This is a genomic window from Nonomuraea sp. B19D2 (assembly GCF_040137845.1).
Taxonomy (GTDB): domain Bacteria; phylum Actinomycetota; class Actinomycetes; order Streptosporangiales; family Streptosporangiaceae; genus Nonomuraea.
Genome location: NZ_JBEFAK010000020.1, coordinates 106,032 through 161,507, shown reverse-complemented (window position 1 = coordinate 161,507; position 55,476 = coordinate 106,032). Strand labels below are relative to the sequence as shown.

The 55,476-nt window shown below is 69.6% G+C and carries 57 protein-coding genes (1 of these 57 cut by a window edge); 36 read left to right on the top strand and 21 right to left on the bottom strand.

Annotated features, from left to right (window positions below):
- Window positions 1-22 carry the 5' portion of a hypothetical protein gene (locus tag ABN273_RS32630; protein WP_349452914.1) on the bottom strand. The gene continues 716 nt to the left of window position 1, outside the view, so only the first 22 of its 738 coding nucleotides appear in the window; its start codon is at window positions 20-22; its stop codon lies off the left edge, out of view.
- A gap of 107 nt (window positions 23-129) precedes the next feature.
- Here ABN273_RS32630 and ABN273_RS32625 point away from each other — a divergent pair, with 107 nt between their 5' ends.
- The 10 genes from ABN273_RS32625 to rfbD all read left to right on the top strand — a co-directional run bounded on the left by ABN273_RS32625 (window position 130) and on the right by rfbD (window position 8,100).
- On the top strand, window positions 130-495 hold the full coding sequence (locus ABN273_RS32625; protein WP_349452913.1) for an MmcQ/YjbR family DNA-binding protein: 366 nt from the start codon (window positions 130-132) through the stop codon (window positions 493-495).
- A gap of 27 nt (window positions 496-522) precedes the next feature.
- The gene (locus tag ABN273_RS32620; protein WP_349452912.1) at window positions 523-1,029 is read left to right on the top strand and encodes a GNAT family N-acetyltransferase; all 507 of its coding nucleotides are present in this window, start codon (window positions 523-525) and stop codon (window positions 1,027-1,029) included.
- Window positions 1,030-1,082: 53 nt separating this feature from the next.
- Entirely contained in the window at window positions 1,083-1,460 is a 378-nt protein-coding gene (locus ABN273_RS32615; RefSeq protein ID WP_349452911.1) for a hypothetical protein, read from the top strand.
- A 19-nt stretch (window positions 1,461-1,479) separates the two neighbouring features.
- Window positions 1,480-2,367: a DMT family transporter gene (locus ABN273_RS32610; protein ID WP_349452910.1), complete on the top strand. Its 888-nt coding sequence runs from the start codon at window positions 1,480-1,482 to the stop codon at window positions 2,365-2,367.
- Window positions 2,364-2,987: a GntR family transcriptional regulator gene (locus ABN273_RS32605; RefSeq protein ID WP_349452909.1), complete on the top strand. Its 624-nt coding sequence runs from the start codon at window positions 2,364-2,366 to the stop codon at window positions 2,985-2,987. The genes ABN273_RS32610 and ABN273_RS32605 overlap by 4 nt, the downstream gene beginning before the upstream one ends.
- Window positions 2,988-3,098: 111 nt before the next feature.
- On the top strand, window positions 3,099-3,449 hold the full coding sequence (locus ABN273_RS32600; RefSeq protein WP_349452908.1) for a hypothetical protein: 351 nt from the start codon (window positions 3,099-3,101) through the stop codon (window positions 3,447-3,449).
- Window positions 3,450-3,718: 269 nt separating this feature from the next.
- A complete protein-coding gene (locus ABN273_RS32595; protein WP_349452907.1) occupies window positions 3,719-5,173 on the top strand; it encodes a sugar transferase in 1,455 nt (484 codons plus the stop codon).
- 2 nt (window positions 5,174-5,175) lie between these two features.
- The gene (locus ABN273_RS32590; protein WP_349452906.1) at window positions 5,176-6,243 is read left to right on the top strand and encodes a glucose-1-phosphate thymidylyltransferase; all 1,068 of its coding nucleotides are present in this window, start codon (window positions 5,176-5,178) and stop codon (window positions 6,241-6,243) included.
- A complete protein-coding gene (gene rfbB, locus ABN273_RS32585; RefSeq protein ID WP_349452940.1) occupies window positions 6,243-7,193 on the top strand; it encodes a dTDP-glucose 4,6-dehydratase in 951 nt (316 codons plus the stop codon). The genes ABN273_RS32590 and rfbB overlap by 1 nt, the downstream gene beginning before the upstream one ends.
- A gap of 25 nt (window positions 7,194-7,218) precedes the next feature.
- Window positions 7,219-8,100 (top strand): dTDP-4-dehydrorhamnose reductase, encoded by an 882-nt coding sequence (gene rfbD, locus ABN273_RS32580; protein WP_349452905.1) that lies wholly within the window; start codon window positions 7,219-7,221, stop codon window positions 8,098-8,100.
- Here rfbD and ABN273_RS32575 read toward each other — a convergent pair.
- Window positions 8,082-8,660, bottom strand: a complete 579-nt coding sequence (locus tag ABN273_RS32575; RefSeq protein WP_349452904.1) for a dTDP-4-dehydrorhamnose 3,5-epimerase family protein — start codon at window positions 8,658-8,660, stop codon at window positions 8,082-8,084. The two genes, rfbD and ABN273_RS32575, sit on opposite strands and share 19 nt — an antisense overlap.
- Before the next feature lie 56 nt (window positions 8,661-8,716).
- Here ABN273_RS32575 and ABN273_RS32570 point away from each other — a divergent pair, with 56 nt between their 5' ends.
- Genes ABN273_RS32570 through ABN273_RS32530 form a run of 9 tightly spaced genes read left to right on the top strand, consistent with a single transcriptional unit; the run spans window position 8,717 to window position 17,827 of the window.
- On the top strand, window positions 8,717-9,616 hold the full coding sequence (locus ABN273_RS32570) for a phytanoyl-CoA dioxygenase family protein (RefSeq protein WP_349452903.1): 900 nt from the start codon (window positions 8,717-8,719) through the stop codon (window positions 9,614-9,616).
- Window positions 9,617-10,825, top strand: coding sequence for a methyltransferase domain-containing protein (locus ABN273_RS32565; RefSeq protein ID WP_349452902.1), 1,209 nt, complete (start codon window positions 9,617-9,619; stop codon window positions 10,823-10,825). It begins immediately after the preceding gene.
- Window positions 10,822-11,598: a glycosyltransferase family protein gene (locus tag ABN273_RS32560; protein WP_349452901.1), complete on the top strand. Its 777-nt coding sequence runs from the start codon at window positions 10,822-10,824 to the stop codon at window positions 11,596-11,598. Before ABN273_RS32565 ends, ABN273_RS32560 begins: the two co-directional genes overlap by 4 nt.
- A complete protein-coding gene (locus ABN273_RS32555) occupies window positions 11,595-12,245 on the top strand; it encodes a PIG-L deacetylase family protein (protein WP_349452900.1) in 651 nt (216 codons plus the stop codon). The genes ABN273_RS32560 and ABN273_RS32555 overlap by 4 nt, the downstream gene beginning before the upstream one ends.
- Window positions 12,246-12,247: 2 nt before the next feature.
- Window positions 12,248-13,267 carry an NAD-dependent epimerase/dehydratase family protein gene (locus tag ABN273_RS32550; RefSeq protein WP_349452899.1) on the top strand — a complete coding sequence of 340 codons (1,020 nt, stop codon included), beginning with the start codon at window positions 12,248-12,250 and terminating at the stop codon, window positions 13,265-13,267.
- On the top strand, window positions 13,264-14,526 hold the full coding sequence (locus tag ABN273_RS32545; protein WP_349452898.1) for a DUF4910 domain-containing protein: 1,263 nt from the start codon (window positions 13,264-13,266) through the stop codon (window positions 14,524-14,526). The genes ABN273_RS32550 and ABN273_RS32545 overlap by 4 nt, the downstream gene beginning before the upstream one ends.
- A complete protein-coding gene (locus ABN273_RS32540; protein ID WP_349452939.1) occupies window positions 14,526-15,494 on the top strand; it encodes a hypothetical protein in 969 nt (322 codons plus the stop codon). Before ABN273_RS32545 ends, ABN273_RS32540 begins: the two co-directional genes overlap by 1 nt.
- Window positions 15,495-15,506: 12 nt before the next feature.
- Window positions 15,507-16,955, top strand: a complete 1,449-nt coding sequence (locus ABN273_RS32535; RefSeq protein ID WP_349452897.1) for an oligosaccharide flippase family protein — start codon at window positions 15,507-15,509, stop codon at window positions 16,953-16,955.
- Entirely contained in the window at window positions 16,952-17,827 is an 876-nt protein-coding gene (locus ABN273_RS32530; protein ID WP_349452896.1) for a glycosyltransferase family 2 protein, read from the top strand. The genes ABN273_RS32535 and ABN273_RS32530 overlap by 4 nt, the downstream gene beginning before the upstream one ends.
- Before the next feature lie 32 nt (window positions 17,828-17,859).
- Here the strand turns inward: ABN273_RS32530 and ABN273_RS32525 are convergent, their stop codons facing one another.
- On the bottom strand, window positions 17,860-18,672 hold the full coding sequence (locus tag ABN273_RS32525; RefSeq protein WP_349452895.1) for a 2OG-Fe(II) oxygenase: 813 nt from the start codon (window positions 18,670-18,672) through the stop codon (window positions 17,860-17,862).
- A 137-nt stretch (window positions 18,673-18,809) separates the two neighbouring features.
- Between ABN273_RS32525 and ABN273_RS32520 the strand changes: the two genes are divergently transcribed.
- On the top strand, window positions 18,810-19,706 hold the full coding sequence (locus ABN273_RS32520) for a hypothetical protein (protein ID WP_349452894.1): 897 nt from the start codon (window positions 18,810-18,812) through the stop codon (window positions 19,704-19,706).
- On the opposite strand, the gene ABN273_RS32515 is transcribed toward ABN273_RS32520, so the two are convergent.
- Window positions 19,707-20,849: an acyltransferase family protein gene (locus ABN273_RS32515; RefSeq protein WP_349452893.1), complete on the bottom strand. Its 1,143-nt coding sequence runs from the start codon at window positions 20,847-20,849 to the stop codon at window positions 19,707-19,709.
- A 189-nt stretch (window positions 20,850-21,038) separates the two neighbouring features.
- Between ABN273_RS32515 and ABN273_RS32510 the strand changes: the two genes are divergently transcribed.
- A complete protein-coding gene (locus tag ABN273_RS32510) occupies window positions 21,039-21,908 on the top strand; it encodes a hypothetical protein (RefSeq protein WP_349452892.1) in 870 nt (289 codons plus the stop codon).
- A 3-nt stretch (window positions 21,909-21,911) separates the two neighbouring features.
- On the opposite strand, the gene ABN273_RS32505 is transcribed toward ABN273_RS32510, so the two are convergent.
- Window positions 21,912-22,790 carry a DUF6492 family protein gene (locus ABN273_RS32505; RefSeq protein ID WP_349452891.1) on the bottom strand — a complete coding sequence of 293 codons (879 nt, stop codon included), beginning with the start codon at window positions 22,788-22,790 and terminating at the stop codon, window positions 21,912-21,914.
- A 113-nt stretch (window positions 22,791-22,903) separates the two neighbouring features.
- Between ABN273_RS32505 and ABN273_RS32500 the strand changes: the two genes are divergently transcribed.
- Together ABN273_RS32500 and ABN273_RS32495 are read left to right on the top strand one after the other, a co-directional pair.
- Complete coding sequence (locus ABN273_RS32500) at window positions 22,904-23,647, top strand: hypothetical protein (RefSeq protein ID WP_349452890.1); 744 nt, start codon at window positions 22,904-22,906, stop codon at window positions 23,645-23,647.
- Window positions 23,644-25,002: an O-antigen ligase family protein gene (locus tag ABN273_RS32495; RefSeq protein ID WP_349452889.1), complete on the top strand. Its 1,359-nt coding sequence runs from the start codon at window positions 23,644-23,646 to the stop codon at window positions 25,000-25,002. Before ABN273_RS32500 ends, ABN273_RS32495 begins: the two co-directional genes overlap by 4 nt.
- On the opposite strand, the gene ABN273_RS32490 is transcribed toward ABN273_RS32495, so the two are convergent.
- Both ABN273_RS32490 and ABN273_RS32485 read right to left on the bottom strand, forming a co-directional pair.
- Window positions 24,954-25,913 carry a hypothetical protein gene (locus ABN273_RS32490; protein ID WP_349452888.1) on the bottom strand — a complete coding sequence of 320 codons (960 nt, stop codon included), beginning with the start codon at window positions 25,911-25,913 and terminating at the stop codon, window positions 24,954-24,956. The two genes, ABN273_RS32495 and ABN273_RS32490, sit on opposite strands and share 49 nt — an antisense overlap.
- Window positions 25,914-25,926: 13 nt before the next feature.
- Complete coding sequence (locus ABN273_RS32485) at window positions 25,927-26,472, bottom strand: dTDP-4-dehydrorhamnose 3,5-epimerase family protein (RefSeq protein ID WP_349452887.1); 546 nt, start codon at window positions 26,470-26,472, stop codon at window positions 25,927-25,929.
- Between the two features lie 29 nt (window positions 26,473-26,501).
- Between ABN273_RS32485 and ABN273_RS32480 the strand changes: the two genes are divergently transcribed.
- Entirely contained in the window at window positions 26,502-27,329 is an 828-nt protein-coding gene (locus tag ABN273_RS32480) for a glycosyltransferase family 2 protein (RefSeq protein ID WP_349452886.1), read from the top strand.
- Here the strand turns inward: ABN273_RS32480 and ABN273_RS32475 are convergent, their stop codons facing one another.
- From ABN273_RS32475 to ABN273_RS32425, 12 genes are all read right to left on the bottom strand, one after another.
- Window positions 27,330-27,968 carry a methyltransferase domain-containing protein gene (locus ABN273_RS32475; RefSeq protein WP_349452885.1) on the bottom strand — a complete coding sequence of 213 codons (639 nt, stop codon included), beginning with the start codon at window positions 27,966-27,968 and terminating at the stop codon, window positions 27,330-27,332.
- Window positions 27,965-29,134, bottom strand: a complete 1,170-nt coding sequence (locus ABN273_RS32470; RefSeq protein WP_349452884.1) for a glycosyltransferase family 4 protein — start codon at window positions 29,132-29,134, stop codon at window positions 27,965-27,967. Before ABN273_RS32470 ends, ABN273_RS32475 begins: the two co-directional genes overlap by 4 nt.
- On the bottom strand, window positions 29,124-30,431 hold the full coding sequence (locus tag ABN273_RS32465) for a nucleotide sugar dehydrogenase (protein ID WP_349452883.1): 1,308 nt from the start codon (window positions 30,429-30,431) through the stop codon (window positions 29,124-29,126). Before ABN273_RS32465 ends, ABN273_RS32470 begins: the two co-directional genes overlap by 11 nt.
- A gap of 100 nt (window positions 30,432-30,531) precedes the next feature.
- A complete protein-coding gene (locus ABN273_RS32460; protein WP_349452882.1) occupies window positions 30,532-31,542 on the bottom strand; it encodes a GNAT family N-acetyltransferase in 1,011 nt (336 codons plus the stop codon).
- On the bottom strand, window positions 31,539-32,441 hold the full coding sequence (locus ABN273_RS32455) for a glycosyltransferase family 2 protein (protein ID WP_349452881.1): 903 nt from the start codon (window positions 32,439-32,441) through the stop codon (window positions 31,539-31,541). The genes ABN273_RS32460 and ABN273_RS32455 overlap by 4 nt, the downstream gene beginning before the upstream one ends.
- A 5-nt stretch (window positions 32,442-32,446) precedes the next feature.
- Window positions 32,447-33,121: a polysaccharide deacetylase family protein gene (locus ABN273_RS32450; protein ID WP_349452880.1), complete on the bottom strand. Its 675-nt coding sequence runs from the start codon at window positions 33,119-33,121 to the stop codon at window positions 32,447-32,449.
- Window positions 33,122-33,180: 59 nt separating this feature from the next.
- The gene (locus tag ABN273_RS32445; RefSeq protein ID WP_349452879.1) at window positions 33,181-34,053 is read right to left on the bottom strand and encodes a Gfo/Idh/MocA family protein; all 873 of its coding nucleotides are present in this window, start codon (window positions 34,051-34,053) and stop codon (window positions 33,181-33,183) included.
- Window positions 34,050-34,916 (bottom strand): NAD-dependent epimerase/dehydratase family protein, encoded by an 867-nt coding sequence (locus tag ABN273_RS32440; protein WP_349452878.1) that lies wholly within the window; start codon window positions 34,914-34,916, stop codon window positions 34,050-34,052. Before ABN273_RS32440 ends, ABN273_RS32445 begins: the two co-directional genes overlap by 4 nt.
- Before the next feature lie 105 nt (window positions 34,917-35,021).
- Complete coding sequence (locus ABN273_RS32435) at window positions 35,022-36,068, bottom strand: 2-oxoacid:ferredoxin oxidoreductase subunit beta (protein ID WP_349452877.1); 1,047 nt, start codon at window positions 36,066-36,068, stop codon at window positions 35,022-35,024.
- On the bottom strand, window positions 36,061-37,905 hold the full coding sequence (locus ABN273_RS32430; protein ID WP_349452876.1) for a 2-oxoacid:acceptor oxidoreductase subunit alpha: 1,845 nt from the start codon (window positions 37,903-37,905) through the stop codon (window positions 36,061-36,063). The genes ABN273_RS32435 and ABN273_RS32430 overlap by 8 nt, the downstream gene beginning before the upstream one ends.
- Window positions 37,906-38,027: 122 nt before the next feature.
- A complete protein-coding gene (locus ABN273_RS59710; RefSeq protein ID WP_502911165.1) occupies window positions 38,028-38,117 on the bottom strand; it encodes a putative leader peptide in 90 nt (29 codons plus the stop codon).
- 33 nt (window positions 38,118-38,150) lie between these two features.
- Window positions 38,151-39,638, bottom strand: a complete 1,488-nt coding sequence (locus tag ABN273_RS32425) for a polysaccharide deacetylase family protein (RefSeq protein ID WP_349452875.1) — start codon at window positions 39,636-39,638, stop codon at window positions 38,151-38,153.
- A gap of 204 nt (window positions 39,639-39,842) precedes the next feature.
- On the opposite strand from ABN273_RS32425, the gene ABN273_RS32420 reads away from it, so the two are divergent.
- The 4 genes from ABN273_RS32420 to nuoH are packed head-to-tail and all read left to right on the top strand — an operon-like array spanning window position 39,843 to window position 42,285.
- Window positions 39,843-40,214, top strand: a complete 372-nt coding sequence (locus ABN273_RS32420) for an NADH-quinone oxidoreductase subunit A (RefSeq protein WP_344998413.1) — start codon at window positions 39,843-39,845, stop codon at window positions 40,212-40,214.
- Between the two features lie 46 nt (window positions 40,215-40,260).
- Window positions 40,261-40,800, top strand: coding sequence for an NADH-quinone oxidoreductase subunit B (locus tag ABN273_RS32415; RefSeq protein WP_502911164.1), 540 nt, complete (start codon window positions 40,261-40,263; stop codon window positions 40,798-40,800).
- Entirely contained in the window at window positions 40,797-41,351 is a 555-nt protein-coding gene (locus ABN273_RS32410; protein ID WP_349452874.1) for an NADH-quinone oxidoreductase subunit C, read from the top strand. The genes ABN273_RS32415 and ABN273_RS32410 overlap by 4 nt, the downstream gene beginning before the upstream one ends.
- Entirely contained in the window at window positions 41,344-42,285 is a 942-nt protein-coding gene (nuoH, locus tag ABN273_RS32405; protein ID WP_349452873.1) for an NADH-quinone oxidoreductase subunit NuoH, read from the top strand. Before ABN273_RS32410 ends, nuoH begins: the two co-directional genes overlap by 8 nt.
- A 21-nt stretch (window positions 42,286-42,306) precedes the next feature.
- On the opposite strand, the gene ABN273_RS32400 is transcribed toward nuoH, so the two are convergent.
- Complete coding sequence (locus tag ABN273_RS32400) at window positions 42,307-43,722, bottom strand: serine/threonine-protein kinase (protein ID WP_349452872.1); 1,416 nt, start codon at window positions 43,720-43,722, stop codon at window positions 42,307-42,309.
- Window positions 43,723-43,930: 208 nt separating this feature from the next.
- Here ABN273_RS32400 and ABN273_RS32395 point away from each other — a divergent pair, with 208 nt between their 5' ends.
- From ABN273_RS32395 to ABN273_RS32360, 8 genes are all read left to right on the top strand, one after another.
- A complete protein-coding gene (locus ABN273_RS32395; RefSeq protein WP_349452871.1) occupies window positions 43,931-45,454 on the top strand; it encodes a NuoI/complex I 23 kDa subunit family protein in 1,524 nt (507 codons plus the stop codon).
- Window positions 45,451-46,338 (top strand): NADH-quinone oxidoreductase subunit J family protein, encoded by an 888-nt coding sequence (locus ABN273_RS32390; protein ID WP_349452870.1) that lies wholly within the window; start codon window positions 45,451-45,453, stop codon window positions 46,336-46,338. Before ABN273_RS32395 ends, ABN273_RS32390 begins: the two co-directional genes overlap by 4 nt.
- Window positions 46,338-46,934, top strand: a complete 597-nt coding sequence (gene nuoK, locus ABN273_RS59705; RefSeq protein ID WP_502911163.1) for an NADH-quinone oxidoreductase subunit NuoK — start codon at window positions 46,338-46,340, stop codon at window positions 46,932-46,934. The genes ABN273_RS32390 and nuoK overlap by 1 nt, the downstream gene beginning before the upstream one ends.
- Window positions 46,931-48,910 carry an NADH-quinone oxidoreductase subunit 5 family protein gene (locus ABN273_RS32380; RefSeq protein WP_349452869.1) on the top strand — a complete coding sequence of 660 codons (1,980 nt, stop codon included), beginning with the start codon at window positions 46,931-46,933 and terminating at the stop codon, window positions 48,908-48,910. Before nuoK ends, ABN273_RS32380 begins: the two co-directional genes overlap by 4 nt.
- The gene (locus tag ABN273_RS32375; RefSeq protein ID WP_502911162.1) at window positions 48,907-50,772 is read left to right on the top strand and encodes a complex I subunit 4 family protein; all 1,866 of its coding nucleotides are present in this window, start codon (window positions 48,907-48,909) and stop codon (window positions 50,770-50,772) included. The genes ABN273_RS32380 and ABN273_RS32375 overlap by 4 nt, the downstream gene beginning before the upstream one ends.
- Entirely contained in the window at window positions 50,769-52,445 is a 1,677-nt protein-coding gene (locus ABN273_RS32370; RefSeq protein WP_349452868.1) for an NADH-quinone oxidoreductase subunit N, read from the top strand. The genes ABN273_RS32375 and ABN273_RS32370 overlap by 4 nt, the downstream gene beginning before the upstream one ends.
- Before the next feature lie 197 nt (window positions 52,446-52,642).
- Window positions 52,643-53,494 carry a zinc metalloprotease HtpX gene (htpX, locus tag ABN273_RS32365; RefSeq protein WP_349452867.1) on the top strand — a complete coding sequence of 284 codons (852 nt, stop codon included), beginning with the start codon at window positions 52,643-52,645 and terminating at the stop codon, window positions 53,492-53,494.
- Window positions 53,495-53,498: 4 nt separating this feature from the next.
- Window positions 53,499-54,983 carry a hypothetical protein gene (locus ABN273_RS32360; RefSeq protein WP_349452866.1) on the top strand — a complete coding sequence of 495 codons (1,485 nt, stop codon included), beginning with the start codon at window positions 53,499-53,501 and terminating at the stop codon, window positions 54,981-54,983.
- Here ABN273_RS32360 and ABN273_RS32355 read toward each other — a convergent pair.
- Window positions 54,958-55,449, bottom strand: a complete 492-nt coding sequence (locus tag ABN273_RS32355) for an NUDIX hydrolase (protein ID WP_349452865.1) — start codon at window positions 55,447-55,449, stop codon at window positions 54,958-54,960. The genes ABN273_RS32360 and ABN273_RS32355 overlap by 26 nt on opposite strands.
- Window positions 55,450-55,476: the final 27 nt, after the last annotated feature.

The following is a 55,476-nucleotide window of genomic DNA, read 5'->3' as shown; positions in this document are numbered from 1 at the left end:
CGATGTAGAGCCGTCGCCGCATGCGCGTCACATCCCCAGTCTTTAAGCGACTGCTCAAATATATGCCCGATTTGAGCGAGTGCTCAAGCGCGCCTCGGAAGTGTCGGTCGGGTCTGGTACACAGGCGGCATGGGTGTGAGCGTCGATGAGTTCATGGAGCTGCTGGACCGGCTGCCTGAGGTCAAGATGAGCCATGGCGGCGAGTGGATCGGCCTCAAGGTGCGCGACAAGGGCTTCGCATACCTGTGGGAGGCCACCGAGACCGTCGGGCTCAAGGCCACGCTCGAAGAGCAGATCGCGCTGGTGGCCGAGCGGCCCGAGGTGTTCGAGGTGCAGTTCACGGCCGGGCGGTTCGGCTGGGTGGTGGTGCACCTCGACAAGATCGACTCTGACGAGCTGTTCGAGCTGGTGGCCGAGGCGTGGTGCCTGACCGCGCCCAAGCGGATGGTCGCCGAGTTCGAGGCGGCTCATCAAATCGGGCAGCAGGCCCTATAGCCGCACTTCACGGTAATCTCCGAAAACGTGGATGTTCGGTTGCGGGAGTGGCGTGAGGACGATGCCCCGGTCGTGCTGCGGGCCTTTCAGGCGCCGGATCTCCGCACGCAGGCGCCCTTTCCCGTCGTCACGCTCAAGGACGCCATGGGATGGATCGCGGGCTGGACAGGCGTCGGCCACGCGTTCGCCGTGACGTTCGAGGGGCGGGTCGTCGGGAACGTCGCGGTGTCCCGGATCGACGATCATGACAATGGGTGGGTGTCCTACTGGGTCGTGCCCGAGGCCAGGGGGCGGGGCGTCGCCGTGGCGGCCACCGAGGAGCTGGCGCGGTGGGCGTTCGGCGAGCGCGGGCTCTACCGGCTGGAGCTGGGGCACCGTACGAACAACCCGGCATCGTGCCGGGTCGCCACGAAGGCGGGGTTCCGCCCGGAGGGCATCGAACGCGGGAAGCTTTCTTATGACGGGATCCGGTACGACGTCGAACGGCACGCCCGCCTGGCCACCGATCCTCCTGCGGCCATCACGCAGAGCTGACCTCGATGAGCGGTAGGTGGCCACCTGCCCATCCGGTGATCTACCCTTTTTTGGTGGACAGCGAGAGCCTGGCCGCGGCCGGCCTCCTCGAGACCCTGAGCCGGGCATCAGAGATGCTCGCCGAATTACACCACCCCTTCGTCAGAAGCGAGTCTTTCTCCTATCTCCTCCCGCCCGCGGGCGCCCGCGTCGGCGCTGACCTCACGCTGCCCGACGGCCGCGTGGTCCGCTTCGAGGTCTCCATCAGCGCCTCCGGTGGCGCCTTCCACGTCGAGGGGTCGATCACCGCGGAGGACGAGAGGCTGCTCGAGCTGCCGCGCAAGAGCGTCCCCGGCATCCATGACGGCCTGGCCGTGCTCGACGACTACTTGGGGGAGGTGACTGCCCCCGCCGGACGGCTGATCGACCAGCTGCTGGACGAAATTGTCTAATTGTCAGACAATGAGGGCCATGAGAAATGGACCCCTCTCCGTTGTTGCTGCCTCCGTGCTCTGGGGCACGGCCGGGACGGCAGGACTGCTCGTCTCCGCCGACTCCGTCGCCCTGGCCGCCGCGCGGCTGGTCGTCGGGGGTGCCGCGCTCGCGCTGCTGGCCGGCGCGGGCGTCAGGAAGGCGATCAGGCCCGGCCTGCTGGTGGCCGCCGTCGCGGTGGCCGCCTACCAGCTCTGCTTCTTCGCGGCCGTCAGCCGCACGGGCGTCGCCATCGGGACCGTGGTGGCGATCGGGAGCGGTCCCGTCTTCACGGGGTTGCTCTCCTGGGTGCTGCACGGCCACCGGCCGAGCGGGCGGTGGAGCCTCGCGACCGTGGCGGCCATCTGCGGATGCGCGGCGCTGATCGTCGGAGGCGGCGCCGAGGCGGGCGGGCAGATGGTCTCCGGGGTGCTGTTCGCGCTGCTCGGCGGCGTGCTCTACGCCTTCTACGCGGTGATGGCGGCGCAGGCGATCGGCCAGGGGGCCAGGTCCGACGCGGTGATGGGGGTCCTGTTCGGCGGGGCAGTCGTGATCATGCTACCGGTGCTGCTGGTGAGCGGGGTCGGCTGGCTGGGGCAGCCGCGCGGGCTGCTCGCCGTGCTCTATCTGGGCCTCGGGGCCACCGCCCTGTCCTACTTCCTGTACGGCCGGGGCCTGCGGACCACTCCGGTGGCCACGGCCGCCACGCTGGCGCTCGCCGAACCGGCGGTGGCGGCGCTGCTCGGCCTGGTGGTGCTGGGCGAACGGCTGGCCCCGGTCTCGATCGCGGGGCTGGTCCTGCTGGCGCTCAGCCTCGTGGCGGTGGCCGTACCCGAGAAGCCGCAAGCGCAGGCCGTACCGGAAAGGGAGCTAGAGTCGCAGCCGTGACGTTGCCGCTCAGACCCGTCTCCACCGTCGGCGCGCTCGCCGACGCCCTGCGCAGCAGGGTGCTCTCCGGCGAGATCCCGCCCGGCACCCCGCTGCCCGAGCAGGAGATCGCCGCGTCGTACGGCGTCGCCAGGCCGACCGTGCGGGAGGCGCTGGCCAGCCTCGTCCATGAAGGACTGCTCAGGCGCGAGCGCAACCGCAGCGCCTATGTCCCCGAGGTGACGCTTTCGGACCTCGACGACCTCATGTACGTACGCCGCCCGCTCGAGGACCTGATGGCACGGGCCCTGGCCGGGCGGCAGGTGCCGGAGGCCGAGGCCACCCTGCACCGGATGGCCGCGCTGCCTGCCGACGCGCCCTGGTCGGAGATCGTGGCCGAGCACATGGCGATGCACCAGGCGCTGATCGAGGCCGTGGGGAGCCCGCGGCTGGAGCGCCTCTACGGTGTGCTGGCGGCCGAGACGCGGCTCGGTCTGGTGCGGTTGCGCGAGGTCTACACCGACAGGGACGTGCTGGTACGCGAGCACCGCGAGTTGCTCGACGCGATCGCCGAGGGGCCGGAGGATGCGGCCAGAGCGGTGGTGGCGGCGCACCTCAGCCACTCCTGGGGCGGCGACTGAGGGCCGGAGGGCGGCGTCTGAGGGGCCGAAGGGTCACGCCTGGGAGGCCGAAGCGCACCATTGCGCGCGAACCCTTGCGGGACAGCCCCGGAACTCGCAAGAATCGCGCCCATGCACGGCAATCCGATGCCGGACTCCTACGTGTATGTCACGGAAGAGGGCGTCACTCGTCACTACGCGGACGGTAGCGTCGAGGCTCTCGCATGGGAGGACGTGGTGGAGGTCCGTGTCGTCACAGAATCCGGGGACGACGTCCTCTACATCCTGCTCGACCGCGACGGCGAGGGCTGCGTCGTCCCGCGCTCGGCCACGGACGCCACGTTCCTGGCACGCCTGCGCTACCTGCCGGACTTCGATCTCGACCGGCTGACCCTGGCCGCCGACTCCGCGCAGAACGGGGTTGTGGTCGTCTGGCGCAGTCCGGACCCGCCGTCCGCATTGCCGGACCTGGAGTATGACTAGCGGCTTCATGGAGCCGCAACCTGGCGAAACGCCGCCGTAAACCGCATATTTCCGCAGCTGCCCCGCTGCACTTATGGACCGTTCCGTCAAGCCCCAAGACCTCCCCGATATTCGTCCGGTTGTGGACATTTGACGTTATTCCCCCTACCGGAATCGATCTTTACTCTTTAGTGGGGGCCGCCGCCCTTGATTGTGCGTGGGACCTGTCAACCCATGTGGTTCAAGGAACGTCAAGTTATCGCGGTGCACAGAGTTGTCAGGGTGGTGCTATGAGGGTGGGGACTGGGGAGTCCGATGTCGTGCTCCTCGGGGCCGTGCCGCGTCGCGCGTCGAGCATTTGGACGCGCGCGTACCTACGGCTCCTGTTATGTGGGGACACGATGTGTGCTCTGCTGGCATGCGTATGCGTGCTCGGCATCCGGCTGATGGCCGGCGTGTTCATTCCACTGGTCGAGTTCATGCTCGGATTCGGCCTGGTCATCGCCTGGCCCGTCGCGCTCATGATGGGCGGGGCGTATCGCCAGCGGGCCAACGGCGAGGGAACGGAGGAGTTCAAGGCCGTCTTCAACGGCGGCGTCGGCCTGATGGCCACGGTCGCCATCATGGCTTATGCCACGCAGACCGTCATCGCGCGTAGTTTCGTGATGGCGATGCTGCCGCTGGCGCTGCTCGCCACGCTCTATTACCGCTACAAGATGCGTAAACGTCTGCACCGGCGGAGAGCGGTGGGTGACTATACGCGTCAGGTGATCGCGGTAGGGCATCGGGAATCGATTCTCAACCTGGTGGTGCAGTTCAGGCGCCAGCCGTATCACGGAATGCAGGTGGTCGGAGCCTGCCTTCCCGAGAACGCGATGGACGTCGATCTCGACGGCGTTCCGGTGCTCGGCTCCTTCGGCGATGTGGCGGCGGTGGTCGAGCGCGAGCAGGCCGACGCCGTGGCCGTGCTGGCCTGCCCGGAGTTGGACGGGGCCGCGCTGCGGCGCCTGGCCTGGAGCCTGGAGACCGCGCGTACCGATCTCTTCGTGGCTCCCGCGCTCATGGACGTGGCCGGGCCGCGCATCAGCATCAGGCCGGTCGCGGGGATGCCGCTCCTGCACGTGGAGCATCCCGAGTTCGACGGCACCAAGCAGGTCGCGAAGACCGTTTTCGACCGCCTGGTCGCGATGGTGGCGCTGCTGCTCCTGGCGCTGCCGCTGCTGGCCATCGCCCTGGTGATCCGCCTCACCAGCCCGGGACCCGCGCTCTTCCACCAGACCAGGGTCGGCAAAGGCGGCAAAGAGTTCCGTGTCGTGAAATTTCGTACGATGGTGGCCGATGCGGAGCAGCTCAAGGACGCACTTCTCCATGCGAACGAGTTCGACGGGGTGCTCTTCAAGATTAGGAACGATCCAAGAATCACTCGGGTAGGCGCTTTCCTGCGGAAATACTCCCTCGACGAGCTGCCCCAGCTGCTCAATGTTCTACGCGGCGAGATGTCCCTGGTCGGTCCGCGCCCACCGCTTCCGGAGGAGGTGGGCAAGTACGGCGCCGACGTCCGCCGCCGCCTGGTGGTCAAGCCGGGCATGACCGGGCTCTGGCAGGTCAGCGGCCGCTCCGACCTGACGTGGGAGGAGTCCGTACGCCTCGACCTGCGGTACGTGGAGAACTGGTCGCTCATCCTCGACCTGCAGATCCTCTGGAAGACCTGGTCCGTCGTCACCCGTGGAGAAGGGGCTTACTAGCGGTGAAAGCACTCGTGCTCGCCGGGGGATCGGGCACACGGCTCCGACCCATCACGCACACCTCGGCCAAGCAGCTCGTGCCGGTCGCGAACAAGCCGGTCCTGTTCTACGGCCTGGAGGCGATCGCGGCAGCGGGGATCAGGGAGCTCGGCCTGGTGGTCGGGGACACGCAGGCGGAGATCGAGTCGGCCGTGGGAGACGGCTCGGCGTTCGGGCTGCAGGTCACGTACCTGCGGCAGGAGGCGCCGCTCGGGCTCGCGCACGGCGTGCTGATCGCCCGCGAGTTCCTCGGCGACGAGGACTTCGTTATGTACCTGGGCGACAACTTCATCGTGGGCGGGATCAACGGCCTGGTGGACCGGTTCCACAGGGAACGCCCCACCGCCCAGATCATGCTCACCAAGGTCGGCGACCCGCGCCAGTTCGGAGTGGCCGAGCTCGACGCCCGGGGCCGCGTGATCGGGCTGGAGGAGAAGCCCGCGCGGCCCAAGAGCGACCTGGCGCTGGTGGGCGTCTACCTGTTCAGCCCGGCCATCCACGCCGCGGTGGCGGAGCTCAAGCCGTCCTGGCGGGGCGAGCTGGAGATCACCGACGCCATCCAGTGGTTGATCGAGGCGGGCCTGCGCGTCGAGTCCTCGGTCATCTCGGGCTACTGGAAGGACACCGGTAACGTCACCGACATGCTGGAGGTCAACCGGTTGGTCCTGGAATCGGTCGAGCCCCGGGTACGCGGGCGGGTCGACGCGGTCAGTGAGCTGGTGGGCCGCGTCGTCGTCGAGCAGGGCGCGGTGGTCGAGCGCTCCAGGATCGTCGGTCCGGCGATCATCGGCGAGGACGCGCGGATCCGCGACAGCTATGTCGGCCCCTTCACCTCCATCGGCGCCCGCTGCGCGGTCACCGACAGCGAGATCGAGTACTCGATCGTGCTGCCCAGGGCCTCGATCAGCGGCGTCGGCCGCATCCAGTCGTCGCTGATCGGCCACGACGTCGAGGTCACTCCGGCGCCCAACACCCCCAAAGCCCACCGTCTCGTGCTGGGCGATCACAGCAAGGTGCAGATTTCTTCATGATGAGAATTTTGGTGACCGGCGGTGCGGGCTTCATTGGCTCCCACTTCGCCCGGAGCCTGAACGACGCGTCGTCCGATGCGCCCGAGTCCGGCGCGGATGTGACCGTGCTCGACAAACTGACGTACGCCGGAAACCGCGCCAACCTCGACGGCGTGCGGCACGAGTTCGTGCACGGGGACATCTGCGACGCCGAGCTGCTCAAGGCCGTCGTTCCCGGCCACGACCTCGTGGTCAACTTCGCGGCCGAGTCGCACGTGGACCGGTCGATCGAGGGCGCGGCGGAGTTCATGCGCACAAACGTGCTCGGCGTCCAGACCCTGCTCCAGGCGTGCCTGGAGGCAGGGGTGCCGAAGGTGGTCCAGGTGTCGACCGACGAGGTGTACGGGTCGGTCGACATCGGCTCGTGGGACGAGGCCGCGCCGCTGCAGCCGCGCTCGCCGTACGCGGCGTCGAAGGCGGGCGGCGACCTGATCGCCCGCGCGTACGCGATCACGCACGGGCTGAACGTCTCGATCACGAGGTGCGGCAACAACTACGGCCCGCGGCAGTACCCCGAGAAGGTCATCCCGCTCTTCATCACGAACCTCCTGCGCGGCAGGAAGGTCCCGCTGTACGGCGACGGCGGCAACGTACGGGACTGGATCCACGTCGAGGACCACTGCGCGGGCATCCGCCTGGTCGCGGAGCAGGGCGAGCCGGGCGAGGTCTACCACATCGCGGGCACGGCCGAGCTGACCAACAAGGAGCTCACCACGCGCCTGCTCGACGCCTGCGGCCGGGACTGGGACATGGTCGAGCACGTCCAGGACCGCAAGGGCCACGACCGCAGGTACTCGCTGGACGACGCCAAGCTGCGGGCCTTGGGCTACCGGCCCGAGATCGCCTTCGAGCAGGGGCTGAAGGACACCGTCCGCTGGTACGCCGAGCACCGGGACTGGTGGGCCTCATGATCGGCCGGTTACCTGGGGAGGCGGCATGAGGTGGCTCATCACGGGGGCCGGCGGCATGCTCGCCGCCGACGTCCACGACAGGACGGTGCTGACCGGCGAGCCGGTGCTCGCGCTCGGTCGCGGCGAGCTGGATCTGCGCGACAGGCGGGCGGTACGCGAGTTCGTGTCCGCCTACCGGCCCAGAGTCGTGATCAACTGTGCCGCCTGGACCGCGGTGGACGAGGCCGAGACGCACGAGGCCGAGGCGCTGGCGATCAACGGGCACGCCGTGCGCTGGCTGGCCGAGGCCTGCGACCTGGCGGGGGCCCGGTTGCTGCACGTTTCCACCGACTACGTCTTCGACGGGGCCGCCCGGGTGCCGTACCGGGAGGACTCGCCGACCGGGCCGGTCAGCGCGTACGGGCGGACCAAGCTCGCCGGCGAGCGCGCGGCGCTGGAGCACGGCCACTACGTGGTGCGTAGCGCCTGGATGTACGGGGCGAGCGGGGCGAACTTCGTGCGGACCATGATCCGGCTGGCGGGGGAGCGGCCGGCGGTCGACGTGGTGGACGACCAGCGCGGCCAGCCGACCTGGACCGCCGACCTGGCGGACTACCTCGTCCGGCTGGCGCAGTCGGACCTGCCGCCTGGCGTCTACCACGGCACCAGCACGGGCGAGGCCACGTGGTGCGAGTTCGCCAAAGAGATCTTCACACTGCTGGGCGCGGACCCCGGACGTGTCCGCCCCGTGCCCAGCACCGCCTACCCCCGCCCGGCCCGGCGGCCGGCCAACAGCGTGCTCGCCCACACCCGCTGGGAGCCGATCCGGCACTGGAAAGCGGCGCTGCACGCGGCGTGGCCGGTCATGAGGGGGCCGGTCATGAGCGGGGGAAGGGCGGGGGCGGATCCTCAATGCAGCGTGGCGTAGAACTCCTTGCACGCCCGATAGTCCGGCAGCAGGCCGGCCGCGCGCGCCTCCTCGAGAGAGGGGGCCTTGGCGTCCTTCTCCGACAGGACGGGCTCCAGGCCGGCCGGCCAGCCGATGCCGACGGCCGAGTCGAGCGGGTGAACCCCGTGCTCACGACCCGGGCTGTACGGCTGCGAGCACAGGTACACGACCGTGGCCTGCTCGCTCAGCGCCATGAACGCGTGGCCGAGACCCTCGGCGATCAGCACGGCGCCTCTGGTCTCGTCGTCCAGCGTCACGGCCTCCCACTGGCCGAACGTGGGCGAGCCCACCCGGACGTCGACCACGACGTCCATGACGCTTCCGGACACGCACATGATGTATTTCGCCTGGCCGGGCGGGATCTCTGCGAAATGCACGCCGCGGAGCACGCCCGCCTGGGAAACGGAGCAGTTGACCTGGGCCACATCGAGCGGGTGCGGCAGACCGGCCGCCCTGAACGCCTCGAGGAAACTGCCACGAGGGTCGGCATGAACACGTGGCGTGAAAAGCCACGAGCCGTCAATCGAGAGGCGATCCATGATCGCAGCATGCCAGACCCTGACCGCCATTCAAGCCAACCGAGAGGGAAAGTTTGATGATGACCGCCGTCTTCCTCAACAGCGGCGTGAACGACGAAAAGCGCCGCGAAATGCTGTTCAAGGGCGAGGTCTTCGTCTATTCGGCCGCACCGGCCACGACCGAGCTGGTCACCTTCGCGAGAGAGCTGATCGACGACGCGTTCGGCGGCCTGGACCCGGAGACCGCGCAGCATGAAATGCCGGTGGAGGAGTTCGCGAAATTACTTGCCGAGCTCAAACCGCGGTTCATTCATCACCCCCGGTGCAAGGAACTCCTGCCGGCGGTCATCGAGGAGCGCGGCTGCGATCTCGGGCGGACCTATTTCGACGTGCCCAGGCTGCGTACCTCGACCTCGAACGACTATTTGGTCTCCGGCATCTCCTACGCCTTCCACCCGCATCGCGACTGCTGGTATTCGGCGCCGTTCAGCCAGGTCAACTGGTGGATCCCGGTCTACTCGGTGACCCCCGAGAACGTCATGGCCTTCCACCCGCGCTATTTCGACCAGCCGGTGCGCAACGGCAGCGCGGGTTACGACTACGCCGAGTGGAACAGGACGAGCCGGCACAGCGCGGCGGCCCACGTACGCAGCGACACCCGGGTCCAGCCGCGGCCCGAGGAGCCGATCGAGCTGGAGCCGCAGGTCAGGGTGGTGCCGGAGGCCGGCGGCACGCTGATGTTCTCCGGCGCGCAGCTCCACTCCACCGTGCCGAACACCTCCGGCAAGACCAGGTTCAGCATCGACTTCCGGACCGTGCACATCCACGACGTGCGCGCGCACCAGGGCGCCCCGAACGTGGACGCCGAGTGCACGGGCACCACGCTGCGGGACTTCGTGCGCTGTAACGATCTCGCCCCGATGCCCGAAGATCTCGCGCTGGAGTACGAGGCCAAGGCCCTGGCTGGAGTGAGCTGAATGACCACCTGCCGACTGTGCGGTTCCGAGGGGCTCGCCGGGGTCGTGGACCTCGGCGCGACCCCGCCGTGCGAGCTGTTCCTGACCGCGGAGCAGCTCGACGCGCCCGAGCCCACGTACCCGCTGCACCTGCGGGTCTGCACGAGCTGCTGGCTGGCCCAGCTGCCGCCGCTGATCACACCGGAGGAGACGTTCACCGAGTACGCCTACTTCTCCTCCTACTCGACCTCCTGGGTGGAGCACGCGCGGAGGTTCGTGGACGCCGCGGGGCTGCGCCCCGACTCGTTCGTGGTGGAGGTGGCCAGCAACGACGGCTACCTGCTCCAGCACGTCGTGGAGCGGGGCGTGCGCTGCCTGGGCATCGAGCCGTCCGCCAACGTCGGCAGGGCCGCCATCGACAAGGGAGTGCCGACGCTCACGGAGTTCCTGTCGCCGGAGGTCGGCCAGCAGGTGCGGGCCGAGCACGGGCCCGCGGACCTGGTCGTGGCGAACAACGTGTACGCGCACATCCCGGACGTCGTCGGGTTCACCAAGGGCCTGCGGGCGCTGGTGGCCGACGACGGCCGGGTGTCCATCGAGGTGCAGCACCTGCTGACGCTGATGGAGCTCAACCAGTACGACACCATCTACCACGAGCACTTCCAGTACTACACGGTGGCCTCGGCGCAGCGGGCGCTTGCGAGCGGCGGGCTGCACCTGGTCGACGTCGAGCTGCTGCCGACGCACGGCGGGTCGATCCGGCTGTGGGCGCAGCCGGGCGAGGCGCCCGTCTCGCCGCGGGTCGTCGAGGTGCTGGCCCGTGAGAAGGCGGCCGGGCTGCACGAGCTCGCGGGCTACCAGGACTTCGCGAAGCGGGTGGCCAAGGTGCGGCGGGACCTGCTCAGGTTCCTCATCGACGCCGCGGAGGCCGGCAAGACCGTGGTCGGGTACGGGGCCCCCGGCAAGGGGAACACGCTGCTCAACCACTGCGGGATCCGGCCCGACCTGCTGGCGTACACGGTGGACCGCAACCCGTACAAGCACGGCAGGTTCACGCCGGGATCGCGGATCCCGATCCACGCGCCGGAGCGGATCGCCGCGGACCGGCCCGACTACGTGCTGGTGCTGCCGTGGAACCTGCGTGGCGAGCTGGTCGAGCAGCTGTCCTACGTCCGGGAGTGGGGCGGGCGGCTGGTCTTCCCGATCCCGGGTCTGGAGGTCGTCGGATGAAAGTCGTCCTCTTCTGCGGCGGGCGCGGCACCAGGATGCGCAGCGACCTGCCCGGCGGTGACATGCCCAAGCCGATGCAGATGGTCGGCCCGCGCCCGCTGGTCTGGCACGTCATGCGGTACTACGCGCACTTCGGGCACAAGGAGTTCATCCTGTGCCTCGGCTACGGCGCGCAGCACATCAAGGACTTCTTCCTGACGTACAAGGAGACGGGGTCGAACGACTTCATCCTGCGGAACGGACAGATCGAGCTGTTATCCACGGATATTTCGGATTGGTCGGTGTCGTTGATCGACACCGGGCTCGACTCCCCGATCGGCGAGCGGTTACGCAGGGTCAGGCCGTACCTGGACGGCGACGAGATGTTCCTCGCCAACTACGCCGACGTGCTGACCGACGCGCCGCTGCCCCGGATCATCGACCGCTTCGCCGCCTCCGACGCGGGCGCCTCGATGATGGTGGTCCCGCCGACCAACACCTTCCACGTCATCGACGTCAGCGAGGGCGGGCTGGTCGGCGGCATCACGCCGGTCAGCGAGATGCCGCTCTGGGTCAACGGCGGCTTCTTCGTGCTGCGCCAGGACGTCTTCGACCACATCCCGGAGAACGGCGACCTGGTCACGGACGGCTGCGCGGAGCTGGCCAAGCGGGGACGGCTGGTGGCGTACCCGCACCGCGGCTACTGGCGGCCGAGCGACACCGTGAACCAGCGCCTGGAACTGGATCGTTCCTGGGCCCGGGGCGAGCGGCCCTGGGCGCTGTGGGAAGCATGATCGGCCTGCTGCCCGCACGGCGGGACGAGGTCGTCGCGCTCGGCGCCCACTGCGACGACATCGCGATCGGCGCCGGCGCGAGCCTCCACACGATCTGCCGGTCCCGCCCGGGCGTGCGCGTGCACGCGCTCGTGCTGTCCGGCGGCGGGACCGCGCGCGAGGAGGAGGAGCGGGCGGCGCTCGCGGCCTTCTGTCCGGGCGCGGACCTGCGGCTCACCGTGCTCAAGCTGCCCGACGGGCGGCTGCCCGCGCACTGGGACGAGGCCAAGAACGCCCTGGAGGACCTGAGGGCGCAGGCGAGCCCGGACCTGATCTTCGCCCCGTGGACGGGCGACGCGCACCAGGACCACCGCGGCCTGGCACAGCTCGTGCCGACGGTCTGGCGCGACCACCTGACGCTCGGCTACGAGATCGTCAAATGGGACGGCGACCTCGGCCGCCCCGCGGTCTACCAGCCGCTCGACGACGAGGTGGCCGAGACCAAAGTCCGGCTGCTGCAGGAGCACTACCCGTCGCAGCGGCACCGCCCCTGGTACGACAGGGAGGCCTTCCTCGGGCTCGCCCGCATCCGCGGCATCGAGTGCGGCGCCAGGTACGCCGAGGCCTTCCACGTGAACAAGCTGACCATCGATCTGGCTGGAGGCTGATCTTGCGGATTCTTCTGACCGGGCACCAGGGCTACCTGGGCAGTGTGCTGGCACCCGTGCTGTCCGCCGCGGGGCACGAGGTGATCGGCCTCGACTCCGGTCTGTTCGCCGACTGCGTGCTCGGCCCCGCCGTCGACGATCCGCCCGGCTACGCGGTCGACCTGCGGGACGTCTCCGCCGAGCTGCTCGAAGGCGTCGACGCCGTGGCGCACATGGCCGCGCTGTCGAACGACCCGCTCGGCTCGCTGGCGCCCGAGCTGACCTACGACATCAACCACCACGCGTCGGTGCGGCTGGCCCGGCTGGCCAAGGACGCGGGGGTACGCAGGTTCGTCTACGCCTCCACCTGCTCGGTCTACGGCGCGTCCGGGGGCGACGGGCTGGTGAACGAGGACGCGCCGCTGCGGCCCGTGACGCCGTACGCGGAGTCGAAGGTCAGGGTGGAGGACGACCTGGTCAAGCTGGCCGACGCGGACTTCTCGCCGGTGTTCATGCGTAACGCGACGGCGTTCGGGTTCTCGCCGCGGCTGCGGGCCGACATCGTGCTGAACAACCTGGTGGGCCACGCCGTGCTGGCCGGCGAGGTGCTCGTGCTGTCCGACGGCACCCCGTGGCGGCCCCTGGTGCACGCCGAGGACATCGCCGAGGCGTTCCTGCGGGCGATCGAGGCGCCGCGCGACGCCGTGCACGCCAGGGCGTTCAACGTGGGCTCCGAGGCCAACAACGTGACGGTGGCGGAGATCGCCAACGAGGTGGTCGCGGCCGTGCCCGGGGCGATACTGAAGATCACCGGCGAGGCCGGCAACGATCCGCGCTCCTACCGGGTGGACTTCTCCCGGATACGGGCGGCGCTGCCCGGCTACACCGCCAGGTGGACGGTCAGGGCGGGGGCCGATGAGCTCGTGGCGGCGTACCGGACCTACGGGCTGACCAGGCACGACTTCGATCGGCGTTTCACCCGGCTGACGCGGCTGGCCGACCGGCGGGCGGCCAGGAGCATCGACGCGGAGCTGCGCCCGTGAACGGCGGCCGGATGCACGAGCTCGTCGAGCGGCTGTATCCGATCTGCCGGAGCATCACCGGAGACGGCGTGCGGCGCACGCTGGAGATCGTCGGCGAGCACCTGCCGCTGACGGTCACCGAGGTGCCGACGGGGACCGAGGTGCTCGACTGGAACGTGCCGACGGAGTGGAACATCCGCGACGCCTACGTCAAGGACCCCTCCGGGCGGCGGGTGATCGACTTCCGGGAGTCGAACCTGCACGTGGTGGGCTACAGCGTGCCGGTGTCGGGGACGTACACGCTGGAGGAGCTGCGGCCGCGCCTGCACACGCTGCCCGACCAGCCTGGGCTGATCCCCTACCGGACCAGCTACTACGCCGAGACCTGGGGGTTCTGCCTCAGCCAGAACGCGCTCGACGCGCTGGGCGAGGGGCCCTACGAGGTGCTGATCGACTCGACGCTCGAGGACGGCTCGCTCACCATCGCCGAGCACGTCGTGCCCGGGCGGCTGCCCGACGAGGTGGTGATCTCCTGCCACGTGTGCCACCCGTCGCTGGCCAACGACAATCTCGCGGGCATCGCGGTGGCCGTGGCGCTGGCGCTCAGGCTGAAGGAGCCGCGGTACACGTACCGGTTCCTGTTCATGCCGGGGACGATCGGGGCGATCACCTGGCTGGCGCTCAACCGGGGGCGCGTCCACCTGATCGCGGGCGGGCTCACGCTGGCGTGCGCGGGCGACCCCGGGGCGCTGACGTACAAGCGGAGCAGGCGCGGCGACGCCGAGATCGACCGGGCCGTCGAGCATGTCCTCGACGACCGGCCGCACCGGGTGCTGGACTTCTCGCCGTACGGGTACGACGAGCGGCAGTTCTGCTCGCCCGGCTTCAACCTCCCCTTCGGCAGCCTCACCAGGACGCCGTACGCCGGATACCCGGAATATCACACCTCAGGGGACAACCCGGGGTTCGTCACGCCGGAGGCCATGGAAGACACCCTCGACGCCCTCGTACGGGTCGTCGAGGTGCTGGAGGGCAACCGCACCTACGTCAACCTCAGCCCGTACGGCGAGCCGCAACTCGGCAGGCGCGGGCTCTACGGATCTCTCGGCGGAAGGAGTGACACGAAACAGGCCCAAATGGCGATGTTATGGGTGTTGAACCTGTCCGACGGGGACCACAGCCTGCTCGACATCGCCCGACGATCCGAGTTGCCGTTCGCCGCCGTGGAGAGGGCGGCCCACGCTCTGCTGGATGCCGGACTGGTGAAGGAGAAGGCGTGATGGACCTCAGGGTCGGGGACGTCGTGGAAGTGCGGGGGGAAGCCGAGATCCTGGCCACGCTGGACGAGCGGGGCGAGCTCGACGGGTTACCTTTCATGCCGGAGATGCTGCGCTTCTGCGGGCAGCGGATGACGGTGCACAAGCTCGCGCACAAGGCGTGCGACACGATCAGCCACGGCCGCATGCGGCGCATGGAACGTGCCGTCCACCTGAGCGAGTCCCGCTGCGACGGCTCCGCGCACGGCGGCTGCCAGACGGCCTGCTCGCTCTACTGGAAGGACGCCTGGCTCAAGAAGGTCTCCGACGGACCGGCGTCCACCGGCAAGGACCGCAAGCTGCTGCCGCTGCTGCAGATCAACTCGCGCAAGCCGCCGGGGCCGGAGGGCGAGGAGCGCTTCGCCTGCCAGGCCACCGAGCTGCATCGCGCGGCGCCGACGTGCCTGCCGCTGAAGGACGTCCGGCAGTACGCCACCGACGTGAAGAGCGGCAACGCGGGCGTGCTGAAGACGCTGCGGGGCCTGTTCTTCGCCGTCTTCAACCGCTACCAGTCGGTCAGCCGCAGGGTGCTGCCCGGGCGGCTGCGGATCAGGGGCGGGCTGGCCTGGGGCTGGGTGCCCAAAGGAAAGCCAGGACCGACCCCGACCGGCACGCTCGACCTGCAGCCGGGCGAGCTGGTGCGGATCAAGTCGCGCCAGGAGATCGTCGCCACGCTCAACCAGGAACGCCTCAACAGGGGCCTCGGCTTCGAGGAGGAGATGGCCAGGCACTGCGGCAGGACCGCCAGGGTCGTCGCACGCGTCGAACGCTGCCTGGACGAGCGCACCGGCGAGCTGCTGCAGATGAAGAACCCCTGCATAGCTCTGGAATCCGTCTACTGCGAAGGGGTCTACAGCGTCAACTGTCCGAGAGAGTTCCTCCCGTTCTGGCGGGAGATCTGGCTGGAGCGCGTCGACGAGCCGGCCGCATAGGGAGAGTTCTACATGGAAGTCAAGGACGCCGAGCAGCAGATCGGCTCCCTCGGCAAATTAGCCGGGCGTGGGCTGCGCTGGGGTCTGCTGGGCAACCTCGCTACGAAGGCGGGCTCCTTCGTGATGGGGCTGATCCTCGCCCGGCTGCTCGCACCGGGCGACTTCGGCGTCTACGCGGTCGCGCTGGCCGCCACGGCGTTCGTCATGTCGGTCAAGGACCTGGGCATCATGGTCGCCACCATCCAGTGGCGGGGCAAGCTGGAGGAGATGGCGCCGACCGCCACGGTGCTGTCGTTCCTGTCGGCCATGGGGCTGTACGCGGTGTTCTGGGTGGGCGCGCCGGCCTTCGCCGAGCTGGCCGGCACCGCTCAGGCCACGCCCGTGGTCAGGCTGCTGACCTCGGTGATCATCGTCGAGGGCTTCACCGCGGTGCGGGCGGCGACGCTGATCCGCCGGTTCGAGCAGGACAAGCTGACGCTCGCCATCGGCATCGGGTTCGCGGTCAACGCGGTGGTGGCCATCGCGCTGGCCGCGAACGGCGCGGGCGCGCTCAGCTTCGCCTTCGGGCAGGTCGCGCAGTCCGTGGTGACCGGCGTGATCGTCTTCTTCGCCGCCCGGCTGCCGGTGCGGCTCGGCGTGGACCGCGCCATCGCGGTCAAGCTGCTGAAGTTCGGGCTGCCGTCGGCCGCCGGGATCGGGCTGGAGAGCGTGCTGCTCAACGCCGGCTACATCGTGGTGGGCGACATACTCGGGCATGTCTGGCTGGGCTACTACCTGCTGGCCTTCAACGTGTCGAGCTGGGTGCCCGGGCTGATCGGCACGGCCGTGCGCAACGTCACCATCCCCGGCTTCTCGCGGCTGGCCGAGCACACCTCCGAGGCCCTGTCGGAGGGCGTAAGGAGGTCGGCGCCGCTGCTTCTGACGGCCATCCTGCCCTTCGCGGTCGTGATGTCGGTGCTCGCGCACCCGCTCGTGTCGTTCCTCTACGGCGGCAAGTGGGACCAGGCGGCGGGCGTGCTGCGCTGGCTGGCTCTTGTGATGGTGATCAGGATGCTCCTCTCGCTCGCGCTCGACATCCTGTCCGCCCAGGGCGACACCCGGGCCACGGTCTGGATGAACCTCGGCTACGGGGCCGCCCTCATCCCCGCGCTGATCGCCGGCACGCACCTGCAGGGCATCCGCGGGGCCGCGATCGGCCAGGTGGCGGCCAGCCTGTTCGTGGCGCTGCCGGTGGCGGCGTACTTCCTGCACCGGGCCGGGGTGCGGCTGGCTCCGGTGCTGCCCACGCTCGTGCGGCCGCTGCTGGCCGGGCTCGCCGCGGCGGGGGCGACGGCGCTGGTCGGCCGGACGGTGGAGGGCAACGCCCTGGTCCAACTGGTGCTCGCCGGCGGCGCCGGCCTCATCGTGTACGTCCTGCTGGCCGTGCCACTCAGGCAGTTGCGGAGAAAGGAAGCTCATTGAACCCCGACGCGCTGGTCTCGATCGGCCTGCCCACCTTCAACGGCGGCCGGCACCTGGAGAAGGCCGTCCTGTCGGTGCTGGCCCAGGACCACCAGAACCTGGAACTGATCATCTCCGACAACGCCTCCACGGACGACACCGAGGAGATCTGCCGCGACCTCGCGGCCACCGACAGCCGGATCCGCTACCACCGGCAGCCGGAGAACATCGGCCCCGTCGGCAACTTCTCCACGGCGCTCCGCCTGGCCAAGGGGGAGTTCTTCCGCTGGGTGGGCGACGACGACACGCTCGCTGAGTACTGCGTGTCGCGCTCGCTGGCGGAGTTCGCCAAGGACGGCAGGATCGTCCTGGTCACCGCGCAGACCTCGTACACCCTTGACGGCGTCACGCAGACCGGCCGTTACGAGGGCACCGCGCTCAACTCCGACGACCCCGCCGAACGCTTCGCCGAGATGCTGCGCCTGCTCACCGAGAGTTTCGTGCTCATGGACCCGCTGTACGGCGTGCACCGCACCGCGGTCGCGAGGACCGTCCCGCGCCCTGTCCTGGTGCGCGAGGACGAGATCGCCGCCGCCCGCCACGCCCTGTCCGGACCCTGGGCGCACGTGCCCGAGGTGCTCTCGCACCGCAACTGGGCCAACGCGAACCCGGTGCGGATGAGCGGCCGGCTGGCACTGCCCGCCTGGCGCGGTTACTTCGCCACGCTCATCCAGGCACGCGTGCTGCTCGGCGTCATCGACGAGACCGACCTCACGCCCGACCAGCGCCGCCGGGCGCGGAGGGCGGTCCGCAAGCTGTACGTCTCACGCCAGCGGCGGCTCGCCGCACGAGGCGGGAGAAAGCTCGCCCGCCTCGCCCGCCTGGTCCGTTGACCCGCCGCCCCCTCCGCTGGCCGGGGGCCGGTTCACTTGGCGCGGTCCCGGCGCCCGGCCAGCTGGACCAGCGCCGGGGGCGTCCAGCGCTTGAGCACCTGGCGCAGGTTGCTCTTGTACTTCTCGCCGGGACGCTGCTTGAACAGCGTCGTGTGATCGTCGTTGACCTCCTCGCCGGGGCGGCCGTTGGAGTAGTAGTAGAGCGCCATCGACCGGCGGGCCCGCTCAGGAGGACAGGTCAGCGGATCGGGGTGGCCGTGGTTGGCGTCGTCGGTGGTGGCGAACAGCACGAACCGGTTGAACACCGGCAGCACCGCGTGCTCGCACGTGCTCATGTCCTTGTCCCACAGCTGCAGGTGGCCGCCGTAGCTCTCGTCCCAGTCCTTGTTGAGGTAGAGGAGCCCGTTGAGCCTGCGGTCGAGGTCGAGGCGGCGGTGCCGGTTGAAGTCGGCGTGCACCTTGAGGAAGCCGCCCGGCCTGATCTGGTGCAGCCCGCCGCCCTCCAGGTGCGGGTCGGGCACGAGTCGCTCGATGCCGGTCAAACGTTCCAAGAACTCGATGAAGACCTGCCCGTTGAACTCGGCCAGCAGGTGCCGCGTCGCCGGCCCCATCTGCTCGGTGTCCTGCAGGGCCAGCTTCACCTCCTTGGAACTGTCGAACTGCTGCCAGTCGGCGTTCTTCGGCTCGGGAAACTCCGCGAGCACCGGGTCGAGCACGCCCGCCGGCAGGAAGTCGTCGATCACCACGTGCCGGAACGGCGACGCGGTCAGAAAGCTCGGACGCAGGCTGTCGGCGAGCGGGAACAGTTGGTCACGGCGGAACGTGAACTGCTGGACTTCCTGCATTTTCGACTCCATCCGTCGGGTGTCCCATATTGGTAATCGGAAAACCCGGGCTGATTTGTTACACGAAATAGCGGTGTAACGAAGTACGCAGAACCCCCGAGACAGGGAGTAGAAAGCGCAAGACAGGTGAGGTGCACATGACCACCATCTTTTCCAACAGTGAAATGGACGACGAATCCCGGCGCGGCATGATCTACCGGGGAGACGTGTTCGTCTACTCTCCGACCAGAGCAGCACTTGAGCTCGTCGCGTTCGCCAAGGAGTTGATCGCCGACGCGTTCGGGAGCCGGGACCCGGAAACCGCGCAGTTCGACATGCCCGTGGAGGACTTCGCCGCCCTCCTGGCCGAGCTCAAGCCCCGCTTCATCCACCACCCGCGCAGCAAGAGCCTGCTCGTCCAGGTCATGGAGGAGCTCGGATTCCCGCTGGAGCAGACGTACTTCGACGTGCCGCGGCTGCGCACCTCGACCTCGAACCACTATCTCGACTCGGGGATCTCCTACGCGTACCACGCCCACCGCGACTGCTGGTACGCCGCCCCGTTCAACCAGATCAACTGGTGGCTGCCGATTTTCGAAGTCGTCCCGGAAAATGTCTTCGCCCTGCACCCGCGCTATTTCGACCGGCCGCTGCGCAACGGCAGCGGCGGGTACGAGTACGGCGAATGGCAGCGCGTTTCCCGGCCCACCGCCGCACAGCACATCCACTCCGACACCAGGGAGCAGCCCAAGCCGGAAGAGGACTTCGATCCCGAGCCCGAGTTGCGAATCGTGACCGAGCCCGGCGGCATGTTGCTCTTCTCCGGCGCCCACCTGCACTCCACGGTCAACAACACCTCGGGCAGGACCCGCTTCAGCATCGACTTCCGCTGCGTCAACATCGACGACGTGCGGGCCAGGAGGGCCGCGCCCAACGTCGACGCCGCCTGCCTCGGCACGACGCTGCGCGACTTCATGCGCTGCACGGACCTCGAGCCGATGCCGGAGGAACTGGCCGTGGCGTACGAGGCGGAGGCGCTCGTCAAGGCCGGTTGATCACTGCGTGCGGGCCCGCGAGAGCCGGGCCCGCACCGCGGCCCGCAGCGCGGCCGGCGTCCTGCTCCGGGTGAACGGCAGCTCGAACACCCCCGCGAACAACCGCGCCGCCACCACCGTCACCGGCACGGCCAGCGCCAGCGAGACCAGGAACGCCGGGACGCCCTGCTCCATGCGCGGGGCGATCACGAGCGCGTGGATGTTCACCACGATCGGCGCGTGGATCAGGTAGAGGCTGTAGGAGAACGAACCCAGGCTCTTCACGGGCCGCGTGTCCAGCAGCCACACGACCGGCGCGGGCTTCCCGGTCGCCACGGCCGCCAGCAGCAGCACGGTCGCCGGCCCGATCGCCAGGTCGATCCAGTAGAGGTTGCCGATCGTCCACACGGATCCCTTGAGCACGATGAGCGCGAGCACCGGCAACAGCGCGGCCGCCGCCAGCCACTGGAACGGGATCCGCCGCTGGAGCCGTACGACGCCCGCGCCCGCCATGCCCAGCGCGAACAGCGCGGCGAACTGCGGCGTCAGCCGCATCAGCTCGCCCACCACGGGCACGACCTGCGCGAGCACCCCGACGGCCGCCACGACCGCGGTCACCGCGCCCACCATGACCACCGCGCCCATCCTGCGCAGGACCAGCAGCAGGAGCGGGAAGACGAAGTAGAGCTGGGCCTCCACGGCGATCGACCAGAGGGCGCCGTTGGGGCTCGGGCTGCCGAACACGTCCTGCAGCAGCAGCCCGTAGATGAGCACCGACTTGGCGGTGGGCACGCCCTGCTCTGGCTGGGGCACCAGGGTCCAGGCGATCACCAGGCTGAGCGCCACCGCGGCCCAGTACGGCGGGAGAATCCGCCAGGCGCGGCGGTGCGCGAACCTGCCGAGCGAGTCCAGCCGCCACCCGTTGCGGGCCGGCGAGAGGGCGAGGGAGAAGCCGGACAGCACGATGAACACCACGACCGCGAAGTGCCCGTAGACCATCCAGCTCGCCCAGCCGGGCCCGGTGTCCCGGGGAAAGCCGGGAAACGACAGCAGCCAGACGTGGTGGAAGACGACGAAAAGCGCAGCTAGACCGCGTATTCCGTCGAGCCCGGCCAGCCTGCGGCGTTCGACCGTGGCTGTCTGGAGCATTTCAGCGGACTTCATGCACTGCCACCCCCGGTCTACGGCCCATACGGACTATCGGCCGCGTCGGTTCCGGCGTAACAGGTAAGTCGGTTTTTCGGATGAACAGTTGTGCCATAGGCGACAGGAACCCTGTACACCATGCCGGGGGAATGTTAATTTCCGCACATTCGAACAGGTCGAAAAATTTGTGCAGGGGGCGGGGAAGTCTTGGAGTTCTGGAAAACCGTCTTCGGCCTGGCGCGACGCAAGTTCGTCGGCCCTCCGATCCTGGCGCTCGCCGTGGTGGCAGGGGTCGTGGGGTTCCTCATCGTGCCTGCCCACTACAAGGCGAACGTGGTGCTGCTGCTGACCGGTCCCGGCAACACGCAGCCGGCGCCCGGCGAGCCCCTGTCGAAGGCAGGGCGGACGAATCCGTTGCTCGTGGACAGCGGGGGGCTGCGTACCACGGCGGCAACGCTGATCCTGTCGGTCAGCACTCCTGAGGTGCTGGCCCAGCTCGGCGCCCCCAAGGAGGGGCCGAACAAGCTCACGATCGACGACGGAAGCAGCAACCAGGCGCTGTTCGGCAGCGGTGGACCGTTCCTTTCCATCACCGCGGACAGCCCGAACGAGCGGACCGCCAAGGATCTCGTCGTGCGGGCGCAGAAGCGTGTCGAGGACGAGCTGGCCGCCAAGCAGAAGGAGCTGGGGGCGCCGCCGATCCTGTACATCACGCTGGTCAACGTCACGCCCCCGTCCACGCCCGAGGCGCAGCTCGCGGACAAGGTGCAGACGGCGGGGATCGCGGCCGTGCTCACGGTCTTCGCGGGGTTCGCGGCGGCGTACGCGTGGACGCTCAGGCAGGCCAGGCGGCGCGTCGCGGCCGGACCCTCGGCGGAGGCCTGGACCGAGGCCGTGGACGTCGTCGAGCCGCAGCCCGCCATCGAGCCCGCGCCGGTCGCCATCGAGCCCGCCCCGGTGACCGACGTGGAGCCCGAGCCGGTGGCGGAGGCCACGGAGGGGCACAAGCAGGCCGGCAAGCCGGAGGCCGTCGACGAGGACTCTGCGGACACGCAGACGTTCCCGATAGTGAAGTGAGGGTCAGCGTCCGGCGACCACCTCGGCGCACCGTCGCACCGCTGCCTGCCTGACAGGCAGCGGCGTGCCGGACTTGGCGGAGATCATCATGCCGATGGCCTCCGGGTTGAGCCGGTCGGCGAAGGCCAGGGCGCCGTCGTGGTCGAGCGGCGTCCTGTCCCAGTAGTTGTGGCAGATCGCGGTGTTGGCCGGGGGCGGGTCGGCGAGCGAGTGCACCTCGTCGACGTACACGCCGTAGAGGATGAACTCGGAGACGTGCAGCCGCGAGGTGAACGCGTCGAGCCAGTGGCGCCCGGTGGCCTGCTGGATCCTGGTCCGCATGGCCCGCACCACGTGCGGGTCCCAGAACGTCAGCGAGCTGACGTAGTCGTGCAGCGGCGGCGGGGGCGCGGCGGGCAGGCCGAGCAGGTCGCGGGCCACCTGGTGCCAGCGGACGTGCCTGGTCATGCCCGCGTGCACCGCGTGCTCGGCCCGGTGCAGGCAGAGCCGCCCGTCCGTCTGGAACGCGGTCACGTCCACCGGCCTGACCAGCACGATGTCGGAGTCGGCGATCAGCACCGCGTCGGCCTCGATCCTGGCCGTGGCGGAGAGCTTGAGCGCCTGCTGGATCACCCAGCCCCGGATGGGCGGCCACGGGCGCATGGTGTTGATCCACAGGCCGGACCGGGGCACGCGGACGTACCTGCGGGGCAGCAGCTCTGGCTCGGTCCAGACCCGGCAGCGAGGGCCCGCGTAGCGCCCGAACAGCTCCTTGTCGCGCGGCGGCACGATCACGTGATGGACGGTCTCATCCGTGGTGTGCTCCAGCACGGACGCGTGTAGCTCGGCGAACAGCTCTGCGTCGGGGCCGAAGCTCGGCGTCACCACTGCCAACTTGGTCACGGAAGGCATATCGCCACAGGACGGGAGAGTCGTTACGTAACACATGTGAGCCATTGGAACGATACCTGTGTGTCACGCCGGGGCCCGTGTTCGCGGCCTGAGGGGGAGGGCGCATGGACTTCTGGCTCACGGTCCTGGTTCTGTTCCGTCGCTGGTACGTCTCCGTACCCGCGTTCCTGCTGGCCGTGGGGGCGGCCGCGGCCGTCTACTCGACGGTGCCGACCCTGTGGACCTCCAACGCGGCCATGGTGCTCACCACGCCGCGTACGGGCGCGAGCCTCCCGGTGCATCCGGGCACGACGAACGCGCCCGTGAACCCGCTGCTCAACTTCGACCGCGGGCTGACGATGACCGCCTCGATACTCACCGCCCGCCTCACGACCGCCGACACGGCCGCCGAGCTGGGCATCGTGCCGAACGGGCCGGTCACGTACAAGGTGCACAACGGCAGCACGAACGCCGAGGCGCTGGCCTCCGGGCCGTTCGTGTTCATCGAGAGCGAGGCGAGCTCGCCGGAGGCGGCGCAGGAGATCGTGCGCAAGGTCGCGGCCAGGGCCAAGGTCGAGCTGTTCAAGGGGCAGCAGGCGGTCAACGCGCCGCTGGCCACGTACATGACGCTGACCCAGGTGGTCGCGCCGACGCCGCCGGAGCCCGAGCCGGGGCGCAAGCTCCGGGCCGCCGTGGTGGCGCTGGCGCTGGGCCTGATGGCGAGCCTGTTCGTGACGTACGCGTTCGACAGCTTCGCCGACGCGCGCAGGCGACGGAGGCAGGCTGCCGCCGCGACCCGCCCGCCCGTCGAGGTGGACCGGCGGGTCCTCGTCGCCGCCGACGCCCACGTGAACGGCAAGCACACGTGACCACCGGACTGGACACCCGGCCGCTGCCGGGGATGCCGCGCAGGGCGGACGCCGCCACGCTGGTGTGCCTGTTCGTGGTGACGCTCATGCTCATCCCGGCCCGCATGATCATCCGCGGGCTCCCGCTGGCGCTGTCCGTGGCCAACGTGCTCGCGCTGCTCGCCGCTCTCCTGTGGCTCTGCTCGCAGCTCACCAGGTCGCTGGGCGCAGCCAAGGGCCGAAACCCCGTCAGGACCGGGCTCTTCCTGTACGTGGCCTCGGCCGCCGCCTCGTACGGCTACGGCACCTACGGCTACCTGCCGACCGACGAGCTCAACCTGGCCGACCACGCGATCGTGCTGGTGCTGGCCAACGCGGGACTCGCGCTGGCGGTGTGCGACGGCATCCGGGTGCGCGAGCGGCTGGACTTCGCGCTCAAGGCCATCGTGGTGGCCGGCGCGCTCATGTCGCTGGTGGGCGCGTTCCAGTTTCTGCTCAACCTCGACCTGACGCAGTACATGCAGATCCCCGGGCTGCGGTTCGTGATCGAGGACAAGTTCGTCTTCGACAGGAACGCGATGCGCAGGGTGGCCGCGACGGCGGCGCACCCGATCGAGTTCGGCGTGGTCTGCGCCATGATCCTGCCGCTCGCCGCCCACTACAGCTTCCGCGCCGGCGAGCTGGGCCGGCCCGCTCTGCGCTGGTGGTTGTGCACGGCCGCGATCGGCATGGGGCTGATGTTCTCGGTGTCGAGGTCGGCCATCCTGGGCCTGGTCGGGGTCGGGATCGTGCTGGTGCTCGGCTGGCCGGCGCGGCGGCGGATCCAGGCGGTCGTGGTCCTGGCCGGCTTCCTCGTCGTGATGAAGGTGATCTCGCCGGGGCTGCTCGGCACGCTCTTCGGCCTGTTCGACAACTTCTTCAACGACAGCAGCATCGGCTACCGCACGCACGACTACGCCTTCGCGGGGGAGGAGATCGCCAAGCACCTGTGGCTGGGCCGCGGCATGGGCACCTGGTACTACCCCAAGTACCAGGTCTTCGACAACCAGTACATCCAGGGCGCGATCGACACCGGGATCATCGGTGTGGCGGTCTTCCTCGGCATGTTCGTCTGCGCGTTCATCTGCGCGCTACGGGCCCGCTACCTCAGTGCGGACCCGGGTGTCAGGGAGCTGGGGCTCACGCTGGCGGCGTGCCTGGTGGCCCCGGTGCTCGGCGCGGCCACGTTCGACCTGCTGTCGTTCGCGATCGTCACCGGCCTGGCGTTCCTGCTGATCGGGGCCACCGGGGCGCTGCTGCGGATGGCCGAGGCCGAGCGGCGCCCCGATCACTTGCCGTTGCAGGTGAGCGGCCGGACGATGGAGGTGACCCGGTAATCCTGGTCGATGGTGACGATGTGGTTGTTCTCGAACTGGATGGTGTCCTGGCAGTCGCCCGACATGGGGGCGAACTCCCAGGTCTTGTCCACCACCAGGTTGTTCTTGACGACCAGGCTGCCGTGGATGTTGTGCAGCTGGATCGTGTAGTTGCCGCCCATGACCAGGTTGTTGATGACCGTGACGTCCCGCGTGCCGTCCGGCCGGTCGTTGAAGAAGATCGGCGAGTTGTAGTTGACGACGCCGCGCATGTCGAGCGTGGTGTGGTCGAGCGTGAAGCCCCTGCCCGCGTTGAAGGTCTGGACGCCGTCGGCGTAGTTCTTGGTGCCGTCGGAGCAGAGCTTGGCGTACGAGTCCTTGATCGAGATGTTGTCGCCGGAGTCGCGGAACCCGTCGGCGTGGCCACGGATCAGCACCCGCTCGGCCGTGTAGTCGGCGACGCCGATGGCGGGCGCGGTCAGGCACTGGCCGGTCGGCCCCACCGTGCTGTCGGCGATGCGGTACGCGTAGTCGCGGCCGTCGAACTGGGCCTGGATGCCGCCGTCGATCCGGCTGTTGACGATCTTGACGTTGTCGGCGGCGATGAGCAGGTCGCCGGTGACGTGCACGCCGTCGAGCACGGTGTTCGCCTCGACCACCCGGTGCGCCGGGCCGTCGTTGGCCGCCAGCGTGCGTAGCTTGGTGCCGGGTGGCAGGCCCGTGCAGGCCGGCGTGGGATGGTCGGGGCAGCGCCGGCCGTCAGGGGCCACGACCGGGCGCGGCACCAGCTGGGGCGGCGAGGACGGCGTCGAGGTGGCCGGCGGAGCGCCCGAGGCGGTCACCGTGACCGTCACGGTGGGCCGGGCCGCCGTTCCGCTTGCGCTGCAGGCCGCGGTCAGCAGGACGACCGCCCCCATGAGTAGCCTTCTCATCGACCGACCTCCCCTAGGCCAGCCGCTCGGCCAGCCGCGCCCACGAGCCGGCCTCGAGATCGCGCGGGCTGATCGCCGTGACGGGCAGCGGCCAGTCGATCTTGAGGCCGGGGTCGTCGTAGCGCACCGCCAGATCTTCCGACGGGTCGTGCTCCCTGTCGATCCGGTAGCAGGTGTCGGCCTCGCCGGTCAGCGCCTGGAAGCCGTGCAGGAATCCGGCGGGCACGTACAGGGTGAGGAAGTCCTGGTCGTCCAGCCGTACCGAGAACTGCTCGCCGAACGTGGGGGAGCCGGGGCGGATGTCCACCAGCACGTCGTGCACGGCGCCGCGGGCGCAGCGCACCAGCTTGGCCTCGCCCCGCCCGGACCTGCCGTGCATGCCGCGCACGGTGCCCTTGCGCGAGCGCGACTGGCTGTCCTGCACGAACGCGGCCGGGTCGAGGCCGTGCTCGGCCGCCACGTTCGTGTCGAACGTCCTGGTGAACAGTCCGCGGTCGTCGCGGTGGGGCGACGGCCTGAACAGCAGCACCCCGTCGAGCGGGGTCCGCTCTACCTTCATGGAAGCATCCTTTCGAAAGGGGCCGGCCGATGGAGCCCGTCGCCAGCGTCGTCATCCCCGCGCACAACGAGGAAGCGGTCATCGGGGCGGGGCTGGCGGCCCTGCTGGGGGATTCGCGGCCGGGTGAGTTCGACGTCGTAGTGGTGGCCAACGCCTGCGCGGACGGGACCGCCGCGGTGGCCCGCGCGGCGGGCGTGCGGGTGATCGAGACGCCGGTCGGGGGCAAGGCGCACGCGCTCAGGCTGGGCGACGCGGCCTGCCGTACGTTCCCCCGCCTCTACCTGGACGCGGACGTCGAGCTGAGCACGGAGTCCGCGCGGGCGCTCGTGGCCGCCTGCGCGCGTCCGGGGGTGCTGGGGTGCGCGCCCGTGCCCGTGCTGGACCTGGCGGGGGCCGGTTGGGCGGCCAGGCGGGTGCACAAGGTGCACCACCGCATGGTCGGGCCCAGCCGGGTGCTGGCCGGGGCGGGCGTCTACGTGCTCGGCGAGCAGGGCCATGCCAGGGCCTTCCCGGTGCCGGACGACGTGCTGTCCGACGATGGCTGGGTGCACGCGAGCTTCGTGGACGGCGAGCGGGTCGCGGTGCCGGAGGCCACGTCGGTTGTGCGGCCGGCCAGGACCGTCCGCGCCTACCTGCGCCGCAGGATCCGCGTACGGCTGGGCAACCGGCAGCTGGCCGCGCTCGGCCGCCCGGTGACCCTGACCGGCCTCCGGCTGGCCTCCGTGGGCACGCTGGTGCGCGGCCGCGAGGTGAGCCCGGTGGATGCGCTCTGCTACCTGGCCGTGCTGGTGCTCGACCGGGCGCTGACCGCCTTCCGGCGCCCCGGCCGGGTCCGGTGGGGGACCACCCGTGACTGATCACCTCGGCAGCAGGTCGTAGGTCCTGATCGTCCCGAACGGCGGGCCGAGCGGGTCCGGCTTGAGGTTGATCGTCCGCAGGTGGCGGAAGCGTCCCGTGCTCATCAGGTACGGCTCCTCCAGCGGGTTCCCGTAGATCATCCGCACCGGCCGCGGGGCCCGGTCCACCGAGGCGACCAGCCGGTCGATGACCTCGCTGAAGATCTTGCCGCGGAACGGGTTGTTGAAGAACGCCACGGTCACGTCGTCGGGGATGTCGTAGTCGAGCACGTCCGAGGCGATCAGCTCGATCTCGCCGCACTTCCGGCGGACCCGCATGTTCCTGACGTTCTCCTTGGCGATGTCGGTGAGCTCCTCGGACAGCTCGACCCCGATCACCCGCTTGAACGGGTACTGGGACGCCTGGACGATCACCCGGCCCATGCCGGAGCCGAAGTCCACGAACACGTCCCGCTCGCCCACCTCGCTCGTGGGCAGCGCCTTGCGCAGCGCCCGCCAGTTGAGCGCGGCGTAGTAGACGCGGTCCTCGCCGTCGAGCCCGATGTCGGCCAGGTCGACGCGCTCGGCCGTGCGCACGCCGTACCTGCGCTCGTACAGGAGCTGGCCGACGTTGCGCCGCAGCCACTTGTATGCACTCATGCGATCACTTTCGAGTAGGCGGCTATGAGGGCTTTGCGGGATTCGTCCCAGGACAGGGGTCCCCTGACGCGTGCCTGGCCGATCTCGCCCATCCTGCGCCGCTCCTCCGGATGGTCCAGCAGGTACGAGATCAGCTTCGCGAACTCGGCCTCGTCGTTGGCCGGCGCGTACACGGCCGCCTCGCCCGCCGACACCCGCGCCTCGCGCAGCTCGAAGGAGACGATCGGCTTGGCCATGGCCATGTACTCCATGACCTTGTTCATGGTGGAGACGTCGTTGAGCGGGTTCAGCGGGTCGGGCGACAGGCACACGTCGGCCGTCGACAGGTAGCGCATCAGGTCCTCGTCGGGGATCCGCCCGGTGAACTCCACCCGGTCGCCCAGCCCCAGCTGCTCCGACAGCGCAACCATCGCGTCGAACGTGTCGCCGCCCCCGACGAACACCGCGTGCCAGTCCTGCCGCTCCAGCTTGGCCAGCGCCCGCAGCGCGTAGTCCACCCCGTCCTGCGGCCCCATGACGCCCAGGTAGCACAGCAGGTACGGCTTGCCGCGCCTGACCGACTCGTCCGGCGGCACCTGGTGGAACCGCTCGACCGCGGGCGCGCTGCGCACCACGAAGACGTTCTCGGGCCGCTTGGCGCCCCTGGTCAGCGCGATCTGCCGGTAGCTCTCGTTGGTCGCGATCACGACGTGCGCCGCCTGGTACGTGAGCCGCTCCAGCCGGCACACCGCGCGGTAGAGCAGGTCCTGACCCCGCCCGAACCGCGACAGGTACAGCTCCGGCACCAGGTCGTGCTGGTCGAACACGAACCGCGTGCCGCGTCTCGCCAGCCGCCGCGCCACCAGGAAGAACAGGTCCGGCGGGTTGCACCCGTGCACCACGTGGACCGGTCCCACCTTCCTGGCCAGCCGGAACGTGTGCCAGAGCGCGGATCCGTACTCCTTGAGGTAGCCCAGCGGCCCGCCGGTCGCCGCCTTGAGCGGGTAGCGGTGGATCGCGATGCCGTCGATCAGCGCGTACGGCTCCGTGTCCTGCTTGGCCCCCTGCGGGCAGATGACGTGCACCTCCCACCCCGCGTCCCGCAGCGTGACGCTCTCCTGCCACACCCGGCGGTCCATGGGCACGGAGAGGTTCTCGACGAGGATGAGTGCTCGTTTACCAGGCAAGGCCCACGTATCCAGGGGTCGCCCGGCGCTCGGCGGCGTCGGGGAGGCGGACGAGGTCGATGATCGTACGGGTGCCCGAGCGGGCGACGGCGTCCAGCACGGCCGGCTCGCGCGAGCCGATCACGCACACGTCGGCGTGCGCGAGCACGTCGTCGACCGAGGTGGTCAGCAGGTCGCCCAGGTGGGGGAGGCGCTGCTCGATGTAGTGCCGGTTGGCGCCCATCAGCCGCGACAGGGTCACGTTCTCGTCGTAGATGCGCAGGTCGTAGCCCTTGCCCAGGAGCCGCTCCGCCAGCTCGACCAGAGGGCTCTCTCGCAGGTCGTCGGTGCCGGGCTTGAACGACAGCCCGAACAGGCCGACCTTGCGGCTGTCGGCGGCCACGACCAGCTCGAACGCGCGCTGCAGGTGCGCCTCGTTGGCGGGCAGGACGTGGGAGAGCAGCGGCACGGAGACGTCGGCCCTGCGTGCGGCGTAGACCAGGCCGCGCAGGTCCTTGGGCAGGCACGAGCCGCCGAACGCGAAGCCCGGGCGCAGGTAGGCCGGGCTGACGTTGAGCTTGGTGTCGGCCAGGAACACGTCCATGACCTCGTGCGAGTCGATCCCCAGCGCCTGGCAGACCGCGCCCAGCTCGTTCGCGAAGCTGATCTTCAGCCCATGGAACGCGTTGTCCGCATATTTCGTCATCTCGGCCACTGCGATCGAGACGTGGAACACCTCGCCGGGGAGGCCCCCGTAGAGGGCCGCCACCAGCTCGCCGGTGGCCGGGTCGCTCTCGCCGATCACCGTCTTGGGCGGCTCGAAGAAGTCCCGGACGCTGGTGCCCTCGCGCAGGAACTCCGGGTTCACGGCCACCCCGAAGTCCCGCCCCGCCCGCAGCCCCGACGCGGCCTCCAGGATCGGGATCAGCAGCCCCTCGCACGTGCCCGGCAGCATCGTGCTCCGGAACACCACCGTCTGTCCTGCTCTGAGCGCACTGCCGATCTCCTCGGCCACCCGCTCTAAATAGAGGGTGGATAAGCTGCCGTTCGCGGCCGACGGCGTGCCCACGCAGACCAGCGACACGTCCGTCTCCCGCACCGCCTCGGCGGCGTCCGTGGTCGCCCGCAGCGCGCCCTTGCGGACCATCTCGGCGGTCATCTCGCCGATGCGCTCCTCGACGACCGGCGCGCGGCCGGAGGCGACGAGGTCCACCTTGGTCTGGTTGACGTCCACGCCCACGACCTCGTGCCCCATCGAGGCCAGGCAGGCAGCCGACACGCAACCGACGTAACCGAGTCCGAAGACACTGATTCTCACGGTCCGGGCCCTCCCCCGTCGCGTCAGGAGCAGGGCCCCGGGGCATATGTCATGCCCCACCCGGCTCACCCTAGTTTGTTCGCCACAGCTTGTTGGAGCGTTACAGGTTCCTGATCTTGCGTGCGAGTGCTCTGAGGAGCTCCGACTGCCGGGCCTGGGCGGCGAGCGAGTCGCGCGCCTTGCGTACGGCCAGCCGCGCCCAGCTGCCCGTGACCAGCCCCTGACAGACGACGCTCTCGCCGGTCTTGGCCCGGCGCTTGTACTCGTCGTCGCCCCGGCCCAGGTCGATGCGGGCGAGGCCGAGTGCGGGGGCGGCCCGGACGAGCTCGCGCAGCAGGATCCAGCCGGGGGCGAGCCCGGCGTGGGCGGGGTCGTAGACGGGGAACCACCAGTGCAGGACGCCGCCGGAGCGCATCCCGAAGTGCGCGGCCAGCAGGTGCGGGCCTGCGTGCACGGTCGACAGCACGCCGCCGAAGCCGGGGTCGCGGGTGTGCAGGAGCTTGGTGAGCAGCTCGACCCTGCCGGGCTCGGCGAAGTAGTCCCTGGCGCCCGTGGCGGCGTACTGGGCGCGCTTGAGCCGTACGACCTGCTCCAGGGCCTCGGGATCGACGGTGTCCGCCTCGAAACGGACCGGGCCAAGCGCGCGCTCGGCCTTGGCGGTGCGCCGCCTGGCCTGGCCCATGTTGTCCTTGCCCGTCCGCGACGCGCGGCCCAGGTAGCCGTCGAGCCCGCCGGTCACGTCCACGTACGGCGAGGCCCGGCGCGACACGATCCACGGCTCGAACCCCTCCTGCTCCAGCAGGTGGTCGAACTCCAGGCCGTTGAGCAGCCCCAGCGGGCGGAACGGGGTGCCCGGCGCGCGGATCGGCCCCTGGAAGTCGGCCCCGGGCCAGCCCACGGGCCGCAGGCGGGCGCCGTCGCGGTGGCAGGCCATGAGCGCGGTGATCTCCCCGCGCTCGTCCCTGGAGACGGCCACGTGCACCTTCGCGAACTCGTGGACCGCCGCCGCGAAGCCCGGGTGGAAGTACGGGCTGTCCAGCGCCGGGTTGGCCGCCCGCAGCCGGTGCCAGGCGTCCAGCTCCTCGGTCGTGAGCTGGTCGAATGCCTTCATGAGGCGGTCATCACGCTGGAGGGCCGCAGCAGCGCGGCGAACGACGCCTTGGAGATCTTCCGGCCCGCCAGCGCTCGCGCGCCCTCGCCGAGCAGCACGGCCAGGTAGTACGCGGTCCCCGCCAGCCGCCCCCTGCGCCTGCGGAACAGCTTCACCTTGTTGACGATCAGCAGCGCGGCCAGCGCCGGGTTGGTGCCCGAGTCGCCGCCGATGTGCTCGATGACCGACGTGGGCTCGTACCAGGTGAGCCAGCCCTTGTCGGCGGCCCGCAGGCAGTACTCGGTCTCCTCGCTGTAGAGGAAGAAGGACTCGTCCCATGGCCCGACCTCGCGCATGGCGGCCACGGACATCAGCATCGCCGCCCCCGTGGCCCACGCGAACGCGCCGGGGCGCTCGTACTCGCGGGGGTTGGTGACCAGCTCGCCGAGCCGCCCCAGCCGCCCGGCCAGGTCCCCGCCGATGATCGCCTCCACCACGGCCCTGCCGACCGTGGGCATCCGGCGCAGCGACGGTTGCAGTGATCCGTCGGGATTGACCATGTACGGCACCGCGATGCCCCTGTGCGGCTCCCGCAGAGCTCTGGCCAGCGGTGCGATCGACCCGGGGGGCAGGCGGCAGTCCGGGTTGATGACGTACACGGCGTCCAGCTCGTCGAGATCCAGCGTGTCCACGGCGGCGTTGATCGCGGCCGCGTACCCGGCGTTCCTGCCGAGCTGGACCGTGCTCAACGGCAGGTCCTCGACTCGTTTGGCGACGACCTCGCAGTCGTCGGCCGAGGCGTTGTCGGCCACGACGACCGCGGCCAGTTCCACGCCGCGCGCGCCCTCCGCGAGGCTGCGCAGGCAGCCTTCCAGCACGTCGGCGCTGTTGTAGGTGACGATCACCACCGCGACACGCATCCGGGTCAGCCTCGCGTCCGCTTGTAGAGGCGGGCCGCGGCCTTCCTGGCCCGCTGGGGCAGCGCCGGCCGGCCGTCGAGCACCCGGCGGATCCATCCCTCGTCCAGGTCGTGGCGCAGGCTGTTGCGGGCCTGAAGCCACTGGCCCGGGGTGGCCCGTCCGCCGTCGCTGGTGTACGCGCAGGTCACGCCCGCCTGGCGGAGCCTGCCGAGCACGTGCCGGTCATAGGAGCCGAACGGGATCGCCACCCTCGTCACCAGATGGCCGCATAAGTCCCCGATCACCGTGTGCGCGGCCGATAACTCCTGGTCGTGTTGCTCGGAGGAGAGCCGCCGCCAGTCGCGGTGTCCCCACCCGTGCGAGCCCACCCGCATGCCCGACCTGGCCAGCTCCTTGACTCCGTCGGCGGCCAGCCTGCCCGGCTTGCCGAGCAGCCCGGCCAGCACGAAGAACTCGGCCCGCAGCCCGCGCTCCAGCAGCCGGGGAAGCGCGATCTCCACGTCGGAGGCGTTGCCGTCGTCGAACGTGATGCGTACGTCCCTGCGGTCCACGACCGCGTCCAGCACCTGCTCGAACTGCTTCACGCTGACCCAGGTCGTGTCCTCGCCCGGATCGAGGGGCCGATCGGTGTCGCCGATGCCATGAACGGTGAGGTTGATGATCGACCTCGTCAGCGTCATTACCGACCTTCCCCCCAGTCCGGCTCAGCTCTTGTGTATCCGGCGTTTCCCTTAGACCGTTACAAGTCCCGCCAGACCTGCTCCAATAGCCGCTGAAGGTGCACCCCTCTGTGCACGTCGATCGCGTGCGACCGGCCCGCCCTGACCGCCGCCGCGAACTCCGCCCGCAACGCCGCCCGGGTCGGCTCGGAGTCGGGCGGGATCCGGGCGAAGTCGAGCACCAGCTCGCCGCGCGGGCCGTACAGCTCGTAGACCGTGCGCCTGCCCACCCCCGGCACCTTGCCGCACAGCGAGAGCTGGCTGACCGCGCCGCCCTCGTGCCGGCACGTGAGCGCGAGGAAGCCGTGCGGGTCGCCCGCGGCCCGGATCTCCTTGATCGGTCCAATGGCGGCGTCGAGCAGGTCGAGCCCGTGCGGCCCGGTGTTGAACAGCACGCCGTGCTTCATCCGCCACGGTTGATCGAGAAAGGGACCGTCGAGAAACTCGCCGGTGAGCTGGCTCGCCCGCGCCCCCAGCACGGGGAGGTCGCGTGCCTGGCGCAGGAACTCGCGCACGGCGGGCCGGTAGCGGTTGGTCATGACGAGCTGGGTCGGCACGCCGCTCGCGGCCCTGGCCAGCTCCTCGGCGGCGGCCAGGTCGAGGGCGAGCGGCTTGTCGAGCAGCAGCGCCCGCCCGGCCCGCGCGGCCTCGGTGGCCAGCTCGGCCTGCGCGTCCGGCGGCACCGCGAACGCCACCGCCTCGCACCCGTCGAGCAGGTCGCGGTAGTCCTCGTAGTACGGCGCGCCGAACCGGCTCGCCAGCGCCCGGCCCGCCTCGGGCCGCCTGGCCCACACCCCGGCCAGCCGGGTCTCCGGGCCCTGGGCGAGCATGGGCGCGTGGAAGGCCCCCGCCCACAGCCCGGCGCCCGCCAGCCCCACCGCTACGGGTCTCATCGCCGATACCACGCCACGGTGCGGCGCAGCCCGTCCTCCAGGCCGACCCGGGGGCGCCAGCCGATCAGCTCCCTCGCGGGCCCAGGATCGGCCACCTGCGGCACGTCGAGCAGCCGGTCGGGAACGGTCCCGAACGGCGGCGCCGACTCCTCCCCGGCGATCCGGTAGAGCAGCTCGACCGCCTCCCGCACGGACACCTTCGTGCCCGTGCCCACGTCGAACGCCTGCCCGATCGCGCGCTCGCTCAGCCCGGCCAGCGCGAACGCCTCGACCACGTCGTCGATGTAGACCCAGTCCACGACCTTGGAGCCGCTGGTCAGCCGGGGCTTCTCGCCCCTGGTCAGGGCCAGCGTCACGTACGGCACCAGCTTGGCGGTGTCACGCTGGCCCGGCCCGTACACCATGGTCGGGCGCACGATCGTGCAGGGCACGTTCCAGAGCCGGTGGTAGAGCTCGGCGTACCCCGTCGCCGCCGCCTTGGCCATCGCGTACGGCGACGGCGCCGGCGTATGCCCGTTGCCCGGCCGCGGCTCCTCGCTCGACCCCGCCAGGACCACCCGGCACCCGGAGCCGGCCGCCGCGGTCAGCACGTTGACCGTGCTCTTGAGGTTGCCCTCCAGCGTCGGCCGCACGACCGAGACGTCCCTGGCCCCGTTCACCTCGCTGGCCAGGTGGAAGACCACCTCGGGGCGGACTGCGGCGAACAGCCCGTCCACGGCCCCTTGATCACGCAGGTCGTGACCGCTCCCGGTGCGGCTCGCCCCGTGCACGTCCGCGCCCAGCTCGGCCAGCCGCCTGACCAGGTGGGCGCCGATGAACCCCGAGGCCCCTGTCACCAGGGCCCGCCTGCCACGCCACTCCACGAACGCCCCCCTTTGGTCGGCGGGCACTTCCGCCGAGCGCCCGTTTGTCGGCCGGCGGGCATGCGAATGGGGCCCGCACGGACGGGCCCCATCAAATCGCGAATATCAGGCGATGCGCCAGGTGTCGCCGCCCAGCAGCAGTTCGCTCAGGTCACCGGGACCCTTCTGCGCGACGGCCTCCTCGAGCTGCTCGGCCATCAGCACGTCGTACGCCGGCCGGTCGACCTGGCGGAAGATCCCGATCGGCACGTGCTCGAACGCCGGCTCATCCAGCCTGCTGAGCGCGAAGGCCACCGACGGGTCGGGGTTGTGCGCGTCGTGCACGAGGATCTGGTCCTCGCTCACGCTGTCGCGCGCCACGACCTCGATGCCGCCGCTCGCCGCCCGCACGACCGCCTTCGAGGCGCTCACGATCGGCTGGTCGTGCTCCAGCCGCAGCGTGATGTCGTCGCGGACGGCCGGGTCCTTGAGCTGCTCGAACGCGTTGTCGTTGAAGATGTTGCAGTTCTGGTAGATCTCCACCAGCGACGTGCCGCGGTGCGCGGTGGCTTCGCGCAGCACCGACTGCAGGTGCTTGCGGTCGGAGTCGATGGTGCGGGCCACGAACGTCGCCTCGGCGCCGATGGCCAGCGAGATCGGGTTGAACGGCTTGTCCAGCGACCCCATCGGGGTCGACTTGGTGATCTTGCCGACCTCGGACGTGGGGGAGTACTGGCCCTTGGTCAGCCCGTAGATCCGGTTGTTGAACAGCAGGATGTTCAGGTTGACGTTGCGGCGCAGTGCGTGGATCAGGTGGTTGCCGCCGATCGACAGCGCGTCGCCGTCACCGGTGATCACCCACACGCTCAGGTCGGGCCGGGAGGCGGCCAGCCCCGTCGCGATGGCGGGCGCGCGGCCGTGGATCGAGTGGAACCCGTACGTGTTGAGGTAGTACGGGAACCGCGACGAGCAGCCGATGCCCGAGACGAACACGATGTTCTCGCGCCTGAGCCCCAGCTCGGGCAGGAAGCTCTGCACCGCCGCCAGGATCGCGTAGTCGCCGCAGCCCGGGCACCAGCGCACCTCCTGGTCGGACTTGAAGTCCTTCAGGCTCTGCTTGACGTCGGTCTTGGGGATGAGGCTCAGCCCCTTCCCGTTCACCAGCTCAGTCACTGTCGATCACGTCCTGGATGACTCCGGCCAGCTCCTCGGCCTTGAACGGGAGCCCGCGCACACGGTTGTAGCTGATCACGTCGACGAGGTAGCGGGCCCGCAGCAGCAGGGCGAGCTGGCCGAGGTTGATCTCGGGCAGCAGCACCTTGTCGTAGCGCTTGAGGACCTCGCCGGTGTTCGCGGGCAGCGGGTTGAGGTGGCGCAGGTGGGCCTGCGCGACCTTGCCGCCGCTCTTCCTGATCCGCCGCACGGCCGCGGCGATCGGCCCGTACGTCGAGCCCCACCCGATGACCAGCACGTTGGCGTCGCCGTCGGGGTCGTCGACCTCCAGCGGGGGAACGTCGATCCCGGCGATCTTGGCGGCCCGCGTGCGGACCATCAGGTCGTGGTTGTTCGGGTCGTACGAGATGTTGCCGGTGCCGTCGGCCTTCTCGATGCCGCCGATGCGGTGCTCGAGGCCGGGCGTGCCGGGGATGGCCCAGGGGCGGGCCAATGTCTCGGTGTCGCGCTTGTACGGCAGGAACTCGCCGTCGGCGCCGTTCGGCTCCTTCGTGAACTCCTGCGAAATGTCCGGCAAATCGGAAATTTCGGGCAGCCGCCAGGGCTCCGAGCCGTTGGCCAGGTAGCCGTCCGAGAGCAGCATGACCGGAGTGCGGTACTTGATGGCGATCCTGGCCGCCTCGACGGCTGCGTCGAAGCAGTCGCTCGGCGACATCGGCGCCACGATCGGCACCGGCGACTCGCCGTTGCGGCCGAACATGGCCATCAGCAGGTCGGTCTGCTCGGTCTTGGTCGGCATGCCGGTGCTCGGCCCCGCGCGCTGCACGTCCACGATGATCAGCGGCAGCTCGGTGGTGACCGCCAGGCCGATCGTCTCGGCCTTCAGCGCCACGCCGGGGCCGGACGTGGTGGTCACGCCGAGCGATCCGCCGAACGCGGCCCCGAGCGCCGCGCCGACGCCCGCGATCTCGTCCTCCGCCTGGAAGGTGCGGATGCCGAACCGCTTGTGCTTGCTCAGCTCGTGCAGGATGTCGCTGGCCGGGGTGATCGGGTAGGAGCCCAGGAACAGCGGCAGCTTGGACTGCACGCTGGCGGCGATCAGGCCGTACGCCAGGGCCTGATTGCCGGAGATGTTGCGATAGACGCCAGGGGCGAGCCTGGCGGGCTTGACCTCGTACGAGACGGAGAAGGACTCGGTGGTCTCACCGAAGTTCCACCCCGCCTGGAAGGCCGCGATGTTGGCCTTGGCGATGTCGGGCTTCTTCGCGAACTTCTGCTCGAGGAACGTGATGGTGTGCTCGGTCGGCCGGTGGTAGAGCCAGCTGAGCAGGCCGAGGGCGAACATGTTCTTCGAGCGCTCCGCGTCCTTCTTGGACAGCTCGAAGCCCTCGAGGGCCTTGACCGTGAGGGAGGTCAGCGGCACCGCGTGCACGTGCCACTCGCTGAGCGAGTCGTCCTCCAGCGGGTTGGCGTCGTAGCCGACCTTCTGCAGGTTGCGCTTGGTGAACTCGTCGGTGTTCGCGATGATGTCCGCGCCCTTGGGCAGGTCGCCCAGGTTGGCCTTGAGCGCGGCCGGGTTCATGGCCACGAGCACGTTGGGCGCGTCGCCGGGCGTGAGGATGTCGTGGTCCGCGAAGTGGAGCTGGAAGCTCGACACGCCGGGCAGAGTGCCTGCGGGCGCGCGGATCTCGGCGGGGAAGTTGGGGAGCGTCGACAGGTCGTTGCCGAACTCCGCCGTTCCTGCCGTAAAGCGGTCGCCGGTGAGCTGCATGCCGTCGCCGGAGTCTCCAGCGAATCTGATGATCACACGATCGACTTGCTGGACCTGCTTAGTCACAGCTCAGTCCTCCTCGACGCGCGCCAATGCGCGCTTGCCTTGGGCGCGTTCTCTGTTTCCATGCTAGATCCTCGGAAGGTCGCGCGTTTGCATCCCGCAAAGAGCGGGTAAACGCGGTCGAATCAGGTTGAGGCGGGAGAACGACGACACAGCCCGGACGCGAGCCTGCAGAGGTCGACATGCAGGCGGGCGAAGAGGGCGGTTCGGGTCACGAACGCCAACTATACGTCCCCCCAACACGTGTCTTACGTCAGGGGCGGCTTACCCGGCAGGTCGTCCCCCGAGCTGTACAAGCGTCCGGCCTGCATCCCTGCCGAGCCGTACAGCTCAGGAACGGTGACGAAGCTGTAACCCTTCCCGCGCAGCCTTGCGAGGATGTCCGGAACCGCGTCAACGGATTCCCGGTGTATGTCGTGCATGAGAATGATCGCACCTGGATGCGCCTGACGCACGGCAAGGTCCACGATGTCGCTCGCTTTCTCTTCGAGCTGATCCCTGGCGTCGACATCCCAGCTGACCATCGCGATCCCCTCCTGGGCGGCGATGTCGCGCAGTTCCTGGCTCACGGCCCCGTACGGCGGCCGCATGAGCGTCGGTCTCTGCCCGATGGCGGCCTCGATCGCGTCCGCGGTGCGCCCGAGAGAGTCGGCGATCTTGCTGGTCGGCTGCTTCGAGAGGTCCTTGTGCGCCCAGCTGTTGTTGCCGATCAGGTGCCCTTCGGCGCTCATCCTTCTGAGCAGTTCAGGTTGAGCGGCGGCATTGACGCCGACCGTGAAGAACGTGGCCCTCGCCTGAGCGCTCCGCAGCACGTCGAGCAACCTCGCGGTGTAGGGGCCGGGCCCGTCGTCGAACGTCAACGCCACGCACTTGGCCTTGGCGCAGTCCACGGTCCCGGCCCGGTTGCTGACGGCCTGCGGGATGCTCGTGGGCGCCTTCGGGATGTGGTACGGCGCCCGCTCGTTCCCGCTCTCCTGAGCCTGCTCTTTGACGCTGTCCTGCGCCCGCCGCCCGAACCCGGACAGCAGCGGCCGTACCTGCCGCTCGGGGACCGCCACGGCCAGCCGTCCCAGCGGGCACGGCCCGATCTGGCAGTCGTCGAACTCGACCACGAGGTCCCCGGCCGGGTTGAAGGCCATCGAGTCGAACTCGTCGCCCCGCGCCGTCACCCCGTCCCGCTCGACCTGCGACCCGCGCGTCTTGAGCTGCTTGCGCACCAGCTCCGCGAGGCGGTTCAGGGCTTCTTTGCCGTCGAGCAGCCCGGTGGACTCCACGGCCTTGCCCTCATGAGGGTCGAACCAGTACGTACGGGTGGAGTTGCCCCAGCTCGCGCCCAGGAACATGCCGGTACGCAGCCGTACCGCGATCGCCTGGGGGGAGGCGGCGGCCAGCTGCCATTCCACGTTCAGCTCGGGCCGCGGGTAGGCGTGGGGGTCCTTGGCGCGCCCCTGGAATTCGCGCCACTGCCGCTCGGTCTGGACGCGTAGGGCTTCGTTGAGGGCGGGGGCGGCTTTGAGCTCGGGGTAGCTGATGTGCACGTATCGGCCGCCGGTGGTGCGGCCCTCGGTCAGCGTTCTGGTGGACAGGCCGGCGACGGACGCCGGGTCGACAAAGTCGATCATCGTCGGCTCTGCCGGAACCACGACGTTCCTCTCGGGGGAGGCGGCGGCCAGCCCGCAGCCGGTGGCCGAGAGGGCCAGCAGAGCGATTCCGGAGGAGAATCGCTTTTTGTGCATAGTTGTCAGGGTATGTTGTCGATCTTTCTGTTTACCTCGTCTTGACATGATCGCTCCCGAGGCTTTGGCTGCGTTGGGTAACGAGTCCGAGACGGCTTCCACTGCTTTGACCGTTTTTCGGCCCATCCCGCCCATAGCTTCCGGCCCTGGATCTGCCTCTGGAACCCCAGCCTCACCCCAGCTTCTTCGGGTTACCATCTCGGTATGGACGGCTATTTCGGGTCGTATGTGCTCGTCGCCGCACTACTCGCCATAGGCGTCGCCATCGTGGCCGGAGCCCTGATGGCCAACCGCCTCCTCCGCCCGACCCGTCCGACCCCGGAGAAGCTGACCACGTACGAGTGCGGGGTCGACCCGGTGGGCGAGGGCTGGGCGCAGTCGCAGGTCCGCTACTACGTCTTCACGTACCTGTACGTGGTGTTCGCGGTGGACGCCGTCTTCCTGTTCCCCTGGGCCACGGTCTTCGACGCCCCCGGCTACGGGCTGACGACGCTCGTGGAGATGTTCGTCTTCCTGGGCTTCATCGCCCTGGGCATCCTGTACGCCTGGCGCAAGCGCGTTCTTACCTGGACCTAGCGCGCTTTTCTTTGCCTGACCTGCGATTCGCGCAAGAATGGACAGTATGGCAGCAACGGATCTCCCGATGCCCACGGTGGGCCCGATCTCCAGGTTGGCGCCCAAGCCGATGCGCTTCGTCCTCAACTGGGGCAGGCGCTATTCGCTTTGGGTGTTCAACTTCGGGCTGGCCTGCTGTGCCATTGAGTTCATCGCGACCTCGACGAGCAGGCACGACTTCATCAGGTTCGGCGTGATCCCGTTCGCGAACGGCCCGCGCCAGGCCGACCTGATGATCGTCTCGGGCACGGTAACCGACAAGATGGCCCCGGCTGTGAAGCGCCTTTACGAGCAGATGCCCGACCCGAAGTACGTCATCTCGTTCGGCGCCTGCTCCAACACCGGCGGCCCGTACTGGGACTCCTATTGTGTGACCAACGGGGTTGACCAGATCATCCCGGTCGACGTCTATGTGCCCGGCTGCCCGCCCCGGCCCGAGGCGCTCCTCTACGGCATCACCAAGCTCCAGGAGAAGATCGCCGGGGAGAAGCTCAGTGACCGCTACGTGTGGTCCCGCTCCCACGGGTCCTTCGAGGAGGAGGCGTGACCGCCGACCTCCAGCAGCTTTCTGAGCGGTTCGGCGGCGATCGCGTCGAGATCTCGGAGTCGTACGGCGACACCACGGTCGACGTGGCCCCCGGCGACTGGATCGAGCTCCTGACCTACGTCAGGGACGGCCTCGGCTACGCGTTCTTCGACTGGCTGACCGGCGTCGACGACCCACCGGACGCCTTCCTCGTCGTGGCCCACGTCTACAACCCGACCGCCGGCGAACGCCTGCTGCTCCGCACCCGCGTCCCCCGCGAGGACCCGCACCTCGCCAGCGCGGTAGGCGTCTACCGGGGCGCGAACTGGCACGAGCGCGAGACGTACGAGATGTTCGGCGTGATCTTCGACGACCACCCCAACCTCATGCCGCTCCTGCTGCCCGACGGCTTCGAGGGCCACCCGCTCCGCAAGGATTTCATCCTGGCCGCCCGCGTGGCCAAGCCGTGGCCCGGCGCCAAGGAGCCCGGCGAATCGGGACACGGCGCCCCGAGCCGCCGCAAGACGCTTCCACCAGGAGTCCCACCCGACTGGGGGCCGCCCGATGCTTGACGTGGTGCTGAGCTTCGTCGTCATTCTCATCGTGTTCCTGGTGCTGCCACTGATCGTCGGGCAGACCGAGCACAAGGTCATGGCGCACATGCAGTCACGGCTGGGCCCCATGTACGCCGGTGGTTTCCACGGCTGGGCGCAGCTCATCGCCGATGGCGTCAAGTTCATGCAGAAAGAGGACGTCATCCCGGCCGCGGCCGACCGCCGCATCTTCATGATCGCCCCCGGCGTGGCGCTCGTCCCGTACCTGGTCGTGCTGATCGTCATCCCCATCGACCGCGGCCGCGTCGCCGTCGACCTCGACCTCGGCCTCTTCTTCGTCCTCGCCGTCATGGGCGTCGGCGTCCTCGGCTCGATCATGGCCGGCTGGGCTTCGGCCAACAAATACTCGGTGCTGGGCGGCATGCGTTCGGCTGCCCAGCTCATGTCGTACGAGCTGCCGCTCGTGCTGGCGGCCTCCTCCGTCGCGATGGCCGCGGGCACGCTGTCGATCCCCGCCATCGTCGAGGCGTGGCAGTGGTGGTGGCTGCCGTGGCAGGCGGTCGGCGGCGTCGTCTTCTTCCTGGCCGGGCTGGCTGAGCTGCGCCGTCCTCCGTTCGACATGCCGATCGCCGAGTCCGAGATCATCATGGGCCCGATGACGGAGTACACAGGCATGCGCTTCGCGCTGTTCATGCTCTCCGAGTACGCCGGGATCGTGGTCCTGTCGTTCCTGACCACCGTCCTGTTCCTGGGCGGCTGGCACGGCCCGTTCCTCCCGGGCTGGCTGTGGACGCTGATCAAGGTCTTCCTGCTGTCGTTCGTCGTGATCTGGCTGCGCGTCACGTACCCCCGGCTCCGCGAGGATCAGCTCCAGAAACTCGCCTGGGCCGTCCTGGTCCCCCTGGCCCTGGCCCAACTGGCGCTGACCGGCGTCATCAAGGTCCTCATCTAGGACCCCGGGCAACTGCCGGCCTCAATGCACGATCGCCAGCATCACGTCAGAAGCCGAAGGCCGATCGTCGGGACGCTTGTTCAGGCATGTCCCCACAACTCCCCGCAGCGCAGGCGGCAAGGGCGATAAGTCCGGATGAAAGGTGAGCACCCGGTTGAACACGGCAGGCACAGTGTCCTCCCCGAACGCCGGTCGCCCCGTAGCCGCGAACATGATCGTCACAGCCCAGCTGAACACATCGGAAGCCGGCCCCACCGCCTCGCCGGTCAACTGCTCCGGCGACATGTACGGCGGCGTCCCGACCATCTTCCCCGACGTCATCATCGTCACCTGATCGAGCGCTCGGGCGATCCCGAAGTCGATCACCCGGGGCCCGTCGTTCCCGATCAGCACATTGCTCGGCTTGAAGTCACGATGCACGATCCCCGCCTTGTGGATGGCCGCCAGCGCCCCGGCTGTGGATAACGCCAGCCGAGTAAGGCTGTCCTCATCGCGCGGCCCCTGCTTCCTGACGAGCTGCTCCAGCGAGGGCCCCTCCACGTACTCGCTGACGATGTAGGCATGCTGGCCGGAGATGTTCACGTCGAGGACGCGGGCTGTGGAGAACGTCGCCACCCGCCGAGCCACGTCCACCTCCCGCGCGAACCTCGCCCGCGCCGTCTCGTCGACGAGATCGTGCAGCACCTTCACCGCCACCCGCGCCCCGTTGGGCGCCGCAGCCAGGTAGACCGCCCCCTGGCCTCCGCGTCCGAGCGACTGGAGCACCCGATAGTGCCCGATCCACTCAGGCTCCCCGGGACGCCGCTGCTGGCGGGACCCCTGCTCCGCGGACGCGGGGTCCCCAGAACGCCGCCGATGGGACTCCAGCTCTCCGGGCCGCCGCCGATAGGACTCAGCCTGCCCAGACCGCCGCGGATGGGGCTCAGGCTGCCCAGGCTGCCGCGGATGGGACTCAGCCTGCCCAGATCGCCGCGAACGGGATGCAGGATCTGCAGGATGCCGCTCGTAGGCCTCGAACTCCCGATGACGCTGCTGGTAGGAGGGTGACGTGGTCCGCTGATGCAGATCGATGTGCGGCTGATGCGCCGGCGCCCGCAGAATCGCCCAACGCGGCGCCCGCGCCATGGCGGGCACCAGGATCCCCGAGTGGATGACCCCGCCGATCCAGCTGATCAACAGCCCGAGCGAGACCAGCGCGGACAGCGGCTGAGGAATGTCCTCGAAGTCGGCGTACGCCAGCGCCGAGATCACGAACGATCCGATGGAGACCAGATAAACGGAAGCCGCGAAGACCTGCCAGATGCTCCGCAGCCAGAACGCCGCGAACCCGATGGTGAACGGGGTCGCCAGCCCGCACGTGAACAGGGGCAGGCAGGCCCACACGACGGCGGCCGCCCACGCCCCGCCCCCGGGACGGACCTGATGGCTCTGCTGCATGGCCGAGAGACTATCGCCCCGCAGCGGTTCATACCGGGCATGCACACAGCTTGTGGATAACCCCCCGCTAACCTGTGGATGACTGTGGAAAAACTGGGGACAACGCCCCCACTCGTTCACCTGGGAGGCGAGTTGGGTCATGATGTTGAACATGGCGCGGATACCGGGAGTCGGACTGGCAAAGGGGCTGTCCATCACCCTTCGCCATATGCTGCGTAAATCAGTGACGCAGCAGTATCCCGAGGTGCAGCCTGCCCTCCCGCCGCGCAGCCGCGGCGTCATCGCCCTGGTCGAGGAGAACTGCACCTCCTGCATGCTCTGTGCCCGAGAGTGCCCCGACTGGTGCATTTACATCGATTCCCACAAGGAGACGATCCCGGCCCCCGAGGGCGGCCGCCCCCGCCAGCGCAACGTCCTCGACCGCTTCGCCATCGACTTCTCCCTGTGCATGTACTGCGGCATCTGCATCGAGGTGTGCCCCTTCGACGCCCTGTTCTGGTCGCCGGAGTTCGAGTACGCGGAGGGCGACATCCGCAACCTCATCCACGAAAAGGACAAGCTGGCCACCTGGACCGAGACGGTCCCTCTGCCTCCGGCCCACGACCCAGGCGCCGAACCCCCCAAAGAGCTCACCGCCGCCCCCCGCCGCCCCGCGACGGCCCGCACGCCGGGAGCAGCCAGGCCCACCCCGCCTTCGGGTACGGCAGACCGCCCCTCCACAAAGCGCACCCAAGAGCCGAGCACTCCACGAGCCACAACCACCAAGGAAGAACCGACACCCAAAGCACCGCAGACCCCACCAGGACCACCGGACGCGCGGCCCACCCAGGGCACTCCGGCCCCGGAAGGGACGTCTGGCACGTGGCCCGCCGAAGGCACTTTGGGCACTCTTCCCCCGGAGGAGACGTCTGGCACACGGCCCACTCAAGGCACTTCGGGCGCGCAGCCCGCCGAGGGCGTTTCGGACACCGAGCCCACAGATACTCCGGACACGAAGCTCGCGGCGGGCACCACGGAGGCGATGCCCAAGCCCGGCGCCTCACCGGCGGAGCCCGGTGCCCAGGACGCGGGGCCCACGGCAAGCGCCCCTGAACCGGGTCCTGCCACCCCGTCACGTGCCCAGCGCGGCGTCGGACGTCCACGCCGACCGATGCAGAACGTACGGGGTATCCGCCCTCCGGGCGCCCTCCCGTCCCGTGCTCAGGACGAGACCTCCGCCTCCTCCGCCGAGGGCCAACCGCTCAGCGGCCCCGCCACGCCAGGCGAGACGAACGCCGGCGCCCCCGCAGAGGCCGAGCCGAACCCGACCCTTCCTGCGGAGGACGGCCAACCGACAACTACCTCCTCTACGGAGGACGATCAGACGGCCGCGACCTCCTCTGGGGAGGACGGCGAGTCGACGGCGACCTCCTCTGGGGCGGACGGGGAGACGACGGCGGCCTCCACCGGGACGGACAACGAGTCGACGACCGGTTCGGCTTCCACGGAGAAGGGCGCGCCGACCGCTAACCCTTCCGCCGACCAACCACCCCAGGGCTCGTCTCCATCCACAGGCCAGCCCTCCTCAGAAAAGTTGTCCACAGCCTCGGGCGTACCGCAACCGAAGCCCGATCCGGAGCAGCAAACTTCTGCCACGAGCCCCCGCAGGCGCAGGATGGCCGATCCACGGTCCATCCGACCACCTGGGCGGCTCGGTCCTGACGAGACAAGGGAGTCCGAGGAGGAGTCGTGACCGAGGCAGTGCCCTCCTACCTGTCACCCACCGGGCAAGAGATCGTCTTCTTGCTGCTGGGCGCGGTAGCGGTTGGATCGGCGCTGCTTGTCGTCACGACCAAACAACTCGTCCACGCCGCCCTCTGGCTCGTGGTCTGCTTCGGCGCCCTTGCGGGCGGCTATCTCGTTCTCACCGCCGAGTTCGTGGCCTGGGTCCAGGTGCTGATCTACGTAGGCGCGGTGGTGGTGCTGATGCTGTTCGGCATCATGCTCACCCGCGCCCCCATCGGCCGGTCCGCTGACCTCGACAGCGGCAACCGCCCTGTCTCAGCCCTGGTTGCGGCGGCAACGGCAGCGATCCTCGTCACCGTGGTGATCGACGGGTTCCGTACGGCGTACACACCGCTGCGCCCCGGCTCAGGTGCCGCGAAAGAGCTGGGCGCCAGCGTGTTCGCCACCTGGGTGCTGCCGTTCGAGGCGCTGTCGGTGCTCCTGCTGGCCGCCCTGATCGGCGCCATCGTGCTGTCCCGCACCGACATCCCCGGAGGCTCCCCACCAGACCGGACCGGCGGCGACCCGCCAGGTGACCAGACAGGAGCAACCCCGTCGTCACCCGCCGAGCCGAGGCAACGCCCAACAGCCGGCCAAACCGACGACAACACGGCCTCCGCCCGCGACCGGACAGTGAGCCCTGACTCGACAGTGAGCCCTGACCGGACAGCGAGCCCTGACCGGACAGCGAGCCGCGAGCGGACAGTGAGCACGTCACCGTCCGCTCGCACTCAGGACGACCCATCCCCACACCAGACGAGGGCGACGTCGCCGTCTCCCAGCACCCGGGACAACGCGGTGCCCGACCCGACCGGGGGTAATCCGCCGCCCGATCAGACCGGGGGTCATTAGTGCACATCGTCTACCCGGCGGTCGTCTCCGCGCTTCTCTTCTCTGTCGGCGTCTACGGCGTGCTCGCCCGGCGCAACACGATCCTCGTGCTGATGTCGGTCGAGCTCATGCTCAACGCCGTCAACCTCAACCTGGTCGCGTTCGACGTGTGGCTGGGCGACCGCCTGCACAGCGGCCAGGTCCTCACCCTCTTCGTCATCGTCATAGCGGCCGCCGAAGTGGGCCTGGGCCTTGCGATCGTGCTGGCGCTCTACCGCAACCGCCGCACCGTCGACATCGACCAGCTCCGCGACCTGGCCGAACCCCCCGACGAGCCCTCAAGCACGCCGGCGCCCACGGGCACGCCCGACGACGAGCCCGCAGGCGCCTCTTCGCCCCCTCCGACGGCACCGGTCCGCAGCAACCCCGACGCCCCAGAGCGTGCGTCGGAGCCCGCGGGACCGCTCAACGATGCGGGCGAGCCGGTCGAGGGCCGTCCAAGCGCCACTGGCGGGCGCAACGAGCACCGCCACGACCCAACAGACCCGTCAGAACGGGCGCAGAGCGAAGGTGGCCGCGGCGGCGAGCAGCCGGTCAAGCGAGGTGGCGCGCTATGACGACATTCCCGCTCATCGCCGTGCTCCTGCCCTTCGTGGCCGCAGCCGCGGGCCTGCTGCTCTCCCGCTGGCCCCACCAGCGTCCCGCCGGCCCCACCCGCGAAGAGGCCGCCGAAACACCCGAACCAACGCCCGCAACATCCCACCCGTCCAAGCCCGAGCCCGCCGAGACAGCAGTGGGCGAGCGGGCCAACACCAGGGCGGCCTGGATCGCCGTCCTCCCGACGGCCGTCTCATCGGTCGTGGCCGCCTGGCTCGCCTGGGGCCCGGGCTTCGCCTTCCTCCACGGCGTCACCACCTCCCCACCCACAGGCCAGACGTACGGCACGATCGTCACCGGCGGCATCCCGATCACGCTCACCCTCCAGGCCGACAACCTGTCGAGCATCCTCGGCGTCCTGGTGACCCTCGTCGCCCTGGCCGTACAGATCTACTCGGTCGGCTATCTCAAAGACGACCCGCGTTACCCGTCCTACAGCGCGTTCATCAGCCTGTTCACCAGTGCCATGCTCCTGGTCGTCTACGCGGGCGACCTCCTCGTCCTCTACGTGGGCTGGGAGATCATGGGGCTCTGCTCGTACCTCCTCATCGGCCACTGGTGGGAAGACCGGGGCAATTCGCGCGCGGCGATCAAGGCGTTCCTCGTCACCCGCCTGGGCGACGTCGGCTTCCTCTTCGGCATCTTCGTACTCGGCCTGGCAGCGGACAGCTTCCGCATCAGCGACGTGCTGGGGAAGGTGCCGGAAATGTCCACGGCCACGCTCGTGACCGCCACGATGCTCCTCCTGGCCGGGGTGGCCGGCAAGAGCGCGCAGGTCCCGCTGCACACGTGGCTCCCCGACGCGATGGCGGGCCCGACGCCGATCAGCGCCTTGATCCATGCCGCCACCATGGTCGCCGCCGGGATCTTCATCGTGGCCAGGCTGTTCCCGGCGTTCCTCGTCGCCCGGCCCACGCTCGACGTGCTCGCCGTCATAGCCGCCCTCGGCATGCTGGGCGCCGCCCTGGCCGCGCTGGCCCAGGACGACCTGAAACGCGTGCTCGCCTACTCCACGATCAGCCAGCTCGCGTACATGGCGGGCAGCCTGGCCGCGGGCTCCGACACGGCGGCCATCTTCCACCTGCTGACTCACGGCGCGTTCAAGGCCCTGCTGTTCCTGTGCGCGGGCGCGGTGATCCACCACGTCGGGTCCAACCTGATGACCCAGATGGGCGGCCTGCGCCGCGAACTCCCGGTGACGTTCGTGACGATGACGATAGGTTTCGCCGCATTGATGGGCATCCCTCCGGCCAGTGGCTTCTTCAGCAAGGACGGCATCCTGCTGGCCATGGACGGCGCCCTGTCCAACGGGAGCCTGACGGACGCGGCCGCCCTCCTTCTGTACGGGTGCGCGCTCGCGACCGTGGCCGTCACCGGCGCGTACGCCACGAGGGCGTGGCTACGCACGTTCTTCGGCGAGGCGCGGGCCGTGGCGCTCCCGGAGCCGGAGCCCGGCACGGCCCACGTCGTGGACGTCATCGAGGCCCCACGCACGATGCTCGTGCCCGTCATCCTCCTCGCCGTCCCCGCCCTGCTGCTGGGCTTCGCCGGAGAGGTGCACCTGGACCTCGGCGTGGCGGCCATCAGCGTCGTGCTGGCCGTGCTCGGCGCCGGGATCGTCTACACGTTCTGGCGCATCGACCCCATCGCCGACCCCGCCCGCCTGCTGGGGCCGCTGAGGGCGCCGTGCGAGCGGGCGTTCTACGTGGACGGCCTCTACGCCACGCTGTTCGTACGCCCGATCCTGGCGCTGTCCAGGCTCGTGGTCAGAACGGACGACGTGGTCGTGGACGGGGCGGTGCGCGGGTCGGGCAAGTCGGCGCGCGGGTTGTCCGGAGTGCTGCGACTGGCCCAGAACGGCAACGTCCAGCTCTACGTGAGCGGCGTGCTGGCCGGTGTCCTGCTGATCGCGGTGGGGGCGGTGGTGTTCGCATGATGGGCTGGCTTCCCGTCGCGCTGCTGGCCGTGCCGCTGCTCGGCGCGCTCCTGCTCCTCCTCGTCCCGCACAAGCTCCGCCCGGTGCTGCACACGTACGGGCTGGCCCTGTCCGGCCTCACCCTGGCGCTCGCCGTCCTGCTGGCGGCGACGTTCGACTACGGGCAGGGCGCGCGGCCGCAGTTCGAGGCGGACTGGCCGTGGATCCCGGGGCTGGCCCTGCGCTTCCACCTCGGCGTGGACGGGATCTCGCTGCCGCTGATCGCGCTGACGGCCCTGCTGACGTTCCTGTGCTTCGTCTACCTGTGCTGGGGCGGCGCGCGTAAGACGTTCGTGAGGGCGAGGCCGAGGGCGCTGGTGTTCACGCTGCTCGTGCTCGAAGTAGGCATGATCGGCACGTTCCTCGCCCTCGACCTGCTGCTCTTCTTCGTGTTCTTCGAGATCGTCCTCGTCCCGATGTACTTCTTGATCGGCATCTGGGGCGGCGAGGGGCGCAGGGCGGCGTCGATCAAGTTCATCCTGTACACGCTGCTCGGCTCGGTCATCATGCTCCTCGGCCTGCTACTCGTGTGGGTCCAGACCGGCACGTTCGACATCGAGGCGCTGAGCGCGGCCCATGGCGCCGGCATGCCCAGATCCGTGCAGGTTCTGGCGTTCGTGGCGATCGGCATCGGCCTCGCGGTGAAGACCCCCATGTGGCCGCTGCACACGTGGCTGCCCGACGCCCACACGGAGGCTCCCACCGTGGGCTCGGTGCTGCTCGCCGGGGTGCTGCTGAAGATGGGCACGTACGGCTTCGCCAGGATCGCCATCCCGATCCTTCCCGAGGGGGCGGCGGTGGTGGCGCCGTGGCTCGGGGCGTTCGCCGTGGTGGGCATCGTCTACGGAGCCCTCGCGTGCCTCGCCCAGCGCGACCTCAAACGCATGATCGCCTACTCGTCAGTCGGTCACATGGGCTTCGTCCTGCTGGGGTTCGCCACACTGACCCCGGTGGGCATCAACGGCGCCCTCTTCGCGAACGTCGCCCACGGCCTGATCACCGGCCTGCTGTTCTTCCTGGCCGGAGCCATCAAGGACCGCTACCACACCGCCGACATGCCTTCGCTGGGCGGCGGCATGCTCGCGACGCTGCCAAGGCTGGGGTCGGTGCTCACGTTCGCGGCGATCGCCTCGCTGGGGCTGCCGGGGCTGGCGGGGTTCTGGGGCGAGATGCTGGCGCTCTTCGGGGCGTTCCAACCGGCGAACGGGCTGCCGCGCGCGCTGTTCCTGACATACATGGTGATCGGGGGCCTGGGGGCGGTCCTGACGGCCGCGTACTTCGTCGTCATGCTGTCCCGCGTCACCCATGGCCGACCTCAGAGGGTCACCGGGGCGCCCGCCGGCGTGCGTACGTCTGGCGGAGGCGCGGACGAGGCGCCGTGGGAGGGCGTCACCCCTGACGAACGCCCCGTCGTACCGCTCGGCTCGCCGGAGAAACGCTCGGCGACGGCCACCTTGGAGCCAAGCCCGGCACCGCTGCCCACCAGCGACCAGAACGAGCCACCACCCGGCGCTGAGCCGTTGAGCGGTGGCGAGTCTCCGGGGGGCGACGCTGAGCCGTCGAGCGGCGGCGAACCTCCGGAGGGCGCTGAGCCGTTGAGCGGGGACGGGCCTCTGGGCGACGCCGGGTCAGCGGGTGGTGGCGCCCCGGTGGATGGCGCCCCGCTGGGCGGCGCGCGGCGGGTGGTCGATGACATCAGGAGCTACGAACTGCTGGCATGGACGCCGCTGGTGGCCCTGATCCTGCTCTTCGGGCTCTGGCCCGGGCTGCTCCTGTCGCTCACCACACCGGCCGTCCAGACCCTGCTGGGAGCCGTCTCATGATCCAGCAGATCGACTATTTCGTGATCGCGCCCCCGCTGGCGCTCGCCCTGGTGGCCGGGCTGGTGCTGGTGCTGGACGCGTTCCTCCCGGCTCGCCCCCGCACGAAGACCGTGCTGGCCCTGGTCACGCTGGCAGGTGTGCTGGTCTCCCTGGGCTTCGTCGTCACCCAGGCGATCAAGGGCGGCCGGCCGCAGTCGACCTTCTGCGTCCCGCCCGACCTCGCCGCGCCCGCCGGGCTGTGCTCGTTCGTGGCGGACCGGTTCACGCTGGTGTTCGCGGGCATGGTGCTCGTCGCGGCCGTGGTGATCGTACTGATGTCGATGACCGAGCTGGCGGCCGGCGGCATCCCGGTCGGAGAGTGGTACTTCCTGCTCCTCTGCACCCTCGTCGGCGCGGTGACGCTGCCCGCGTCCCGAGATTTGATCATGCTCGTGGTGGCGCTCGAACTGGTCTCGCTGCCGGTCTTCGCCCTCACCGCGATGAAGCGGTACGACGGCCGCTCGTCCGAGGCCGCCGTGAAGCTCTTCGTCGTGTCGGTCGTGTCGACCGCCGTCATGCTGTTCGGCGTGTCTCTCCTGTACGGCATATCCGGCACGGTCTACCTGTCCCGCCTGGCGGCCGTGCTCAGCGGCGACGCGCCGGCGCCCGGCGTCGCAGCGGGTACGGTGTGGGCGGGGGGCCCGGACCTGCCTGCCGTCGGCACGGTCGGCGTCGTTCTGGTGGTGGCGGGGTTCGCTTTCAAGATCGCCGCGGTGCCGTTCCACTCCTGGGCGGCCGACGTCTACCAGGGCGCTCCCGTCCCCGTGGCCGCTCTGCTTTCGGTCATCTCCAAGGCGGCCGGGTTCGCCGGGCTGATCCTCGTACTGGTCGCCGGACTGTCCGGACAGGCCGCCACCTGGGCGCCCATCGTGGGGATCATCGCCGCGCTGACCATGACCGCGGGCAACCTGCTCGCCATGCGCCAACGCTCCGCCGTACGCCTGCTGGCCTGGTCCTCCGTCGCGCAGTCCGGCTACATCCTGGCACCTCTGGCAGCAGCGGCCACCACACAAGGCGCCACATCAACCGCCGCTCTCCACGCGCCGGGCATCGCCACCGCACCTGCCACCGCCGCGTTCCAGGCCCCGGCCGTCGCCCCGGGGTCCACCACCGCGGTCACCTCGACCGTCCTCCCGGAGACCGTGGCGGCGGCGGGCGCGATCGGCGCCTCCATGGCCTACCTGATCATCTACGCCGCCATGAACCTCGGCGCGTTCGCGGTGGTCATGCTCGTCTCCAGGACCGCCACCCGCAACGAGCTCGACGACTACCGCGGCCTGGCGTTCCGGCGCCCGGCAGCAGGGCTTGCGCTGGCGTTCTGCCTGGTCTGCCTGGCAGGCCTCCCACCGGGCCTGGCCGGGCTCTTCGCGAAGGTGTTCGTCTTCCGCGAGATCGTCGAAGGCGGCTCAGGCTGGCTGGCACTGATCATGGCCGTCAACACCGTGATCGGCCTCTACTACTACGTCATCTGGGCGGCACGCCTCTTCACCCCGGCGGAAGGAACGGCAATCACCCAGCGCCACCCACTTCCGGCGACATGGCTGGCCATCGCTCTCGCCCTGGTGGCGGCCGTCCTGTTCTCGATCGCCCCACAACTGGTCCTGGACCTGACCTCCTTCTCGGCCTTCGGTTGAGGCCCCAGGCGCTCAAGCACTCAGCGCACAGCAGGAGAGAGCTCAAAGAGGCCCTGAGCAATGGAGAAAGCCAAGCTGGAAGGTCGCGCTGCGCCCCCGGTCGAGCACGGCGCGGTACGGGGGAGGGACAGTTGGGGAACGATGGACCGGGTCATCGTCGTTGGACCAGGTGAACCCAGACCACGAAGGGGGGAGCCTTGCACCACAACGGTCTGCGCACCGCCGTTCTGCTCGGCGGCCTGTCGGCGCTGATTGTCGCGGCGGGCGCGTGGTTGGGCGGCGGCGCCGGTGTGCGGATCGCTCTCGTGCTCGCCCTGGTGAGCAACGGAGTCGCCTACTTCTTCTCCGACCGCATCGCCCTGTCGGCCATGCGCGCCAGGCCGGTCAGCGAGGTCGAGCAGCCCACGCTCTACCGGATCGTCCGAGAGCTCTCCACCGAGGCACGCCAGCCGATGCCACGCCTGTACATCTCGCCGACGGTGCAGCCGAACGCGTTCGCGACGGGCAGAAGTCCTCGCCAGGCCGCGGTGTGCGTCACGTACGGCCTGACCCAGCTGCTCGACGAGGCCGAGCTGCGCGGAGTGATCGGGCACGAGCTGTCACACGTGTACAACCGGGACATCCTCGTCTCCTCTGTGGCCGGCGCGCTGGCCACAATGATCACCTGGCTCAGCTATGTGGCCGTGTTCTTCGGCGGTTCGGACGACGACGAGGGTCCGGGCTTCGTGGGTGCGCTGCTGATGATGCTGCTCGGACCGGTGGCGGCCGGGATGGTGCAGATGGCGATCTCCAGGACGAGGGAGTTCCAGGCCGACGAATCGGGCGCCAGGCTTACGGGTGACCCGCTCGCCCTGGCCTCGGCGCTCCGCAAGATCGAGATGGGTGCCCGCAGGCTTCCCCTTCCGGAGAACAGCCGCCTGACCTCCGCCTCCCACATGATGATCGCGAACCCGTTCAGCGGCTCCGGCTTCGGCCGCCTGTTCTCCACCCACCCGCCCACGTCCGAGCGGGTCGCCCGCCTCGAGCGCATGGCCGGCTACCGCCGCTGACCACATGCGCCGATTAACCAAGGCGGAGCGGAGGCTCTGGAACGCGTTCCCCACCGGCGAAACCGTCGAGCTGGGTCCATTCAAGATCGGAACCAGCCGCGCGGCCGGGGCCAACGCGCCCACGGACGGCCACACCTGGGGCCGCGAGCGCTCGATCAGGGCCGAGGTGATCGCCCAGCTGCTCCTCGGCGCCCGCGACACGGGCAGCGGCTCCGCCCCAGCGGTACGCCTGCGCGGCGCCAGGATCACCGGCCAGCTCGCGATCGTCGGCGGCACGATCCCGCACCAACTCAACCTGAGCGGCTGCCATCTGGACGAACCGATCCGTTTCACCGACTCAACCACCCGTACCGTGCGCCTGACCGACTGCCACCTCCCGGGTCTCAGCGGCGGCGGCATGCGGGTGGCCGGCCACCTCAGCCTCTCCGGCTCGAACATCACCGGCACCGTCCGCCTGAACCGGGCCCAGTTCGAGAGCGGCCTGTGGCTGGGCGGCACCAAGGTGGTGGCCGACGACGACGAAGACTGGGCGCTCTACGCGAACGCCGCCGTCGTGGACTCCGGCACTTACCTCCGCAACGCCGACTTCGCCGGAGGAATCGACCTGATCGGCTCCCGCCTCAACGGCGGACTCTTCCTGGAAGGCGCAACGCTCCGTAGCCCGGGCAAGGAAGCCCTCGCCGCCGACAACATGGTCGTTGAGGACATCATGCGCTGCACCGACGGATTTCAGGCCTTGGGCTGCATACGGTTACGCGGCGCGCGAATCAACGGGACACTCTCGCTCAACGGAATCGTACGAAGTCCGGACACCCGCTACGCCCTCCACGCGAGCCACATGGAGATCCGCGAGCTCTACCTCAAGCCCGCAAAGCCCATCGAAGGCGTTGTGACCCTCGCACACTCCACAGTCGGCACATTGCACGACGATCGAGCCACCTGGCCCGAGAAGCTACGCCTCAACGGCCTGACCTACCACCGTCTGCGCGGTTCGGGAGTAACCCAACGAATCGACTGGGTAAGGCGTGATCCGGAGGGGTTCAGGCCGCAGCCGTACGAGCAGCTGGCCGCCTGGTACCTCAGCGACGGCAACGACGCGCTCGCCCGCCGCACCCAGCTCGCCAAGCTCCGCGCCAGACGGCAGACGCAGGGGCTCGGGGGCCGGGCATGGGGGCGGCTGCTCGACGTCGCGGTCGGCTACGGCTACCGTCCCTGGCTGGCGGGCATGTGGTTCACGCTGCTGCTGACGCTCGGAACCATCGTCTTCGGCCTCAACCCGCCCAGAGCGCTCAAACCCTCCGAGAGCCCCGATTTCAACGCCTTCGCCTACACCTTTGACCTTCTGCTCCCGATCCCCGCATTTGGGCAACGAGAGCTGTTCGACCCGGGCGGATGGACGCAGTGGCTCGCGTACGGACTGGTCGTTTCCGGGTGGATCCTGGCGACGGCCCTCATAGCGGGCGCTACGCGGATCCTTCGCCCTCAGTGACCGAGGAAGCCGCGATGATCCGACGCAGGATCGACGCGAGATCTTCGGGATAGCAGATCTCCTCGGTGCTCTCGAGCTCCGCCACGCTCCACCACCGGTAGGCCGTCGTCGTGTCCTTCTCGATCTGCTCCATGTGATCGAACGACACGACCGCGCCGTCGCCCACCCGGATCGCGAAGAACGTCTGCTCCTGCGTGACGGCGTACTGGGCCCAGGAGAACTCGGTCACACTGTTGTCGTACGGGCCGCTGAACTCGTCAGCATCCGCCCTGATCCCGACCTCCTCGAACAGCTCGCGCGCCGCCGCCTCCTGCAGCGTCTCGCCGTCCTCCGTGGCCCCGCCGATCGTGAACCAGAACGGTTCATCCGGCCTCGCCGGATCAAAGCCATGAAGCAGGAGAACCCGATCTTGCTCATCAACGGGCAGGGCACGTGCCGTAAAGCGGCGCAGGGGGATCTTCGTCACGATTACCGAGCTTACGGTCGAGATGCG

Bases quoted from the DNA above. Each gene is read 5' to 3' on its own strand.
- ABN273_RS32625 (WP_349452913.1), top strand. From the start codon at position 130: ATGGGTGTGAGCGTCGATGAGTTCATGGAGCTGCTGGACCGGCTGCCT.
- ABN273_RS32610 (WP_349452910.1), top strand. From the start codon at position 1,480: ATGAGAAATGGACCCCTCTCCGTTGTTGCTGCCTCCGTGCTCTGGGGC.
- ABN273_RS32600 (WP_349452908.1), top strand. From the start codon at position 3,099: ATGCACGGCAATCCGATGCCGGACTCCTACGTGTATGTCACGGAAGAG.
- ABN273_RS32595 (WP_349452907.1), top strand. From the start codon at position 3,719: ATGAGGGTGGGGACTGGGGAGTCCGATGTCGTGCTCCTCGGGGCCGTG.
- rfbB (WP_349452940.1), top strand. From the start codon at position 6,243: ATGAGAATTTTGGTGACCGGCGGTGCGGGCTTCATTGGCTCCCACTTC.
- rfbD (WP_349452905.1), top strand. From the start codon at position 7,219: ATGAGGTGGCTCATCACGGGGGCCGGCGGCATGCTCGCCGCCGACGTC.
- ABN273_RS32575 (WP_349452904.1), bottom strand. From the start codon at position 8,660: ATGGATCGCCTCTCGATTGACGGCTCGTGGCTTTTCACGCCACGTGTT.
- ABN273_RS32570 (WP_349452903.1), top strand. From the start codon at position 8,717: ATGATGACCGCCGTCTTCCTCAACAGCGGCGTGAACGACGAAAAGCGC.
- ABN273_RS32565 (WP_349452902.1), top strand. From the start codon at position 9,617: ATGACCACCTGCCGACTGTGCGGTTCCGAGGGGCTCGCCGGGGTCGTG.
- ABN273_RS32560 (WP_349452901.1), top strand. From the start codon at position 10,822: ATGAAAGTCGTCCTCTTCTGCGGCGGGCGCGGCACCAGGATGCGCAGC.
- ABN273_RS32555 (WP_349452900.1), top strand. From the start codon at position 11,595: ATGATCGGCCTGCTGCCCGCACGGCGGGACGAGGTCGTCGCGCTCGGC.
- ABN273_RS32540 (WP_349452939.1), top strand. From the start codon at position 14,526: ATGGACCTCAGGGTCGGGGACGTCGTGGAAGTGCGGGGGGAAGCCGAG.
- ABN273_RS32535 (WP_349452897.1), top strand. From the start codon at position 15,507: ATGGAAGTCAAGGACGCCGAGCAGCAGATCGGCTCCCTCGGCAAATTA.
- ABN273_RS32525 (WP_349452895.1), bottom strand. From the start codon at position 18,672: ATGCAGGAAGTCCAGCAGTTCACGTTCCGCCGTGACCAACTGTTCCCG.
- ABN273_RS32520 (WP_349452894.1), top strand. From the start codon at position 18,810: ATGACCACCATCTTTTCCAACAGTGAAATGGACGACGAATCCCGGCGC.
- ABN273_RS32515 (WP_349452893.1), bottom strand. From the start codon at position 20,849: ATGAAGTCCGCTGAAATGCTCCAGACAGCCACGGTCGAACGCCGCAGG.
- ABN273_RS32500 (WP_349452890.1), top strand. From the start codon at position 22,904: ATGGACTTCTGGCTCACGGTCCTGGTTCTGTTCCGTCGCTGGTACGTC.
- ABN273_RS32490 (WP_349452888.1), bottom strand. From the start codon at position 25,913: ATGAGAAGGCTACTCATGGGGGCGGTCGTCCTGCTGACCGCGGCCTGC.
- ABN273_RS32485 (WP_349452887.1), bottom strand. From the start codon at position 26,472: ATGAAGGTAGAGCGGACCCCGCTCGACGGGGTGCTGCTGTTCAGGCCG.
- ABN273_RS32480 (WP_349452886.1), top strand. From the start codon at position 26,502: ATGGAGCCCGTCGCCAGCGTCGTCATCCCCGCGCACAACGAGGAAGCG.
- ABN273_RS32475 (WP_349452885.1), bottom strand. From the start codon at position 27,968: ATGAGTGCATACAAGTGGCTGCGGCGCAACGTCGGCCAGCTCCTGTAC.
- ABN273_RS32460 (WP_349452882.1), bottom strand. From the start codon at position 31,542: ATGAAGGCATTCGACCAGCTCACGACCGAGGAGCTGGACGCCTGGCAC.
- ABN273_RS32455 (WP_349452881.1), bottom strand. From the start codon at position 32,441: ATGCGTGTCGCGGTGGTGATCGTCACCTACAACAGCGCCGACGTGCTG.
- ABN273_RS32450 (WP_349452880.1), bottom strand. From the start codon at position 33,121: ATGACGCTGACGAGGTCGATCATCAACCTCACCGTTCATGGCATCGGC.
- ABN273_RS32445 (WP_349452879.1), bottom strand. From the start codon at position 34,053: ATGAGACCCGTAGCGGTGGGGCTGGCGGGCGCCGGGCTGTGGGCGGGG.
- ABN273_RS32425 (WP_349452875.1), bottom strand. From the start codon at position 39,638: ATGCACAAAAAGCGATTCTCCTCCGGAATCGCTCTGCTGGCCCTCTCG.
- ABN273_RS32420 (WP_344998413.1), top strand. From the start codon at position 39,843: ATGGACGGCTATTTCGGGTCGTATGTGCTCGTCGCCGCACTACTCGCC.
- ABN273_RS32415 (WP_502911164.1), top strand. From the start codon at position 40,261: ATGGCAGCAACGGATCTCCCGATGCCCACGGTGGGCCCGATCTCCAGG.
- nuoH (WP_349452873.1), top strand. From the start codon at position 41,344: ATGCTTGACGTGGTGCTGAGCTTCGTCGTCATTCTCATCGTGTTCCTG.
- ABN273_RS32400 (WP_349452872.1), bottom strand. From the start codon at position 43,722: ATGCAGCAGAGCCATCAGGTCCGTCCCGGGGGCGGGGCGTGGGCGGCC.
- ABN273_RS32395 (WP_349452871.1), top strand. From the start codon at position 43,931: ATGCTGCGTAAATCAGTGACGCAGCAGTATCCCGAGGTGCAGCCTGCC.
- ABN273_RS32380 (WP_349452869.1), top strand. From the start codon at position 46,931: ATGACGACATTCCCGCTCATCGCCGTGCTCCTGCCCTTCGTGGCCGCA.
- ABN273_RS32375 (WP_502911162.1), top strand. From the start codon at position 48,907: ATGATGGGCTGGCTTCCCGTCGCGCTGCTGGCCGTGCCGCTGCTCGGC.
- ABN273_RS32370 (WP_349452868.1), top strand. From the start codon at position 50,769: ATGATCCAGCAGATCGACTATTTCGTGATCGCGCCCCCGCTGGCGCTC.
- ABN273_RS32360 (WP_349452866.1), top strand. From the start codon at position 53,499: ATGCGCCGATTAACCAAGGCGGAGCGGAGGCTCTGGAACGCGTTCCCC.